The 57,671-nt window shown below is 51.1% G+C and carries 58 protein-coding genes and 1 pseudogene (1 of these 59 running past the window's edge); 26 read left to right on the top strand and 33 right to left on the bottom strand.

What is annotated here, in order from left to right; translation table 11 throughout:
• The 12 genes and pseudogenes from FDX04_RS11920 to cmoB all read left to right on the top strand — a co-directional run.
• Window positions 1-355 carry the 3' portion of a hypothetical protein gene (locus tag FDX04_RS11920; RefSeq protein WP_137370970.1) on the top strand. The gene continues 224 nt to the left of window position 1, outside the view, so 355 of the gene's 579 nt are visible here — the last part of the coding sequence; its start codon lies off the left edge, out of view; its stop codon occupies window positions 353-355.
• 11 nt (window positions 356-366) lie between these two features.
• A complete protein-coding gene (locus FDX04_RS11915; protein ID WP_137371002.1) occupies window positions 367-1,197 on the top strand; it encodes a BRO family protein in 831 nt (276 codons plus the stop codon).
• Window positions 1,194-1,760 (top strand): hypothetical protein, encoded by a 567-nt coding sequence (locus FDX04_RS11910; protein WP_137370969.1) that lies wholly within the window; start codon window positions 1,194-1,196, stop codon window positions 1,758-1,760. Before FDX04_RS11915 ends, FDX04_RS11910 begins: the two co-directional genes overlap by 4 nt.
• Window positions 1,757-1,981, top strand: coding sequence for a hypothetical protein (locus FDX04_RS11905; protein WP_047400042.1), 225 nt, complete (start codon window positions 1,757-1,759; stop codon window positions 1,979-1,981). Before FDX04_RS11910 ends, FDX04_RS11905 begins: the two co-directional genes overlap by 4 nt.
• Window positions 1,978-2,190: a hypothetical protein gene (locus FDX04_RS24320; RefSeq protein WP_137370968.1), complete on the top strand. Its 213-nt coding sequence runs from the start codon at window positions 1,978-1,980 to the stop codon at window positions 2,188-2,190. The genes FDX04_RS11905 and FDX04_RS24320 overlap by 4 nt, the downstream gene beginning before the upstream one ends.
• Window positions 2,191-2,657: 467 nt before the next feature.
• Window positions 2,658-2,816: pseudogene (locus FDX04_RS24470) on the top strand (ATPase); the annotation flags it as partial.
• A 228-nt stretch (window positions 2,817-3,044) separates the two neighbouring features.
• Window positions 3,045-3,281 (top strand): excisionase family protein, encoded by a 237-nt coding sequence (locus FDX04_RS11890; protein ID WP_137370966.1) that lies wholly within the window; start codon window positions 3,045-3,047, stop codon window positions 3,279-3,281.
• Between the two features lie 55 nt (window positions 3,282-3,336).
• Complete coding sequence (locus FDX04_RS11885; RefSeq protein ID WP_137370965.1) at window positions 3,337-4,650, top strand: site-specific integrase; 1,314 nt, start codon at window positions 3,337-3,339, stop codon at window positions 4,648-4,650.
• A complete protein-coding gene (locus FDX04_RS11880; protein WP_137370964.1) occupies window positions 4,629-5,402 on the top strand; it encodes a DUF72 domain-containing protein in 774 nt (257 codons plus the stop codon). The genes FDX04_RS11885 and FDX04_RS11880 overlap by 22 nt, the downstream gene beginning before the upstream one ends.
• 51 nt (window positions 5,403-5,453) lie before the next feature.
• Window positions 5,454-5,849 (top strand): MAPEG family protein, encoded by a 396-nt coding sequence (locus FDX04_RS11875; protein WP_003833847.1) that lies wholly within the window; start codon window positions 5,454-5,456, stop codon window positions 5,847-5,849.
• A gap of 40 nt (window positions 5,850-5,889) precedes the next feature.
• Complete coding sequence (cmoA, locus tag FDX04_RS11870; RefSeq protein WP_042307799.1) at window positions 5,890-6,633, top strand: carboxy-S-adenosyl-L-methionine synthase CmoA; 744 nt, start codon at window positions 5,890-5,892, stop codon at window positions 6,631-6,633.
• On the top strand, window positions 6,630-7,598 hold the full coding sequence (cmoB, locus tag FDX04_RS11865; RefSeq protein ID WP_137370963.1) for a tRNA 5-methoxyuridine(34)/uridine 5-oxyacetic acid(34) synthase CmoB: 969 nt from the start codon (window positions 6,630-6,632) through the stop codon (window positions 7,596-7,598). The genes cmoA and cmoB overlap by 4 nt, the downstream gene beginning before the upstream one ends.
• 235 nt (window positions 7,599-7,833) lie before the next feature.
• Here the strand turns inward: cmoB and cutC are convergent, their stop codons facing one another.
• On the bottom strand, window positions 7,834-8,580 hold the full coding sequence (gene cutC / locus FDX04_RS11860) for a copper homeostasis protein CutC (RefSeq protein ID WP_061381099.1): 747 nt from the start codon (window positions 8,578-8,580) through the stop codon (window positions 7,834-7,836).
• 2 nt (window positions 8,581-8,582) lie between these two features.
• Window positions 8,583-9,149, bottom strand: a complete 567-nt coding sequence (locus FDX04_RS11855) for a VOC family protein (RefSeq protein ID WP_137370962.1) — start codon at window positions 9,147-9,149, stop codon at window positions 8,583-8,585.
• Window positions 9,150-9,387: 238 nt separating this feature from the next.
• Between FDX04_RS11855 and argS the strand changes: the two genes are divergently transcribed.
• Window positions 9,388-11,121, top strand: a complete 1,734-nt coding sequence (gene argS / locus FDX04_RS11850; RefSeq protein ID WP_079223710.1) for an arginine--tRNA ligase — start codon at window positions 9,388-9,390, stop codon at window positions 11,119-11,121.
• Between the two features lie 182 nt (window positions 11,122-11,303).
• Entirely contained in the window at window positions 11,304-13,241 is a 1,938-nt protein-coding gene (gene mrdA / locus FDX04_RS11845; RefSeq protein WP_137370961.1) for a penicillin-binding protein 2, read from the top strand.
• On the opposite strand, the gene FDX04_RS11840 is transcribed toward mrdA, so the two are convergent.
• The 5 genes from FDX04_RS11840 to flhB all read right to left on the bottom strand — a co-directional run bounded on the left by FDX04_RS11840 (window position 13,213) and on the right by flhB (window position 19,815).
• A complete protein-coding gene (locus tag FDX04_RS11840) occupies window positions 13,213-14,352 on the bottom strand; it encodes a glycoside hydrolase family 105 protein (RefSeq protein WP_137370960.1) in 1,140 nt (379 codons plus the stop codon). The genes mrdA and FDX04_RS11840 overlap by 29 nt on opposite strands.
• Window positions 14,353-15,939 (bottom strand): MFS transporter, encoded by a 1,587-nt coding sequence (locus FDX04_RS11835; RefSeq protein ID WP_137370959.1) that lies wholly within the window; start codon window positions 15,937-15,939, stop codon window positions 14,353-14,355.
• Window positions 15,940-16,200: 261 nt separating this feature from the next.
• Window positions 16,201-16,593: a flagellar protein FlhE gene (gene flhe / locus FDX04_RS11830; protein ID WP_038641455.1), complete on the bottom strand. Its 393-nt coding sequence runs from the start codon at window positions 16,591-16,593 to the stop codon at window positions 16,201-16,203.
• Window positions 16,593-18,671, bottom strand: coding sequence for a flagellar biosynthesis protein FlhA (gene flhA / locus FDX04_RS11825; protein WP_137370958.1), 2,079 nt, complete (start codon window positions 18,669-18,671; stop codon window positions 16,593-16,595). The genes flhe and flhA overlap by 1 nt, the downstream gene beginning before the upstream one ends.
• Complete coding sequence (gene flhB / locus FDX04_RS11820) at window positions 18,664-19,815, bottom strand: flagellar biosynthesis protein FlhB (RefSeq protein ID WP_137370957.1); 1,152 nt, start codon at window positions 19,813-19,815, stop codon at window positions 18,664-18,666. Before flhB ends, flhA begins: the two co-directional genes overlap by 8 nt.
• 491 nt (window positions 19,816-20,306) lie before the next feature.
• Here flhB and FDX04_RS11815 point away from each other — a divergent pair, with 491 nt between their 5' ends.
• The 4 genes from FDX04_RS11815 to FDX04_RS11800 all read left to right on the top strand — a co-directional run bounded on the left by FDX04_RS11815 (window position 20,307) and on the right by FDX04_RS11800 (window position 25,331).
• The gene (locus tag FDX04_RS11815) at window positions 20,307-20,882 is read left to right on the top strand and encodes a fimbrial protein (RefSeq protein WP_137370956.1); all 576 of its coding nucleotides are present in this window, start codon (window positions 20,307-20,309) and stop codon (window positions 20,880-20,882) included.
• Window positions 20,883-20,961: 79 nt separating this feature from the next.
• A complete protein-coding gene (locus tag FDX04_RS11810) occupies window positions 20,962-21,657 on the top strand; it encodes a molecular chaperone (protein WP_137370955.1) in 696 nt (231 codons plus the stop codon).
• On the top strand, window positions 21,657-24,185 hold the full coding sequence (locus FDX04_RS11805) for a fimbria/pilus outer membrane usher protein (RefSeq protein WP_137370954.1): 2,529 nt from the start codon (window positions 21,657-21,659) through the stop codon (window positions 24,183-24,185). The genes FDX04_RS11810 and FDX04_RS11805 overlap by 1 nt, the downstream gene beginning before the upstream one ends.
• A 186-nt stretch (window positions 24,186-24,371) precedes the next feature.
• Window positions 24,372-25,331: a fimbrial protein gene (locus tag FDX04_RS11800; protein ID WP_249935529.1), complete on the top strand. Its 960-nt coding sequence runs from the start codon at window positions 24,372-24,374 to the stop codon at window positions 25,329-25,331.
• Window positions 25,332-25,382: 51 nt separating this feature from the next.
• Here the strand turns inward: FDX04_RS11800 and cheZ are convergent, their stop codons facing one another.
• From cheZ to tar, 6 genes are read right to left on the bottom strand one after another with little or no spacing between them, the layout of a single operon-like run.
• Entirely contained in the window at window positions 25,383-26,027 is a 645-nt protein-coding gene (gene cheZ, locus FDX04_RS11795; protein ID WP_029139578.1) for a protein phosphatase CheZ, read from the bottom strand.
• Window positions 26,028-26,040: 13 nt separating this feature from the next.
• Window positions 26,041-26,430, bottom strand: a complete 390-nt coding sequence (cheY, locus tag FDX04_RS11790) for a chemotaxis response regulator CheY (RefSeq protein ID WP_042307777.1) — start codon at window positions 26,428-26,430, stop codon at window positions 26,041-26,043.
• 18 nt (window positions 26,431-26,448) lie between these two features.
• Window positions 26,449-27,498: a chemotaxis response regulator protein-glutamate methylesterase gene (locus FDX04_RS11785; RefSeq protein WP_038641470.1), complete on the bottom strand. Its 1,050-nt coding sequence runs from the start codon at window positions 27,496-27,498 to the stop codon at window positions 26,449-26,451.
• Window positions 27,495-28,367, bottom strand: coding sequence for a protein-glutamate O-methyltransferase CheR (gene cheR, locus FDX04_RS11780; protein ID WP_038641472.1), 873 nt, complete (start codon window positions 28,365-28,367; stop codon window positions 27,495-27,497). Before cheR ends, FDX04_RS11785 begins: the two co-directional genes overlap by 4 nt.
• A gap of 19 nt (window positions 28,368-28,386) precedes the next feature.
• Window positions 28,387-29,988, bottom strand: a complete 1,602-nt coding sequence (gene tap, locus FDX04_RS11775) for a methyl-accepting chemotaxis protein IV (RefSeq protein ID WP_137370952.1) — start codon at window positions 29,986-29,988, stop codon at window positions 28,387-28,389.
• Window positions 29,989-30,031: 43 nt separating this feature from the next.
• Window positions 30,032-31,693, bottom strand: a complete 1,662-nt coding sequence (tar, locus tag FDX04_RS11770; RefSeq protein WP_061381095.1) for a methyl-accepting chemotaxis protein II — start codon at window positions 31,691-31,693, stop codon at window positions 30,032-30,034.
• A 406-nt stretch (window positions 31,694-32,099) separates the two neighbouring features.
• Between tar and FDX04_RS11765 the strand changes: the two genes are divergently transcribed.
• Window positions 32,100-33,359: a dicarboxylate/amino acid:cation symporter gene (locus FDX04_RS11765; protein WP_137370951.1), complete on the top strand. Its 1,260-nt coding sequence runs from the start codon at window positions 32,100-32,102 to the stop codon at window positions 33,357-33,359.
• A gap of 79 nt (window positions 33,360-33,438) precedes the next feature.
• Here FDX04_RS11765 and cheW read toward each other — a convergent pair whose 3' ends face one another.
• From cheW to flhD, 6 genes are all read right to left on the bottom strand, one after another.
• Window positions 33,439-33,942 carry a chemotaxis protein CheW gene (gene cheW, locus FDX04_RS11760; protein WP_042307767.1) on the bottom strand — a complete coding sequence of 168 codons (504 nt, stop codon included), beginning with the start codon at window positions 33,940-33,942 and terminating at the stop codon, window positions 33,439-33,441.
• Window positions 33,943-33,963: 21 nt separating this feature from the next.
• Window positions 33,964-36,012: a chemotaxis protein CheA gene (cheA, locus tag FDX04_RS11755; protein WP_137370950.1), complete on the bottom strand. Its 2,049-nt coding sequence runs from the start codon at window positions 36,010-36,012 to the stop codon at window positions 33,964-33,966.
• A 4-nt stretch (window positions 36,013-36,016) separates the two neighbouring features.
• Complete coding sequence (gene motB, locus FDX04_RS11750; protein WP_042307763.1) at window positions 36,017-36,946, bottom strand: flagellar motor protein MotB; 930 nt, start codon at window positions 36,944-36,946, stop codon at window positions 36,017-36,019.
• Entirely contained in the window at window positions 36,943-37,830 is an 888-nt protein-coding gene (motA, locus tag FDX04_RS11745) for a flagellar motor stator protein MotA (RefSeq protein WP_032939611.1), read from the bottom strand. Before motA ends, motB begins: the two co-directional genes overlap by 4 nt.
• Before the next feature lie 124 nt (window positions 37,831-37,954).
• The gene (flhC, locus tag FDX04_RS11740) at window positions 37,955-38,533 is read right to left on the bottom strand and encodes a flagellar transcriptional regulator FlhC (RefSeq protein WP_042307995.1); all 579 of its coding nucleotides are present in this window, start codon (window positions 38,531-38,533) and stop codon (window positions 37,955-37,957) included.
• A gap of 2 nt (window positions 38,534-38,535) precedes the next feature.
• Complete coding sequence (gene flhD, locus FDX04_RS11735; RefSeq protein ID WP_003034622.1) at window positions 38,536-38,877, bottom strand: flagellar transcriptional regulator FlhD; 342 nt, start codon at window positions 38,875-38,877, stop codon at window positions 38,536-38,538.
• A gap of 793 nt (window positions 38,878-39,670) precedes the next feature.
• On the opposite strand from flhD, the gene uspC reads away from it, so the two are divergent.
• Window positions 39,671-40,099 carry a universal stress protein UspC gene (gene uspC / locus FDX04_RS11725; protein WP_042307761.1) on the top strand — a complete coding sequence of 143 codons (429 nt, stop codon included), beginning with the start codon at window positions 39,671-39,673 and terminating at the stop codon, window positions 40,097-40,099.
• Window positions 40,100-40,115: 16 nt separating this feature from the next.
• Here uspC and otsA read toward each other — a convergent pair whose 3' ends face one another.
• The 6 genes from otsA to FDX04_RS11695 all read right to left on the bottom strand — a co-directional run bounded on the left by otsA (window position 40,116) and on the right by FDX04_RS11695 (window position 46,987).
• Window positions 40,116-41,537 (bottom strand): alpha,alpha-trehalose-phosphate synthase, encoded by a 1,422-nt coding sequence (gene otsA, locus FDX04_RS11720; RefSeq protein ID WP_042307759.1) that lies wholly within the window; start codon window positions 41,535-41,537, stop codon window positions 40,116-40,118.
• Window positions 41,512-42,315 carry a trehalose-phosphatase gene (gene otsB / locus FDX04_RS11715; RefSeq protein WP_137348885.1) on the bottom strand — a complete coding sequence of 268 codons (804 nt, stop codon included), beginning with the start codon at window positions 42,313-42,315 and terminating at the stop codon, window positions 41,512-41,514. Before otsB ends, otsA begins: the two co-directional genes overlap by 26 nt.
• Window positions 42,316-42,490: 175 nt before the next feature.
• Entirely contained in the window at window positions 42,491-43,477 is a 987-nt protein-coding gene (gene araH, locus FDX04_RS11710; protein WP_137370949.1) for an L-arabinose ABC transporter permease AraH, read from the bottom strand.
• Between the two features lie 14 nt (window positions 43,478-43,491).
• The gene (araG, locus tag FDX04_RS11705) at window positions 43,492-45,006 is read right to left on the bottom strand and encodes an arabinose ABC transporter ATP-binding protein AraG (protein ID WP_038641495.1); all 1,515 of its coding nucleotides are present in this window, start codon (window positions 45,004-45,006) and stop codon (window positions 43,492-43,494) included.
• A 115-nt stretch (window positions 45,007-45,121) separates the two neighbouring features.
• On the bottom strand, window positions 45,122-46,111 hold the full coding sequence (locus tag FDX04_RS11700) for an arabinose ABC transporter substrate-binding protein (RefSeq protein ID WP_042307751.1): 990 nt from the start codon (window positions 46,109-46,111) through the stop codon (window positions 45,122-45,124).
• A 318-nt stretch (window positions 46,112-46,429) separates the two neighbouring features.
• Complete coding sequence (locus FDX04_RS11695; protein WP_137370948.1) at window positions 46,430-46,987, bottom strand: DJ-1/PfpI family protein; 558 nt, start codon at window positions 46,985-46,987, stop codon at window positions 46,430-46,432.
• A 556-nt stretch (window positions 46,988-47,543) separates the two neighbouring features.
• Between FDX04_RS11695 and FDX04_RS11690 the strand changes: the two genes are divergently transcribed.
• Entirely contained in the window at window positions 47,544-48,047 is a 504-nt protein-coding gene (locus FDX04_RS11690; RefSeq protein ID WP_038641501.1) for a non-heme ferritin-like protein, read from the top strand.
• Between the two features lie 137 nt (window positions 48,048-48,184).
• Here FDX04_RS11690 and FDX04_RS11685 read toward each other — a convergent pair whose 3' ends face one another.
• On the bottom strand, window positions 48,185-48,436 hold the full coding sequence (locus FDX04_RS11685; RefSeq protein ID WP_005127709.1) for a DUF2766 family protein: 252 nt from the start codon (window positions 48,434-48,436) through the stop codon (window positions 48,185-48,187).
• A 127-nt stretch (window positions 48,437-48,563) separates the two neighbouring features.
• On the opposite strand from FDX04_RS11685, the gene FDX04_RS11680 reads away from it, so the two are divergent.
• Window positions 48,564-49,985 (top strand): MFS transporter, encoded by a 1,422-nt coding sequence (locus FDX04_RS11680; RefSeq protein WP_137370947.1) that lies wholly within the window; start codon window positions 48,564-48,566, stop codon window positions 49,983-49,985.
• A 33-nt stretch (window positions 49,986-50,018) separates the two neighbouring features.
• On the opposite strand, the gene FDX04_RS11675 is transcribed toward FDX04_RS11680, so the two are convergent.
• Window positions 50,019-50,657, bottom strand: coding sequence for an RpiB/LacA/LacB family sugar-phosphate isomerase (locus tag FDX04_RS11675; protein WP_061381085.1), 639 nt, complete (start codon window positions 50,655-50,657; stop codon window positions 50,019-50,021).
• A 267-nt stretch (window positions 50,658-50,924) separates the two neighbouring features.
• Here FDX04_RS11675 and yecR point away from each other — a divergent pair, with 267 nt between their 5' ends.
• Both yecR and ftnA read left to right on the top strand, forming a co-directional pair.
• Window positions 50,925-51,260: a YecR family lipoprotein gene (gene yecR, locus FDX04_RS11670; RefSeq protein WP_042307742.1), complete on the top strand. Its 336-nt coding sequence runs from the start codon at window positions 50,925-50,927 to the stop codon at window positions 51,258-51,260.
• Window positions 51,261-51,451: 191 nt separating this feature from the next.
• Window positions 51,452-51,949 carry a non-heme ferritin gene (gene ftnA / locus FDX04_RS11665; RefSeq protein ID WP_042307740.1) on the top strand — a complete coding sequence of 166 codons (498 nt, stop codon included), beginning with the start codon at window positions 51,452-51,454 and terminating at the stop codon, window positions 51,947-51,949.
• A gap of 45 nt (window positions 51,950-51,994) precedes the next feature.
• Here ftnA and FDX04_RS11660 read toward each other — a convergent pair whose 3' ends face one another.
• The gene (locus FDX04_RS11660; protein ID WP_042307738.1) at window positions 51,995-52,234 is read right to left on the bottom strand and encodes a YecH family metal-binding protein; all 240 of its coding nucleotides are present in this window, start codon (window positions 52,232-52,234) and stop codon (window positions 51,995-51,997) included.
• A gap of 226 nt (window positions 52,235-52,460) precedes the next feature.
• Between FDX04_RS11660 and tyrP the strand changes: the two genes are divergently transcribed.
• Window positions 52,461-53,672 carry a tyrosine transporter TyrP gene (gene tyrP, locus FDX04_RS11655; RefSeq protein ID WP_042307736.1) on the top strand — a complete coding sequence of 404 codons (1,212 nt, stop codon included), beginning with the start codon at window positions 52,461-52,463 and terminating at the stop codon, window positions 53,670-53,672.
• Window positions 53,673-53,699: 27 nt separating this feature from the next.
• On the opposite strand, the gene FDX04_RS11650 is transcribed toward tyrP, so the two are convergent.
• The 5 genes from FDX04_RS11650 to FDX04_RS11630 all read right to left on the bottom strand — a co-directional run bounded on the left by FDX04_RS11650 (window position 53,700) and on the right by FDX04_RS11630 (window position 57,005).
• Window positions 53,700-54,365 carry a YecA family protein gene (locus tag FDX04_RS11650; RefSeq protein WP_042307734.1) on the bottom strand — a complete coding sequence of 222 codons (666 nt, stop codon included), beginning with the start codon at window positions 54,363-54,365 and terminating at the stop codon, window positions 53,700-53,702.
• Window positions 54,366-54,573: 208 nt separating this feature from the next.
• Window positions 54,574-54,855, bottom strand: coding sequence for a heavy-metal-associated domain-containing protein (locus FDX04_RS11645; protein ID WP_042307732.1), 282 nt, complete (start codon window positions 54,853-54,855; stop codon window positions 54,574-54,576).
• The gene (locus FDX04_RS11640) at window positions 54,852-55,208 is read right to left on the bottom strand and encodes a mercuric transporter MerT family protein (RefSeq protein WP_137370946.1); all 357 of its coding nucleotides are present in this window, start codon (window positions 55,206-55,208) and stop codon (window positions 54,852-54,854) included. The genes FDX04_RS11645 and FDX04_RS11640 overlap by 4 nt, the downstream gene beginning before the upstream one ends.
• Window positions 55,186-56,328 (bottom strand): transglutaminase-like domain-containing protein, encoded by a 1,143-nt coding sequence (locus tag FDX04_RS11635; protein WP_137370945.1) that lies wholly within the window; start codon window positions 56,326-56,328, stop codon window positions 55,186-55,188. Before FDX04_RS11635 ends, FDX04_RS11640 begins: the two co-directional genes overlap by 23 nt.
• Before the next feature lie 206 nt (window positions 56,329-56,534).
• The gene (locus tag FDX04_RS11630; RefSeq protein ID WP_137370944.1) at window positions 56,535-57,005 is read right to left on the bottom strand and encodes an SRPBCC family protein; all 471 of its coding nucleotides are present in this window, start codon (window positions 57,003-57,005) and stop codon (window positions 56,535-56,537) included.
• 327 nt (window positions 57,006-57,332) lie between these two features.
• Here FDX04_RS11630 and FDX04_RS11620 point away from each other — a divergent pair, with 327 nt between their 5' ends.
• Window positions 57,333-57,647 (top strand): hypothetical protein, encoded by a 315-nt coding sequence (locus FDX04_RS11620; RefSeq protein ID WP_137370943.1) that lies wholly within the window; start codon window positions 57,333-57,335, stop codon window positions 57,645-57,647.
• Window positions 57,648-57,671: the final 24 nt, after the last annotated feature.

Here is a 57,671-nt window from a genome sequence, read left to right as displayed (position 1 = left end):
AACGGTATTCATCAACGAAGAGAAGGATAAGAACGGCACTATCGAAATCCCGAACGAAGACGGTGGTGTTGATATCGCAGTGATCTATTCGGGCAAGAAAGGAAATTTGAGTATCTATCCCGGTCCGCTGCGTTTTTCTCTCGCCAACCATGTGGAAGGCATTGCCATCGAGAAATATGGAGTTTGCGATGGTTCAGCCCTTGCCCTTCGCATGTATCAGGACATGGTGATTGCAGATCCAGAAGACGGATTCAGGATGTCACCCTTTGGACGAGAGGGGCTTGAGATGCTTCACGATGACTACATCGGAATGATTAAAACCAGCGGCATGCCAGAAATGCCTGTTATGCACTGAGGGAACTGATGATGAATAACCAGCTGATGACATTTAGTTCAGAAGAGCTCGATTTTTCGATGAGTGGGGTCCTCTACGAAGGAAAACCAGCATTTGACGCAGTTGAATTGGCTAAGTCGCTTGGGTATACGAACCCAGCAAAAGCACTGAAAGACCACTGCAAGGCATTGATTAAACTTGATTATAACGAATCGTTAGAATTGGGGTTTGGTGAAAAACCGCGCGGTACTCAGCTTGCTGGTCAGGCCGACTTGTTCCGCCTTATCCTGCGAAGCCAGCTTCCATCGGCTGAACGCGTACAGGACTGGGTTTGTGAAGATGTACTCCCTGCCATCATGACCACAGGCACATACAGCAAAGAAGTGCCAGTAGCTAAATCACACCAGCAGGAAATCAGCATGAACCATGACATTCTTTCGCTGGCCCGTGTTGTGGCCGAAGCAACCGCATCAGCGACGATGAAAGCAGTAATGGAAGTGAGTGGCACCAACCTGGTTGCTGCTTCGCCAGTATCTTCCTCTCTACCACAACGGCGCATTAGTTCGACTGAATTCGTGCATACCGATGCCGAATTCGTTCCGGTACACAAAGTGTCATGGGAAACCAGTCTGTCCGATCCTTCGTGCCGTCGTCTTGTTCAGTTCGCAAACCTGCCCTCCAGACAGTTGCCGGGAGTTCGTGGGCTGTGCGTACATCGTGAATCGTTCATTCGCGCATTTCAGGTGCTGCTGGAAGAATCCGTTCGCCCAAGCGGTAAACGCAAGCGCTGGCAACATCCTGAATTTGGTGGCTTCGTTCTGCGTAAGGATCCGAAAGAGATCTTCGTGGAGGTGGAAGCATGATCCTCCAGTCGAAACTCATTCGCGCAGCTCTGGTATGCGCAGCAAAAAATGATGTCCGTTACTACCTGAATGGTGTGCACATCACTCCGAAATATATCGAGTCGACTAACGGGCATGTAGCCCTGCGCATGGAGCACGGCATCCGGACGAAGAAAAACATCATCGTCCAGTTTGAAGGGCTGGTTCCGGCGAAAGCGGAAACCACTGAACTGGTATTTAACAAAGAAGCGTTTGCCATTCACCGCGACGCATTCGAACGCCGGATTTCGATCACCGGCATCAAACTTGTTGATGGTCGCTTTCCTGATATGGAACGCGTCATCCCGAAAAAAGTGGATTTCAGTATCAATCCGGTTATCCAGGCTGAATACCTCAGTTATCCGGAAAAGATGTTTGGTCGCGAGCGGAAGTTTATTCCCATCCAGTTACGCCCTTCCGGTGAGGCTGGAGCGGTACGCATTCAGTTCGATCCAGTGATCAACACTGCATACGGTAATCCTGAGTTCGTCGTGATGCCATGCCGTGATGATGCTTTCAAAATTATTGAGGAGCATCTGGCATGAAAATCGAATATCAGGACTATGGCGCCGTAGCGAACATCGTGATCACCAGCACTGTGTTTGAGTTCCGTAAACATAACCGCGTGGTAGACGCCACGCTGCTCTGCACACCAGGAATAGTTGCAAACCGCAGTGGAATGTTCTTCATGAAGACGGTTTTGTCCGGAAAATCTCGCGATATGTTGCGAGCCTACAAGACAATTCAACGAGAGGCGACACGATGAGCAAAGGCCAACATTCAGCTTACCCATGCCCGCGCATCGATACTCCCCGTGGCATGACCTATCGCCAGCACCTCGTTGTGCAGATAGCGCCGGTAATGCTCACGAATTTTTTTAGCAATAATGCATGGCAGGATTACGACGACCTAGCCAGAACTCTGGTGATGGCTGTAGATGCCATCATCGAAGCTGAGCGGGAGGCTACGGAATGAGCAAAATTAATAACCCTGTCGTGCTTATCCATAAGCGCGAAAACAGTGACTCCTACGCCGTTGCGATCACCAGCGGCAGCCAGGATTATCACGACGCCGTTCTGATGGCGACGATGGAACCGGATATGACCGGCGATGATGTGGATACCTGGAGCAAAACCGGTTACTACATGGCCACTGAGATTGAGCGACTAAAACAAGCCCTGTCTTCTGCGGAAAGCAACCTGATTGATTCTGAATGCCATGTAGCTGAATTGATAAGCAGCAGAGACCGTGCCAATGGGTTGATTGACACATATGACTGGCAGCGCCAGCGCCTCCATGAAGCCGCTGAGAAAGTCATCAAATGGTGCAGGCAAGAAGCGGAACATCGTACCGGTGATCCTGATAAAGCAGAAAACTACGCGTGCGTTAAAGAACTACGCGACGCATTAACTTTTTGCGAAAGCTCTGGAGGTATCGGGAAGAAAACTCTGACTATCTCCCTGCCAGATATCACGTCAAAGGCGTTCTGGAGCGGCACCGGAAATAGCGAAATATTCCACCCGGAAACCTATAAGCGCTGGGTGAAAGAAGCTATCGAGCGAGCTTGTGTCATTGCCGGGAGCGACGTGGAGGTGAAGTGATGAACTGGCCGACAGCTATTGGGATTTGCATTGTATGCATCTGTTTCACTGTGGTGTTGATGTGGAGTGGTCATGAATAAGGCATTTGAAATATGGGTGCGCCAACGGTACGGAAACCGCTACGACCTCTCGAGGGATCAGGAAGGATTCTACTGCCGGGAAGTGGTTAAACGTATGTTTGATGTGTGGTGCCACTGCCGTGGCCTGACTGTGGTGTGAGGTGGGTATATGAACAATGTTATTCAGTTATCCCCTAACGAGTGGGTTTGTGAAAGCGTTCTTATCGCGGTTACCGGGCTCAAGCCCGGCACCATCCTCCGGGCAAGAAAAGAGTGCTGGATGGTTGGCCGGGAATATATCCACGTTTCACCAGATGGTAACCCGAAGCCATCAAGTGAATGCATGTACAACCGTAAAGCGGTCGATGCCTGGGTGGCTTCGATGAAAAACAAACAGCCAGGGTGATTTGATGCCATGAAAAAGGTAAGCTCATATCGCTCTTGGGCGTCTGGAGGTATCAATGGATAAAGTCACATATCCAACAGGCGTCGAAAACCACGGTGGCAGTCTGCGCATCTGGTTTAATTTTAAAGGTAAGCGTGTCAGGGAAAGTCTCGGTGTCCCTGACACCGCTAAGAACAGGAAGATAGCCGGGGAATTGCGGATTTCAGTATGCTTTGCCATCCGCACAGGAACCTTTGACTATGCAGCACAGTTTCCTGACTCCCCTAACCTCAAGTCTTTCGGTATATGTAAAAAAGACATTACAGTGAAAGAGCTTGAGGAAAAATGGCTGGATCTGAAACGGATGGAAATCTGCGCGAATGCGTTTAATCGGTATGAGTCGGTAGTACGGAATGTAGTGCCGCGGATTGGCGGAGGGCGACTGGTGACATCGGTGGCCAAAGAGGAACTGCTGTACCTCAGGAAAGAATTGCTGACTGGTTATCAAAATCCGGGTAATGGCAAAAAACCAACAAAGGGGCGAAGCGTTGTTACTGTGAACTATTACATGACGACAATGGCCGGAATGTTTCAGTTTGCTGCGGATCACGGTTACTTAGAGGTGAACCCATTCGAAGGAATTAAGCCTCTGAAAAAAGCCAGGGCAGAGCCAGATCCGCTAACTCGAGACGAATTTATTCGCCTGATAGATGCATGCCGGCATCAGCAGACGAAAAACCTGTGGTCATTAGCAGTGTACACAGGAATGCGTCACGGGGAACTGGTCTCCCTGGCCTGGGAAGATATCGATCTGAACGCTGGAACAATTACCATCAGGCGTAATTATACGAAACTTGGTGAGTTCACTCTACCAAAAACCGAGGCAAGCACAGATCGGGTGGTGCATCTTATCCAGCCCGCAATCAGTATCCTGAAAAATCAGGCTGAAATGACAAGGCTGGGCAGGCAACATCACATTGAAGTTCAGTTACGTGAGTATGGCCGTTCGGTGAACCATGAGTGTACATTCGTCTTTAACCCGCATGTGGTCAGACGCAGTAAGCAGGTCGGATTTATCTACCGGGTCGATTCAGTAGGCGACTCATGGGAAGCGGCACTAAAGCGCGCGGGAATCAGACACAGAAAGGCGTACCAGTCACGACATACCTATGCGTGCTGGTCATTATCTGCTGGTGCAAACCCGAGTTTTATTGCCAGTCAGATGGGGCACGCGAGCGCCCAGATGGTGTTCAATGTTTACGGTGCATGGATGGCTGACAGCAGCGCAGAGCAGATCGCAATGCTGAATCAGAAGCTGGCCGATTTTGCCCCATTGATGCCCCATAGCAACGAGAACAGTACGGGAGGATTATTAAAATCAGTAAGTTAACCCCTAACGCCCGTCATGTTAACTGTGTGGAGGGCAATACCACGCTGTATGCGCTGCCAAAAGCCGAGATTGTCACCCGCTGGCATGCACAAACCACCGATGCGTTTCGATTTTGTTTTAAGTTTCCGGCCACCATTTCACATCAGGCCGCGTTGCGTAACTGTGATGATTTGGTACAGGAATTTTTAACGCGCATGTCGCCGCTGGAAGCGCGCATCGGGCAATACTGGTTGCAATTACCCGCCACCTTTGCCCCACGCGACCTGTCCGCTCTGTGGCCGTTTCTTGATGCGCTCCCCAAATCTTTTACCTACGGTGTCGAAGTTCGCCATCCGGATTTCTTTGCCAAAGGCGAAGCCGAGCAGCAACTGAATCGCGGCCTGCATGAGCGAGGTGTAAATAGGGTTATCCTGGACAGTCGCCCGGTGCATGCCGCCATCCCACATACTGAAGCGATACGCGAGGCCCAGCGTAAGAAACCGAAGGTTCCGGTTCATGCAGTGGTAACGGCCAATCATCCGATGGTGCGTTTTATCGGTAGCGATGATATGGCACAAAACCGGCAGTTATTTGCCGTTTGGTTAAATAAACTGTCGCTGTGGCATCAATCTACGACGCCATATTTATTTTTGCATACGCCGGATATCGCGCAGGCCCCGGAGCTGGTAGACACGCTATGGGCAGATTTACGTAGCGCCCTGCCAGAGATCGGATCAGCACCGTCTATTCCACAGCAATCTTCTCTTTTCTGAAATTGCCACCTATCATAGACAGTGCCATCTGCCATTTTAAAGGGAGTTTGTATGGTAAGCGCGCTTTATGCCGTATTGGGTGCGTTATTGTTAATAAAGTTCTCATTTGACGTCGTTCGCCTGCGTATGCAGTACCGCGTTGCTTATGGTGACGGTGGTTTTAGCGAACTGCAAAGCGCTATCCGTATTCATGGTAATGCGGTGGAGTATATTCCTGTCGCGTTAGTGCTGTTGTTATTTATGGAAATGAACGGCGCAGAAACGTGGATGGTGCATATTTGCGGACTGATGTTGATTGCCGGACGACTGATGCATTATTACGGATTCCACCACCGGCTTTTCCGCTGGCGGCGTTCAGGCATGAGCGCGACCTGGTGTTCGCTGTTGCTAATGGTGCTGGCGAATCTTTGGTATATGCCCTGGGAGTTGGTTTTCTCCCTGCATTAGCGCACAATACGCCACTTTATTTTTCCCGGATTTTTACGTTATGTCTCACCGCGACACGCTTTTTTCTGCGCCTATCGCCAGTCTGGGTGACTGGACCTTTGATGAACGGGTAGCTGAAGTCTTCCCGGATATGATCCAGCGTTCCGTTCCCGGCTACTCCAATATCATTTCGATGATTGGCATGCTGGCCGAACGTTTCGTCCAACCCAACACGCAGGTCTACGATCTCGGCTGCTCTCTGGGCGCGGCGACGCTCTCAGTGCGTCGCAATATTCATCACGAGAATTGCAAAATTATTGCCATTGATAATTCCCCGGCGATGGTGGAGCGCTGCCGTCGCCATATTGACGCTTATAAGGCCCCTACTCCGGTTGAAGTCATCGAAGGCGATATTCGCGACATTACTCTCGAAAACGCCTCGATGGTGGTGCTGAATTTTACCCTGCAGTTCCTTGAGCCAGCAGAGCGCCAGGCATTGTTGGATAAGATTTATCAGGGACTGAATCCCGGTGGCGCGCTGGTGCTGTCGGAAAAATTCAGTTTCGAAGACGCTCAAGTTGGCGAGCTGCTGTTCAACATGCACCACGACTTCAAACGCGCAAATGGTTATAGCGAACTGGAAATCAGCCAGAAGCGCAGCATGCTGGAGAACGTGATGTTGACCGACTCCGTAGAAACACACAAAGCGCGACTGCATCAGGCTGGTTTTGAGCACAGCGAATTGTGGTTCCAGTGCTTCAACTTTGGTTCCCTGGTGGCGCTGAAAGCTGAGGTCAGCGCATGATCGACTTTGGTAACTTTTATCAACTGATTGCCAAAAATCACCTTTCCCATTGGCTGGAAACGCTTCCGGCGCAAATCGCTGCCTGGCAGCGCGATCAGCATGGCTTATTTAAGCAGTGGTCGAATGCGGTGGAGTTTTTGCCAGAGTTAACGCCGTATCGTCTGGACTTACTGCATAGCGTCACCGCAGAAAGCGAGCAACCGCTCAGCGACGGTCAACTCAAACGCATCGACACTCTGATGCGGAACCTGATGCCATGGCGGAAAGGGCCATACTCGCTGTACGGCGTCAATATCGATACCGAATGGCGCTCAGACTGGAAATGGGATCGCGTCCTGCCGCATTTATCGGATCTTACCGGGCGTACCATTCTCGATGTCGGCTGCGGCAGCGGATATCACATGTGGCGTATGATTGGCGCGGGCGCGCACCTGGCGGTTGGCATCGATCCTACGCAATTGTTCCTGTGCCAGTTTGAAGCGGTGCGTAAACTGCTGGGCAACGATCAGCGTGCGCATCTGCTGCCGCTGGGTATTGAACAGCTTCCGGCGCTCAACGCCTTTGATACCGTGTTTTCCATGGGCGTGCTGTATCATCGACGTTCCCCGCTGGAACACCTGTGGCAGTTGAAAGATCAGTTGGTTAAAGAGGGTGAACTGGTACTGGAAACGCTGGTAGTCGAGGGTGATGAAAATACCGTACTGGTGCCGGGTGACCGCTACGCGCAGATGCGTAACGTCTATTTTATCCCGTCTGCGTTGGCGCTAAAAAACTGGCTGGAAAAATGCGGATTTGTTGATGTACGCATCGCCGATGTCTGCGTCACCACTACCGAAGAGCAGCGTCGCACCGAGTGGATGATAACCGAATCGCTGGCCGATTTCCTCGACCCGAACGACCACAATAAAACGGTAGAAGGCTACCCCGCCCCATTACGTGCGGTATTGATTGCGCGTAAACCGTAATGGATTGCCGAATGACCGTTACGTATAGCACCGTTTCTCCAAAATAGTTCAAGTTGCAGCATGGCGGCAACGCAGCAAATCCCCGGGAGTGTAGATAACTACGTGACCGGGGTGCGCGAGGCGGCCAACGCTGCTGCGGCCTGAAATATGAAGGAGAAAAAAAGGCCCCTGTTGAAATTGCAGGGGCCTGGTACGAGCAAGCATCATATTGGGCGACATGATGCAACGGTAAAAATCAGCTGGCCTGATGGCGTGCCATGATTGCTTTCATTTCAGCAACCGCCGCTCCGTCTACCGCATAGCGAGAATACTCATCCGCCTGCGTATCCGAAGACATCGACAACCCCGAATTGCGATAACGCATTGGGGAAGCCAGCCATACTCCGGCAGAACTATGGACTTCCTGCACTCCAGCATCCAGGAACAGGGACAAATTCGAGGCGCGAACCCCCGCTCCGGCCATAATGATTGGAGCACCCGCCAGCGCAATAAGTTCCATTATTTTTGTTAAACCTTGCACTGCATCTGATTTTTGCCCGGAAGTCAGTACCCTGGCGATGCCCAATTGAGAGAGTTTTTGTAGCGCATTGAGTGGGTTAGCGCACATATCAAACGCCCGATGAAAAGTGACATTCAGCGGACCGGCAGCAGCCATTATTTTTTCCATGCGCGGCATATCGACATTGCCATCCACATCTAAAATACCGGTCACCAGCCCTGGAAATCCCAGTTCTCTGACCATCGCAATATCATCCAGCATTGCCGCGAATTCACCGTCGGTATAACAAAAATCCCCTCCACGTGGGCGGATAATGGGGTTGACGGGAATAGCCACATGCTGGCGAACCGAACGCAATACGCCCAGTGACGGCGTTAAGCCCCCTTCTTTGGGCGCCGCGCAAAGCTCAATGCGATCCGCGCCGTTTTGCTGCGCCGTAAGCGCGCATTCCATGCTGTAACAGCAAACTTCCAGTAAGGCCATGTTCACTCCTGTCGCTCACTTGCCACAATGGTTTCAATCGACCACGGATGAAACTTTATCGTCACACTGCCATCGCTGACCGCCAGCGTAGGATTCGGTAAGCTCTCCCGCTCTCCTTTCGGTGAGCTGGTTTTCACAAAGATGCCCGGCTGACTCAGGCCTTGATCGGAAAGCAGCGCCAACGCTCGCGCATTCAGCGTCTCCGCATCTCCCGGCAGGACAATCTCAATATGTTCCCAACCTTCATGTGGATAACGCTTTTCTCCCGGCCACGGCAGCTCTACGATAGAAAATGTCCAGTGCAGGACGCAAACCGGCTCATGGAGTTTGAACAGGCAAATGGGTCTGCCATTGATGATGTTCTCTGACAATAATTCACCGCACTGCTCAAATCCACGACGCCAGCGCTCTGCGGTAGTATTTTGATGACAACGCAAAGAAATGTGATCGGCTTCAAGCGGTGTGACATCCAGACCAAGACGGGTGGAAAGTTCCGTTAACGCCTGCGCGAAATGCGGTAAATCTGCGGAAATATCATGCAGTTCTGCAACTGTTTGCCAGTTCGCCATAATAAAAGCTCATATCCATGTTCAAAGCCGCTAATTTACTCTGTTGCGCTGCGCCATCCAACCGCTGTTTTTTTCGAACGCAATATGCATAATTATACGTAATTGCGTTGCTTTCATTTCCGACAGCGCACAGTACTCGCGATGCTGACGACAACGGGCATTTGCAGTATACTCCCGCCCTAAATTCTTAAACTGGCGCGGTGAATTTTATCCCGCTTCATAAATGTAAGGTATTCCGGTGAATATTCAGGCTCTTCTCTCAGAAAAAGTCAGTCAGGCCATGATTGCTGCAGGCGCGCCTGCAGATTGCGAACCGCAGGTTCGTCAGTCAGCAAAAATACAGTTCGGTGACTATCAGGCCAACGGCATGATGGCTGTCGCTAAAAAACTGGGTATGGCGCCGCGACAACTGGCTGAGCAGGTGCTGACTCATCTGGATCTCAACGGGATTGCCAGCAAGGTTGAAATTGCTGGCCCGGGCTTTATCAATATTTTTCTCGATCCGGCATTTCTGGCGCAGCATGTTCAGCAGGCGCTGGCCTCCGATCGTCTGGGCGTAACTCAACCGGCTAAACAAACCGTTGTTGTTGACTACTCCGCGCCTAACGTAGCGAAAGAGATGCACGTGGGTCACCTGCGTTCCACCATCATCGGTGACGCAGCGGTGCGTACGCTGGAGTTCCTCGGCCACAATGTTATTCGTGCTAACCACGTTGGCGACTGGGGTACTCAGTTCGGTATGCTGATCGCATGGCTGGAAAAACAGCAGCAAGAAAACGCCGGAGAGATGGCGCTGGCTGACCTTGAAGGTTTCTACCGTGACGCGAAAAAGCATTACGACGAAGATGAAGCCTTCGCAGAACGCGCCCGTAGCTATGTTGTTAAACTGCAAGGCGGCGACGAATATTTCCGTGAGATGTGGCGCAAACTGGTCGACATTACCATGTCGCAGAACCAGTTAACTTACGATCGCCTGAACGTCACGCTGACCCGTGACGACGTCATGGGTGAAAGCCTGTACAACCCGATGCTGCCAGGTATCGTGGCCGATCTGAAAGCTAAGGGCCTGGCTGTTGAGAGCGAAGGCGCTACCGTCGTATTCCTTGATGAGTATAAGAACAAGGAAGGCGAACCGATGGGCGTTATCATTCAGAAGAAAGATGGCGGCTATCTCTACACCACCACCGACATCGCCTGCGCCAAATATCGTTACGAAACGCTGCATGCTGACCGCGTTCTCTATTACATCGATTCCCGTCAGCATCAGCACTTGATGCAGGCCTGGACCATCGTCCGTAAAGCCGGCTATGTGCCGGATTCCGTACCGCTGGAACACCACATGTTCGGTATGATGCTGGGTAAAGACGGTAAGCCGTTCAAAACCCGCGCGGGCGGTACGGTTAAACTGGCCGATCTGCTGGATGAAGCGCTGGAACGCGCGCGTCGTCTGGTGGCTGAGAAGAACCCGGATATGCCTGCCGATGAGCTGGAAAAGCTGGCGAATGCGGTCGGTATCGGCGCGGTGAAATATGCGGACTTGTCCAAAAACCGTACCACTGACTACATCTTCGACTGGGACAATATGCTGGCGTTCGAAGGCAACACCGCGCCGTACATGCAGTATGCCTACACCCGCGTACTGTCCGTGTTCCGTAAAGCGGATATCGACGAGAACGCGCTGGCAAATGCGCAGGTCATTATCCGTGAAGATCGCGAGGCCCAACTGGCCGCTCGTCTTCTGCAGTTTGAAGAAACGCTCACCGTCGTTGCCCGTGAAGGTACTCCGCACGTGATGTGTGCCTACCTGTACGACGTAGCGGGTCTGTTCTCCGGCTTCTACGAGCATTGCCCTATCCTCAGCGCTGAGAACGAAGAGATTCGTAACAGCCGTCTGAAGCTGGCGCAGTTGACGGCGAAAACCCTGAAGCTGGGTCTGGATACGCTGGGTATCGAAACCGTAGAGCGCATGTAAGTTCGCAAGGATTGAGGCCTGAGTCTGTAACGCGGACTCAGGCCTTTTTTATTTCCGTAACAGGCTATCTGTAACAACTCACAAGGAATGACACATTTCCGTAGAGATATGGAACATATTTGGCCTGTCATCCCGTTTGAGCCTCCGTATCATTAGGCGGCGAATTAATCGGGTACGGGTCAATGACATTCAGAGATTTTGAGGCGGAAGAAAAACTCTTCCAGCGGCGTGTAATAGTGGCCTTTGGCGTGGTGGTCATCTGTTTTGGCATCCTGATTTACAATCTCTACAACCTACAAATCCGTCAGCACCAGTATTACACCACCCGGTCCGATGCAAACGACATCAAAATGCTGCCAGTCGCCCCAACGCGAGGCATGATTTACGATCGCAACGGCATCCCGCTGGTGCGCAACGTAACCTGGTACGACATTTCCGTTACGCCTTATAAAATCAGCGATATGGATGCCCTAATCAGGCAGTTAACGCCGATCGTTGACCTCACCCCAGATGACATTGACCAGTTCCGCCATGAGCTAAAATCCAGCAGCCGTTATCGCCCGGTAGTGCTAAAAAATGCGCTGACCGATGTAGAAATCGCCCGTTTCTCGGTTAACCAGTTTCATTTCAGTGGCGTCAATATCAATAGCTATGAAGACCGCCAGTACCCCTATGGGGCCGCACTGGCGCATGTCCTTGGCTATGTTTCAAAAATCAACGACAACGATCTGAAAGCACTGGGTAAAAAAGGTCTGGCAGAAAACTACGCCGCCGATCACAACATCGGCAAGCAGGGTATTGAGCACTATTACGAAAACGAACTGCATGGAAAAACCGGTTATCAGGAGGTGGAAGTCGATAACCACGGACGCATCGTCCGCTTGATCAAGGATGTGCCGCCCGTTGCCGGAAAAGATATCCATCTGACGCTGGATTTACATTTACAGCAATACATTGAGAGTCTTCTGGCGGGCCAGCGTGCGGCAGTACTGGTGGAAGATCCGCACGACGGTTCCGTGCTGGCGATGGTCTCAAACCCCAGCTATGACCCCAATCCGTTTGTCAAAGGCATCAGCTATCAGGACTATAACAAGCTGCTGCAGGATAAAGACCTGCCTTTAATCAACCGCGTCACACAGGGGCTGTATCCTCCCGCCTCCACGGTCAAACCTTACATGGCGATGTCTGCTTTACTGGACGGAGTCATCACTCCGCAGACCAGTTTTTTCGGTGCCCCCACCTGGACGCTCCCCGGCACCGAGCGGCATTATCGTGACTGGAAAAAAACCGGTCACGGTATGCTGGACGTCACCAAAGCGATTGAAGAATCCGCCGATACCTTCTTCTATCAGGTGGCGTATATGATGGGGATCGACCGGATTAACCGCATGCTCAGCCAGTTTGGTTACGGTAAACCGACCGGTATCGATCTTGATGAGGAGTATAACGGCCTGCTCCCGAGCCGCGAATGGAAGCAGAAAGTACATAAAAAAGCATGGTATCAAGGGGATACCATTTCTGTTGGTATCGGCCAGGGCTACTGGATTGCCACGCCAATCCAGATGGTAAAGGCTATGGTAGCACTGATTAACAACGGCAAAGTCATCGTCCCTCACCTGCTACTTGATGAAGAAAGCGGCAAAACCCACACACCGTACCAGGCTACTGAAGCACCGTCGCAAATCGCCTCTGCATCGTCACCCTACTGGGGGCTGGTGCGTCAGGCGATGTTCGGCATGGCAAATGAACCAAACGGCACCGGGTATAAGTTCTTTCACACCGCACCTTACGGCATTGCGGCGAAAAGTGGCACATCACAGGTCTTCAGCCTGAAAGAAAATCAGACCTACAATGCGAAAATGATTCCGGTCCGTTTGCGCGACCATGTGTTTTATACCGCGTTTGCGCCCTATAAGAACCCGAAAGTCGCCGTGGCGTTAATCCTCGAAAATGGCGGCAGCGACGGCGTAACCGCCGCGCCGGTCATGCGGCAAATCATGGATCATCTGTTTGCGCCGCAGGATAATGCCGCGCAAACAGAGGTGCCCCAACAAGCAGGTCCGTTAGCGGCGGCACCATCTGCCAACGAATTCAAAAATACTTACGCAAGTATTCGGTAAGGCACAGTATCGCCATTGCCTGTCCATATGGCATGGAGGTCCGCGGGATATTGCGGTAAAAATCGAGATTGTGCCCCATTCCGGTACCAAACGAGGTGTGCAACAATTCTCCTTCTGGTGAGATATGTTGCACAATGCCTCTGATGGCTTTTTCGGCCACCACAGCATACTCGTGGCCGACATAGCGTTTACGTACCGCTTTGAGGATCCCATACGCAAATCCGGCTGTGGCTGACGCTTCCAGATATGACTGCGGATCGTCCAGCAGCGTGTGCCACAATCCACTTTCATCCTGGCACTTAGCCAGCGCCGCGATTTGCGCGTGCAGAACCTGCACCAGATAGCGGCGAACGGCACTGTTTTCTGGTAAATCGAGCAGTTCGAGGAAGTCCGGGATCACGATAGTTAACCAGCTGTTGCCACGCGCCCAGCGGGCGTTGGCAAAATTATGCTGCCCTTCATAGCTCCAGCCGTGGAACCACAGCCCCGTTTCTTTATCCATCAGGTTCTGCACATGCAGCAGGAACTGATAGGTTGCCTCTTCAATATATTCTGGACGGTTGAGCAACTTGCCGATTTTCGCCAGTGGCAAAACCGTCATCATCAGCGTGTCATCCCACATTTGCTGATGATTCTCTTCCGCCAGCGTAATGTGCTGCATACCGCCGAATTTGGTACGCGGCATATCATGCATTGCCCACTCAGCCCAGCTGTCGAGCCAGGGCAGATACGCGGGGTTACGCGTCTCTTCATAGCGATATGCCAGAGTTAAAAACGGCGCCATAGTGTTAACGTTTTTGGTGGTAGCGCCTTCAGCAAAGCGTTCGGCAAACCAGTTGTCGATGATATCGCGCATCGTCTCATCGCCAGTTTGCTGATAATACTGATACATCCCGTACAGGCCGACACCGTGCGTCCACTCCCATCCCGCCCAGCCTTTGGTATCAATAACGCGTCCGTCGTCCAGACGCAGCAGGAATTCGCCCGTCTCGTCATGAATATTGACCAGGTTATGCGTCACCTTTTTGATCAACGTTTTTAATTCATCCCTGGCAATAAAATGGTCTGGTTGACGCAATAACGGGCTGTGTTTAACGGGGTAAACAATCATTTACTTCACCTCTGTCAATGTCGAATTCAATGCGGCACCCTTTTCCAGTTTCGGTGCAGCTGGCTTATTACGATTCAGGTAACCAATATTGTTGTTACCCCAAAGTGATTCATATGGCATGCCTGACAGCACCTCTACGGTCGCACGGCCTTTGGCAGAGAGTCCCTCCGGCACGGGGCGTCCCGACGCCCGCATTTTTGCGGTCTCTTCACGCAGGATACTGTGGGTTTGCAGGTTCAGTTTGAAGCGTAGGGAAACCAGGAAACCCAGCGCCAGAACAATTAGCGTACCGCAGCTCAGAATTAACAGAATGGTATGGCTGACCGCCGCGGGTTGTACGTTGTGACCGGAGACAAAACCGGACATCTGCATGACAATCCCTACCAGCATCACCGCTCCCGCCTGCGACGCCTTACGCGTTAACGTCATGATGCCAGCGAAAATTCCTTCCCGGCGCTGGCCGGTAATCACTTCATCAACATCGGCAATATAGGTATAGGTATTCCAGGGAACATAATTGATCCCGCCGCGTCCCAGGCCCGCAATGGCAGAGACCAGCAGCAACAGAGAATAAACATCGCTTAACCCGGCATAATAAAGCAGCGCATAAGAGAGAGAACTCGCGCCAAACAGGACAACGACCATCCGGTATGATGGCGCGGGTCCAAAGCGGATACACAATGGGATCATGGCGATAACGGCAATAAACTGGAAGATAGCCATCGTTCCCAGCAGGTTTGACGCCATCGAGGCTTCCTGCATCAGCACAAACACCACATAGTAAGTAAAGACGGCGTTAAAAACGTCCTGCGCTATATAGCCGCCGAGATACATTCCTAAATGCTGACGGAAGATACGGATGCGCAGTGTTGAACTCAGTTCAACGAACAGGCGGTTCATGCTTTGGCTAAAGGTCAGCTTTTTCTTCTCTTCTTCGGCTCGCAGCGCGGCTTCAGTCCACTCAGCACGTGGGCGCTCCCAGGTAAAGAACCAGACGAAAGTCAGCATCAGCGCGCACAGCACAGAGAACACCAGGCTGGCATAGAAAAAAGACACCGGGTTATCTTTGCCAAACAGCGTTAGCAGAACGCCGGGTAAGAACGAGGCCAGAATAGCTGACATTTGCGCCATCGAAATACGTGCGCCAGAAAACTTGGTTTTCTGTTTAAAGTCATCGGTCATTTCGGGCACCAGCGTTTCATAAGGCACCAGAATCATGGTGTAGACCACGTCAAAAATCAGATAGGTCAGCAGGTAATACCAGAACCCCATGTCACCCACCCACATCAGCGAGTAGCTAAAGACGCAGGGGATCCCCAACAGAATAAAAAACTTACGTCGCCCGAAGCGTTTACCGAGCCAGGTGGAGCCAAAGTTATCGGTTAAAAAACCCATTAACGGGCTAACCACGGCATCCAGCACCCTGGCGGTGGCAAAAATGAAGGTCGCCTCGATAGGCGTCAGACCACAAAACGTAGTGTAAAAATAGAGCAGCCAGGCGGCGGTTAATGCCGTGGTGCCTGCGCCTAAAAAATCCCCCGAACCGTAGGCAAAATAGTTAACCAATCCGATTTTACGTGTCTTCATTGCCGTTACCCCTGCACATTATTGGGAGGCCCCGCAATCCTCGCATTGATATTGGGCGTCCTTTCAGGGTCACAGTAAAAGCTAACAGCAAGTGAAACCTTTCTGTTTCTGCCAGGGATGTTCGCGAAATGGCAACAGCACAAAGAGTCCGGCAACGTATGTCACCAATTTTATAAAACGGCGTTTCTTTTTAATCAAATCAGCGGGCTAAAATTGCGAAGCAGCCAGCAGTTTCTGCTGCTGGCCTAATGAAGAGAGGCGTTAACGATAGTTTACAATCACCTGATTGCTCTGTACTTGTAAGGCGGGGATTAGACGACCGCCGCCAGGAACTTCCCAGACAAAATGCATAGGTTCAATGGCGGGAACATTATTGAACCCGTTGGTGGTGCCACTTTGCCCGTCCAGCTCGACACAACGAGACTGAGAGCATAAACGCACACGTAACCCTGCAGGAGTTGGGCCATTAAGCGCATAGCGCCACGCCACTAAGGTCATCAAACCCGAGACTGGTTGGCTCGGAACCAGAGGTGCAGACGACGCTGACTGACCACGGTGGTTTAAGGTGATCCCCATCCCGCTTGCCTGCCATGCCCCTTCTCCGGCTGCCTGCGCCACCAAAGGAAAAACCAACAACCACAGTAAGTTACGCATTATTTACCTCCAATGGTCGCCGTCATACGAATATGGCGGTTATCAGAAAGCTCCATGTTCGATAACACCACCAACTGCGGTATGCTGCGGCGTAAAAAGCGTGCCAGTAACGGACGCAACGCGTGATTAACCAGCAATACCGGCGGCGCGCCCAACATTTCCTGGCGGGAGAGCGCTTCCTGGGTTTGGGCCAGCAGCCGGTCTGCCAGACCAGGCTCCAGACCGCCGCCGCCCTGTAATGCTTGCAGCAGGAGACGTTCAAGCGGGGTATCCAGGCCAATAACCTGAACCTCTTCATTACCCGGGAACCATTGCTGGGTGATGGCGCGCCCCAGTGCAACACGGACTACCGCAGTAAGCTCATGCGGATCGTTTTGCAGCGGCGCATGCTCAGCCAGCGTTTCGAGAATGGTGCGCATATCGCGAATCGGTACTTTTTCGTCCAGTAAGTTCTGCAGTACTTTGTGCAGTGTGGTCAGCGTCACAACCCCAGGGACCAGATCTTCAGTTAGCTTTGGCATCTCCTGTGAGACGCGGTCCAGTAGCTGTTGCGCTTCCTGGCGCCCGAACAGCTCTGCGGCAAACTGACCAATCAGGTGATTCAGATGCGTAGCGACAACGGTACTGGCTTCAACCACCGTAAAGCCCTGAATCTGCGCCTGTTCCTTCAATGCGCTCTCAATCCAGATAGCGTCCAGACCGAAAGCCGGATCGACCGTTTTCTCACCCGGCAACGAACCTGCCGCTGTCCCTGGATTAATGGCCAGCCAACGTCCGGGATAAGCGTCCCCGCTGCCGATTTCCACCCCTTTCATCAGAATGCGATAGCGGGCGGGTTGCAGATCCATATTGTCGCGGATGTGGACCACCGGCGGCAGGAAGCCCATATCCTGGGCAAATTTCTTACGAATACTGCGAATTCGCCCCAGAAGCTCGCCATCCTGCTGAAAATCCACCATTGGGATCAGGCGGTAACCCACCTCCATTCCCAGTGAATCCTCCAGTTGAACATCGTTCCAGGTGGCTTCCACCACAGAGTTATTTTCCGGCATTTTCACCGGCTGAGGCTCAGCAGGCGCTTTAAGCTCGCGACCACGCATCCACCAGGCCAGGCCGAGTAATGCAGCGGTAAACATCAAAAATACCAGGTTTGGCATACCAGGTACCAGGCCCAGCAAACCCAGCACCGCTGCACTAAGCAGCATAACGCTTGGATTACTGAACAGTTGGGTCACCATCTGTTCGCCTACATCCTGGTCGGTACTCACGCGGGTCACAATAACACCCGCCGCTGTTGAGATGACCAGCGCGGGGATCTGCGCGACCAGGCCGTCACCGATAGTCAGCAGGGTATAACTTTCCGCTGCGCTTCCCATACTCATGCCATGCTGTAACACCCCGACCAACAGGCCGCCGACGACGTTGATCACCATGATCAAAATACCGGCGATGGCATCTCCGCGTACGAATTTACTCGCACCGTCCATAGAACCGTAGAAATCCGCTTCCTGCGTCACTTCCGAACGTCGTTTTTTGGCTTCATCTTCGCCAATCAGTCCGGCATTCAAGTCGGCATCAATCGCCATCTGCTTGCCGGGCATACCATCCAGCACGAAGCGCGCGCCAACTTCAGCAATACGACCTGCGCCTTTGGTGATAACCATAAAGTTAATGATGACGAGAATAACGAAGACCACGATACCGATGGCAAAGTTACCGCCCACCAGGAAGTGACCAAAGGCTTCAACCACCTTCCCCGCCGCCGCCGCACCGGTATGTCCTTCCATCAAAATGATACGCGTCGACGCGACGTTCAGCGCCAGGCGCAATAATGTGGTGAACAGCAAAATCGTCGGGAATGCAGCAAACTCCAGCGTGCGCTGTGTAAACATCGCGACCAGCAGCACCATGATCGACAGCGCAATGTTAAACGTGAACAGCAAATCGAGGACGAAAGCCGGCAGCGGCAGTACCATCATCGACAGGATCAGCAGAATGAGGATCGGCCCGGCAAGGATTTGCCATTGCGTGGATTTCATGTTGCCGGGCAGGCGCAGCATCGCGACCAGATTAGCCATCAGTATTCTTCTCGTTCATAAAATCCAGTGCGTCAGGCACCGGAAGGTTTTCAGGTTGTGGTGGCGGCTTGCCGCCTGCCAGACGCCAGCGTTTTAACTGCCATACCCATGCCAGCACTTCGGCAACGGCGGCATATAATTGGCCCGGTATTTGCTGACCAATCTCCGCATGGCGATATAATGCACGCGCCAGCGGTGGTGCTTCTAACGTTGGAACACGATGCTCGGCGCCAATCTCACGAATACGCAGCGCCACCAGCCCCGCGCCTTTGGCAACTACTTTCGGCGCACTCATTTTGTTCTCGTCATACTGCAACGCCACCGAGTAGTGCGTGGGGTTGGTCACAATGACGTCCGCTTTCGGTACATCCGCCATCATGCGACGCTGTGCCGCCGCGCGCTGCATTTGGCGTATTTTGCCCTTAACGTGCGGGTCGCCTTCGCTTTGCTTAAATTCGTCACGGATATCCTGACGCGACATGCGCAGCTTTTTCAGGTGGCTATAAATCTGGAAAAAAACGTCGAACCCGACCATGGGAATGACGCCCAGCACCACCAACAGCGCGCACATACCGACTAAATCCAGGGCGTTGCCCATCGCCGTAATCGGAGATTCCGCCATCAGCCGCATCATCTCTGGCCAGTTATGCCAAAGATAAAATCCGGCCACGCTTCCCACCAACGTGGACTTCAGTATCGCTTTGAGTAGTTCGGCACCGGTTTGCGCGGAAAACATGCGTTTAATGCCCGGCAGCGGATTCAGCTTAGAGAACTTGGGTTGCAGAGATTTACCACTGAAGATCAAGCCACCAAGCATCACGGGTGAGATCAATGCCACCAGGACGACGCCAGTAATCAACGGCAACAGCGCAATCATCGCGTCTTTAATCAGCAGGATGATTTGGCTGAGGATCAGATTTGGGTCATTGACCATACTGTGGTCAAACCGTAGCCCAGCCGACAGCATGCCAGCCAGTCTGCGGGCCAGCGACTCCCCGCCAATCCAGATAATGCACACTCCCACCAGCAAAATAAGCAGTGAAGTCAGCTCTTTGGATCGGGGGATCTGCCCTTCCTCCCGTGCTTTTTCAAGTCGGTGGGGTGTGGGGGCTTCTGTTTTGTCGTCGTCGCTTTCTTCTGCCACAGTACGTGCTCGCTACCCATTACGTCTTACTTATCATGCCAGCATGGCCCATAAGCAATGGCGAGAAAAAACCGCGCAATCATGCTCTTTTCGAGGTTTACCCGGCTGATACAGCCTCCGCAATACCGTCTCATCGTCGGCTAAAATCGCCATCGCAGCATAATATTTATTAATTTTTGAATTAAGAAACATTAAAACAAAGACGAACATGACTCCGTAACAAAACAAAATCGAATAAAAAAAAGGCAATTTCGTCTAAGTTTTAGAAAACAGAAAATATAAGAAACACTTAACATAATCACATTGTTTATTACTCCTGCCAGACTCAATATTAAAATAAAACCTATAACCCTGAATTATAACAAACTTAACCCCACCCTACTCCACAACGATTAAACCTCATGTATACTGGCGACCTAATAATATTACCATTGGGCTACATCCATATTTTTATGGAATAAAATATTAACATTTACAGGGGCAATCAAATCATGAAAATGAGGAAAGGCGTTGTATTTTTTGCTCTGTTCTCAGCATATTCATTTAATCTATTAGCCGCAGAAATGAATGCCGGGACGATTCATTTTACTGGAGAGATTATCGAACCAAGTTGTGTCATTGATGGCGATAATGGCAACGAAAGTACTATACCGCTGGGTACCTGGCCGACATCATTATTTACCACTGTGGGTACAGAAACAGATCTGGTCGATGTCGATATAAAACTGACTGACTGTCCGGTAACGACAGAAGGCCTGACTTCCGTGCAGTTAACCTTTAACGGCCCTACCGCATTAACTAAGTCCAAAACGCTGCTTGACGTCAGCCAGATCACGACCGCAGGAGAGACGGCCGCTACCGGAATCGGCATTGCTCTTAGCCCAGCTAACTTACCAACAACGTTGCTGGCATTTGATGGCTCCGAAGGGCAAGTTTATGTCCCGCTATCAACAGAGTCCACCGATACCATTCAGGCTCATCTTCAGGCTCGCTATAAATCGTTCGCAAAAGAAGTTACTGCTGGCCCAGCCGATGCGGACATGACAATTAATATTTTATATCGCTAATACTTCCTGTTTTTACGCCTGGAATAATCCAGGCACTCAATGCTGTTGACAATATTTAATACTATTACGGATCCATTTTATGCGTATCCTTATTATGGTGGCATTATTTCCACCTCTCTTTTACTCGCATTTTTGTCCGGCGAGTGGAATTCAGGTTGGCCGCACACGGATTATTTTTGATGCTAAGAAAAAGGAGGTCGCACTGGCGTTGACCAATACTGACACGCAACTGCCATGGTTAATTCAGTCGTGGACTGATACAGGGGATGAGAAAACGCGGGGACCTTTTATCGTTACTCCACCACTTTTTCGCCTCAACGCGCAAAGAGAGCAGAGTCTGCGTATCACCTGGAACGGAACGCCGATGCCAGAGAATAAAGAATCGCTATTTTATATGAACGTGCGCACTATTCCGGCCACCGTCAAAGAGGATGAAAGTAAAAATATTCTTCGGCTAATCTATAAAACCCGACTCAAACTGTTCTGGCGCCCTAAAAATATTACGGGCTCACCGGAACAAAGCTGTGAGAAATTACAGTTTGTGCGCTCAGGTAACCAGTTACAGGTAACGAATAATAACGCCTTCTATACGGTTTTCGATAGTTTGCACTTGGGAACAGTTTCACTCCCGAAAGCAGATATGGTGGCACCTTTCAGCACCGCCACTTTCCCATTACCCAAGCAGGATAACGGTAAGCAGGTCACATGGCATTGCATTACCGACTACGGAAATGCCTCACAACAATACTCAGCCCCGTTGAGCAAGGGGGGTTAATGTTGCGACGTTCAACGTTTCCTTCTTCGAAGCTATCGTTATTAATCCGCGGTCTTCTTAGCGTTGCATTTGTCGTTTCAGGCAACGCTCTCGCGCGAGAATACTCCTTTTCCTCTTCATCACTGGAGGGCAACGAACTCTCGCAGCAGAATATCGATTTGTCGCTTTTTTCTCGCGAAAATGCACAAATGCCCGGTACCTGGCCTTCACGACTACGGCTCAATAAGACATTGTTGGGTGAAGAACTGGTTACCTATATAAGTGCCGCAGATGGTGCGCTTCAGGCGCAGATCACGCCGGAAATGCTGCGCCACTGGGGCGTTAAAATCGAGAACAATCAGTCACTTGCGGATTCCCCAGCGAATATTCCTCTGCCACATCCGTTGGGGTATTACATCCCACAAGCCTCATCATCGCTCGACTTTTCCACGATGACGCTCAATATCAGCATGCCGCAGGCCGCCATTGCGAATCCGGCCAGGGACGGTATTGACTCGTCACTGTGGGATGACGGCGTACCGGTTCTGTTCACGGATTACAGTTATTCAGGTTCACAGACCCGTGACGGTAACCATAATACCTCTGACAGCCAGTACCTCAATCTGCGTAGTGGTCTTAACCTGGGCGGGTGGCGGGTACGCAACTATTCCACCTGGAGCAAATCTGAAAGCATCAATGCCTGGGATGCCATTAATACCTATCTACAACATGATATTGATGTGCTACGCAGCCAGTTTACCGCGGGTGAAAACAGCACCCGTGGCGATGTCTTCGACAGTATTCAGTACACAGGTGTAAACCTGGCCTCTGATGATGAAATGTTACCTTATAGCCAGCGCGGCTACGCACCCATCATACGCGGGATCGCCAGTTCAAATGCAGAAGTCTCTATCCGGCAAAATGGCTATTTGATCTACCAGCAAAACGTTGCCCCAGGGGCTTTTGAGATTTCCGATCTCTACTCTACTACCAACAGCGGCGATCTGGAGGTCACCGTAAAAGAAGCCGACGGCACAGAACATCATTTTACCCAACCCTACTCCAGCACCGCCGTGATGTTACGACCCGGCGGGATAAAATACGAAGTTACCGCGGCCCGTTATCGGGCGGCCAGCGGCAGCAACGAGAAAGAGCCCGAATTCGCTCAGGCCAGTTTTATCTACGGTTTGAACAATGCCGCAACGCTGTTCGGCGGAGCCACTTCTTCTGGTGATTATCAGGCTGCGAACGCCGGTATCGGCATTGCACTGAGTAATTTGGGCGCACTCTCGGCTGATGTCACAGCCGCCAGAACTACGCTGGATAATGATCAAACAAGTTCCGGACAGTCTTATCGCCTGCTTTATTCAGGGAAGATAGAGCGTACCGACACCAATTTCACGCTCGCCAGCTATCGCTACTCAACGCAGGGCTATTACAGCTTTAGTGATGCCAATAAAAAATATAGTGGCAATGAAGATGACCTGATGTTCAGCTATAACAAACGTAATCGCATTCAGGCCAGCATCAGCCAAACATTGCTGGGTAGCAGCATCTACCTGAACGGTTATCAGCAGGACTACTGGGGAACTTCAGAGTCGGAACGCAGCCTGTCTGCCGGGGTAAATACGACGATCAATAAGATTAGCTATCATCTGACTTATACCTACAGTAAAACCAGTGATGGGCCAGACGATCAAATGGTAGCCTTCGGGCTCAGCGTGCCACTCAGCCGCTGGCTGCCCAATGCCTGGTCGAACTACAACGTCAGCAGCAGCAAGCATGGATATACCCGCCATAACATCGGCCTGAACGGCACTCTACTTGACGATCAGCGCCTGAGCTACTCCCTACAACAAAGCCACAGCAACCACGATGGCGAGGATACCAGCAGTATTTACAGCAGCTACCGCTCGCAGTATGCCAATCTGAACGCTGGCTACTACACCTCGTCAGATAACTCGCAGCAGCTGAGTCTGGGTGCCAGCGGCGCGATAGTCGCCCATCCTCATGGCGTCACTCTCTCTCAACCGCTGGGCGATCAATTTGCTATTGTCTCTGCACAAGGAGCTAAAGGTATCCGGTTTCAGAATCAGCGCGGTGTCCGAACTGACTGGCAGGGCAATGCGGTGATTCCCTCTCTGACGCCGTATCAAAAAAACAGCATTCGTATTGATACCACAAGCCTGCCGGATGATGTTGACACCGATGCAACCGCTGCCACCGTCATTCCAAGCCGTAGCGCTGCGGTGGCGGCTAACTTTGTCGCCCACATAGGTTATCGGATGCTACTCCATCTCACCGATGCCAGGGGACAAGTGATTCCTTTTGGTGCGATGGTCTCCGTCGATAATGCCTCAATTCTCGGTATCGTTGATGATACCGGCACCGTCTACCTCGCAGGGGTTCCGACGACCTTTCCGATAACCATTCAGTGGGGGAAGGGTCGTGAACAGCAATGCCATGCCAGCGTGGTTCTCTCTGAGACCGAACACGTTGAGAATCTTGCAGGCATTTTCTCAACCCAAGCCATTTGCAAACAGGAATAACATATGCGCCACACTTTTGCGGTCGTATTGACCTCTGCTCTATTTATATTACCTGGTTCAGTCCAGGCGGCGATCGCACTGTTAACGAATTGCTTTGGAGCACCTGTTGACTATTCAGTGTCATATGAACATGAACTCAGCAGCACGGAAAATATCACAAATTATTCATACTTAACGCGGAGCTACATGCCAGGCACCGGGCCGGAGCTCGAAGCCAGTTGCACATGTCCCGCCAACACCACGTCAGCATCAGCGATTAATGAATACAATTTCGCCGGTAGCCCGCTGACGGCAGGCGTCAGTGGATACGGAGTCTTAACAGAGAATCTGGATATCAAGGTTTCGGGATTTAATGACGCTATCGACAATCCCGATGGCGATGGCTTAAGTGAAATCAGAATCACCGAGTACCCCACCCCAATGGCCAATATGCCCGGAGAAAAAGCATTGCAAAAACAGACTGAAGGTAATGCTGACGTTTGTAACGATGAAACGCGACCGACCGGAGGCGCAACGATAAAACGAAAGTTCAAGCCGAGCGTAATACGTTTTTATTTGTACATAAAAAAACCGATCTTGGGTGAAGAGATCATCAACCCAACGTTGGTCGTGCAAAGCTATGCCTGTTTATATACAGGCAGCGGTTCTTGCCAGAACACCGATGCACAGCTGGTGTCCAATATCTGGCTTAGCGGCAAACTCACGGCCCCGCTCAGTTGTACGATTAACGCTGGTAGCACCATTGAGGTTGAGATGGGGAGTATTATCAGTAGCCAGTTTGTTAGCCAGGGTCAACCGCCAAGAGGCTATACGCTGAAAGATGTCGATATCGCCTACCATTGTGACGGCCCTGCCATCGGCAACAGCGACAAGATTAAGCTGACGTTGACCGCCGATCAGGGCGTGGTAGAGGGTAGCCAGTCCTACATCGCAAAACTGATTGGCAGAAACGATCTCGGTATCAGAATGTTTGATGCAAATAATCAGAACGTAATACTGGATGGTTCTGTGGACTTTCCGGTCACCCTGGATGAAAAGGGAAATGGCATAATTAACATGACGGCTGCGCCGGTCTCTACCACCGCCAGCCGCCCGGAACCAGGAAGCTTTGAAGGCAACATGACCGTTAAAATGGATTTACGCTGAAAACTTTTCCCCTCAGACCCACACAGCGACCTGAGGGGAGCCACGCAACAATCAGAAACCGAGGCTGTCCAGCAGGTCGTCAACCTGATCCTGACTTGCCACCACGCCAGCTTTTGAGGTGTCAACCTGCGGGCCGTTCAGCAAGCTTTCGTTTTCGCGTTTTGGACGAGCGCCCTGCTCCGGAATGTTTTCCAGCAGAACCATCAGCAACTGACGTTCAATCTCCTGAATAACATCCATCATGCGCTTGATGACCTGACCAGTGAGGTCCTGGAAATCCTGCGCCATCATGATGTCCAGCAGCTGGGCATTAGTAAAGCTGGTATGTCCAGGCACGTCACCAAGGAACTGACGGGTGTCGGTAACCAGTTCACGGGCATCAGACAGCTCGATCGGATTTTCGAACCATTCATCCCAGCGTTTGGTCAGGTCTTTGGCACCTTTTTCCATCGCGTCCTGGTGCGGCTGCGAAGCTTCCACGCTGTTCAGCGCGCGCTCTGCCGCCTGCGCGGTCATTTGCACAACGTAATCGAGACGATCGCGGGCATCGGGAATCGCTTCCGCCGCTTCGGCAATGGCCTGATCCAGCCCCAGTTCGCGCAGGCTGTCGCGCAGCATTCGGGTCAAACTGCCGATGCGCGCGATGATGTCCCCTGCTGAGTGTTCGTCAGCAGGTTTAATTTGTGGTTGCATCATCATTATCACACCCTCACATGCCCAGTTTCTCAAAGATCTTATTGAGTTTTTCTTCCAGCGTTGCCGCCGTAAACGGTTTCACGACATAACCACTGGCGCCTGCCTGCGCTGCCGCAATGATGTTTTCTTTTTTCGCTTCTGCCGTAACCATCAGCACCGGCAGGGAGGACATTCCGCCATCTGCGCGAATGGTTTTCAGCAGTTCCAGGCCGTCCATGTTCGGCATGTTCCAGTCGGAAATGACAAAACCAAATCCCCCAGCCTGCAGCTTATTCAGCGCATCCACGCCGTCTTCCGCCTCTTCAACATTGTTGAACCCCAGCTCTTTGAGCAGGTTACGCACGATGCGACGCATGGTGGAAAAGTCATCCACAACCAAAAACTTAAGCTCTTTATCCGCCATAAAAAATAGACTCCTGATTCAAATACGTATTGCCTGTCCGGCACTGATTTTCGCCAACATTTGCTGGCTTACCTGGCTAAGATCGACCACTTCGCTTACGCCACCCATATTGATGGCCTCGCGCGGCATGCCGAACACCACACAACTTGCTTCATTTTGCGCAATGGTCCAGGCGCCAGCCTGGTTCATCGCTAACATTCCGGCAGCGCCATCGTTGCCCATGCCGGTCAGGATCACTCCCACAGCATTACGCCCCGCATGTTTCGCCACCGAATGGAACAGCACATCCACTGAAGGCCGGTGCCGGTTAACCGGCGGGCCGTCATGAATTTTGATTTGGTAGTTCGCGCCGCTGCGCGCCAGTTCCATATGTTTGTCACCGGGCGCAATGTACGCATGCCCCGGAAGCACACGCTCCCCGTCTTCTGCTTCTTTCACCGTGATCTGACACAGTTTGTTCAGACGTTCGGCGAACGAGCGGGTAAATCCTGGCGGCATATGCTGGGTGATAAGAATACCCGGGCTTGAAAGCGGCAATGGCTGGAGTACATGGCGAATTGCCTCTGTTCCTCCGGTTGAGGCGCCAATCACCAGCAATTTTTCCGAACTGAGTAACGGCCCTGCCTTCAAGGTCGTCGGTGCAGCCATGGGCTTATGGGCCGCCAGTTTTGCCCGCGATGCGGTGCGGATCTTCTCCGCGATCATTTCGCTGTAGGCCAGCATCCCTTCACGGATCCCCAGTTGTGGTTTGGTGACAAAATCAATTGCCCCCAACTCCAGCGCCCGCAGCGTGACCTCTGAACCTTTACCGGTCAGCGAAGAAACCATGACTACCGGCATCGGACGCAGACGCATCAACTTCTCAAGAAAGTCGAGTCCGTCCATGCGCGGCATTTCCACATCCAGCGTCAGGACGTCGGGATTGTATTTTTTGATTAAATCCCGGGCGACCAATGGATCCGGTGCCGTCGCCACCATTTCCATATCGCTGTGGCTATTAATAATTTCGGTCATGATTTGACGCATCAATGCAGAATCATCAACCGACAACACCCTGATTTTACTCATGCTTTATCCTTACCTGGCGCATGCGCATACACGGTCTGTCCACGCAGGCTAAACTCGCGCACGAGGTTGCTAAAGTTTTCTGAATGACCTGCAAACAGCAGCCCATCGGGTTTAAGAAGTGGAACAAAACGATGCAAAATGTCCTGCTGTGTCGTTTTATCGAAGTAAATCATTACATTACGGCAAAATATGGCATCGAAGGGCCCTGGCACGTTGTACTGCTTATCCAGTAAATTCACGCTGGAAAATTCAACATGCCCCGCCAGCTCCTGCCGGACGCGTACCAGCCCTTCATGCGGTCCGGTGCCGCGCATGAAATAACGCTGCAACTGTTGTGGTGACAGCGTCTTCAGCTCATCAAGACGGTAAATGCCGCTTCTGGCCTTTTCCAGCACTTCGGTATCAATGTCGCTGGCAAAAACACGCCAGCGACCCGGCGCCATACCTAAGGTATCGGCGAGCGTAATGGCAATGCTGTACGGCTCTTCTCCGGTTGACGCTGCCGCACTCCAGACACGGTATTCACCGCTACGCCGACGAGCATGATCTGACAGCACCGGAAAATGGTGCCCTTCGCGAAAAAACGCGGTCAGGTTGGTGGTCAGAGAGTTAATAAAAGCCTGCCACTCAGCACTGTTCTGGTTAGCTTCCAGCATGCTGAGATAACGACCAAAGTCATCCAGTCCCAGGGTTCGCAGACGGCGGACCAGGCGGTTATACACCATGTCCCGTTTATGGTCGGCCAGTACGATCCCCGCACGCTGGTAGATTAATTGACATATCCGACGAAAATGCGCGTCAGACAGCGCGAGGCGCTGTGTCATCTGTAACAATAATGACGTTTGCCCGGAGGGCAGAGATGATGTCATAGCGCCTTCTCAATCACATTCAGGATACAACGGGCACAACCTGCGGCTGCGCCAACTCTTGTTTTGCTACGTTTTGCTCTTCAAGCTTAAAAAATGCGACACAGGCAGAAAGATGATCGGCCTGCGTGGCGAGTTGTCCGGTGGCGGATGCGGCTTCTTCCACCAGCCCGGCGTTTTGCTGCGTCACGGAGTCCATCTGGCTGACGGCCTGCGCCACCTGTTCAATGCCTCTGCGTTGTTCATCGGACGCCGAGGCAATCTCCCCCATGATGTCGTTCACCCGGGTAACGGAGCTGACAATTTCTGTCATCGTGCGCGCCGCCATATCCACCAGTTGCGATCCCTGCTGAACCCGGGTGACAGACTCCTCAATCAGTCCCTTAATTTCCTTTGCTGCCTGTGCGCTCCGGCTGGCCAGATTGCGCACTTCTCCAGCAACAACGGCAAAACCGCGCCCCTGTTCCCCCGCACGGGCAGCCTCTACTGCGGCATTCAGCGCCAGGATATTGGTCTGAAAGGCAATGCTGTCAATCACCCCGATAATGTCGCCAATTTTCTGCGAGCTGGCGGAAATCTCATGCATCGTACTGGCGACCCGCGAGGTCTGCTCCCCACCTTTATGCGCTGTATCTGCCGCACTTTTGGCAATTCCTGAAGCCTGGCGCGCGTTATCCGCATTCTGCCCAACGGTGGCAGTGAGTTGTTCCATACTGGCGGCCGTTTGCGCCAGTGCAGCCGCCTGCTGTTCAGTTCGTGAAGACAAATCGTTATTGCCCATCGCGATCTCTGAAATGCCGCTATGCATGGCTGAGCTACCCTGGCGAACTTCACTCACCGTTTCACGCAGCGCCTGCTGCATCTTCTTCAGGCTGGCAAAAATGGCCGAGATCTCATTGCGACCATAAACCGCTACCGGCCGTGCCAGGTTACCCGCGGCAATACTGTCGAAATGGCTGCCGATAATCGCCAGCGGCTGGACAATCATCTTGCGCGACCAGTACAACGCCGCACTGGTTAACAGCACCGCCAGTACCACCATGACAGCGAAAATCACCCCCGACATATGATAATTTCGCTGGCTGAGATCCCCTGCTGTTTGCAACACGCGGTCGATGTTGCTCTGCCACGCATTAACATTCGCATCAAAAGCAGCCTGCGAAGCCTGCACCGGCGCGGTCAGAAAATCCGACAATTGGTTGTTCTCAAGCCAGGTTGCCTGATGAACCAGATCGCTATGCCATTGGCTAAAGCTTTTCTCCATCGCGCCAATCAGCGCCTTCCCTTGTTCTGTGGTATCCGACGTCGCCATAAAGCGTTTAAACATTGACTCGGACTGCGCCAGGCTATCGCGCGCAAGCGTCATCAAGGCTTTGATATCCTCTGGCGGATAGCTCAGGGCTGTCAGCGTTCCTGCCTTATTCAGGGCCGTACTGGCCTGTAATAACACAGCACGGGTTTGGGCCAGCGCAGCGCGTTGCTGGTTACTCCGTTCGACCTGATTCAGGTTTTGAAAACCGTCCCGAAATGCCCAAAAGGACAAGCCATTACTGCCAATCTGCAAAACACCGCAGAGGATTAAAATCAAAAACAGCGTGGTCGAAATTCGAATACGATTAAACATCAACGCTCCCATCAGGCGGCGCAGGCCGCGGTTTAACTACCAGTCAAAATGTTTCCCAATTCGTATCTTGTTCAATATTCTGGCGCGGAGATGATGCAGTCACAGTCGCCGCCGCAGGTAACCGTGTATCACGGGGTTTAGCCGACGCTGGGCGTGACGCGAGACGGAAAATCGACACCGACTGGGTTAGGCGACTGGCCTGTTCTTCGAGCGCTGCCGCTGCGGCAGCCGATTCCTGAACCAGCGAGGCGTTCTGTTGCGTCACACGATCCATTTCAGATACTGCAAGCGCAACCTGATCTATCCCGCGGCTCTGCTCGTCTGAAGCGGAGGCGATTTCCCCCATAATGTCGGTCACCCGCGTCACCGCGTTGACAATGTCATTCATGGTTTCCCCGGCGCTCTCTACCAGTACAGAACCGGTATCCACTCGGGAAACAGAGTCTTCAATCAATGCTTTGATCTCTTTCGCCGCCTGCGCACTACGGCTCGCCAGATTACGCACTTCACCTGCGACTACGGCAAAACCACGCCCCTGCTCACCGGCACGCGCAGCTTCAACCGCCGCATTCAGTGCGAGAATGTTGGTCTGGAAAGCAATGCCATCGATGACGCTGATGATGTCGGCAATTTTCTTCGAACTATCGGCAATTTCATGCATGGTGTTCACCACGCTATCAACCACTTTGCCGCCATGCTGTGCGGTATCGGAGGCGCTTTTCGCCAATTGAGAAGCCTGACGCGCGTTATCCGCATTTTGCTTCACGGTTGCGGTCAGTTGTTCCATGCTGGCTGCGGTCTCTTCCAGCGCAGACGCCTGTTGCTCAGTACGGGAGGAAAGATCGGTGTTACCACTGGCAATTTCGCTGGTACCGGAATAAATCGCATCAGAGCCTTCACGTACCAGGGTGACAGTTTCCGTCAGCGAACGTTGCATATGGTCAACCGTACTGGCCAGCTCACCAATCTCGTTACGTCCATGGACCGTCAGCGTCGCGGTTAAATTACCGCTGGCGATCTCACGGATATGAGCAATAACGCGCGCCAGAGGGTTGAGCAAGGTATGACGGATGCCATACCACACCACCACCAGAATCAGCACCAGCACCACGGCCAGAATACCGAGCTGCCATTGAGCGAAGTGGTAATCACGCGCGCTTTGATCGAATGCCTGAACGTAAAGCTTCTCGCTAACGCTGGCATACTTACCCAACGCCTCGCCGAGCGCGTTTTGCATTCCCTGAGTGGGTTGCGCGAAATAGGCGTCCATATTGCCGTTTTCCAGAAACTGGACCAGTTCTGATAAGGCCGCATGGTACTGCTGATACTTCTCATCGACACTGCCGCTGGCTTCTGCCATCTCCGGCAACGGCGTGATGTTTTTAAATTTTGCGTAATGCGTTTCTGCCTGCGCCAGCGATGCTTTCGCATTCTTCAGCAGATCGTTTTTCGCACTGCTTTGCTGATTGGACGCATCCATCATCATACGCGCGGAAGAACGGCTTAAATTAATTCGTGTCTGCAGCATCAGATCCCATGTCGAGGTGAGTTCGCTTTGCTGCTGTCGAAGATCGTTAGAAATAACAAAACTTTGCTGATTCTGCTGCAATGAAGAAAACAACAGACCACCGGAAACAAGCTGTAGCAGTGCGAAAACCCCCAGCACCATCATCAGCATTGTGACAACGCGGATACGGTTAAACATAAGGCACCTTCCTGAAAACGAGTTATCAACGTTATCGGCACTCGCTGAGATAACTTTACGTTTGCGAAAGGGAAATACAGGAAGGAAATAAAGTCAGGCGGAACCACTGAACAGCAGTTGAACGACCACTACAAGCCATTCACATAAAAACATCATAATTATCATGTAAATAACATTTATATCTGCCTGTTCTTGTGGTCAGATGAGAACAATCATGCATTTTATCGTGACAGAGATCACATATTGACCTTGTAAATACCACAACAAAATGAATAAAAAATTAAAAAAAGTTGTATCCGCTTACGCTTTAATTCAATTTATATGATGAATATTTAGTTACCACTTAATAAGTATAAAAAATGAGTAACCGAACAATAAATGTTAAATCCTTACTGAGGGCTTTTTAGTGGCAAATGCAAACAAACTCACGTTGTTTATTGTGATCTTCATGCTGGCGGGGATCCTGTCGGGTGCAGTCATCCACTCTTATGCCTCCCCCGGCATTGTTACCGCCTGGGCTGATAATATTACGCTTCTCACTGACATCTTTTTACGCCTGATTAAGATGGTGATTGCGCCTTTAGTCTTCAGCACCCTGACCGTGGGTATTATGCGCTTGGGCGAAACCTCAACCATCGGGCGCGTGGGCGGCAAAGCGATGATCTGGTTTATCAGCTCTTCTATTCTGTCTATTCTGGTCGGTCTGTTTGTGGTCTCGCTCGAACAACCTGGCAGCGGCCTGAATCTGGCGATTCCGCTGGAAGCCACTGATACCGGCCTGGCTGTGGGCGGTATGAGCCTGAAAGGTTTTCTGACTCACACCATCCCCACCAGCATCGCCGAGGCGATGGCCAACAATGAGATCCTGCAAATCGTCGTGTTCTCGATGTTCTTCGGTATTGGTGGAGCATCGCTCGGCGAAAAATTTAACGCCCCGCTGGTTGCCGCGCTGGATGTCGTCTCCCACATTATGTTGAAGGTAACCGGTTACGTGATGTATGTTGCGCCGCTGGCTATTTTTGCCGCCATTTCCTCCGTTATCTCTACCCAGGGCCTGGGGATCCTGCTCAACTATGCGTCGTTCATTGGTGGTTATTATGTGGCCATTTTGCTGACCTGTCTGGTCCTGCTGGCCGTGGGTTATGTGATGCTGAAAAAAGAGGTGTTCCGCCTGGTCAGCATGCTGAAAGCCCCGGTTCTGGTCGCCTTTACCACCAGCAGTTCCGAAGCCGCTTATCCGAAAACGCTGGAGCAATTAACCAAATTTGGTTGCTCGCCCAATATCGTGTCATTTGTACTGCCTATCGGTTATTCGTTTAACCTGGTGGGTTCCATGGTCTACTGCTCATTTGCTTCTATGTTTATCGCACAGGCCTACAATATCCATCTCTCCTTTGCAGAAATCACCGTCCTGATGTTGACCCTGATGCTGGCGTCCAAAGGGATTGCCGGTGTGCCGCGTTCTGCGCTGGTAGTGCTGGCGGCAACCATTCCAAGCTTTAATATTCCGGTTGCAGGAATTTTGCTACTGATGGGTATCGACCATTTCCTCGATATGGGTCGTTCAGCGATCAACGTATTGGGTAACGGGATTGCAACGGCGATGCTGGCACAGGATGAAGGTTTACTGGAAGAAGAACCGGAGCTGGTTGAGCGGAAAGCGTAAGAAGGAAAGTTGCCGGATGCGCTACGCTTATCCGGCCTACAACAGCAATTATTGTAGGCCGGATAATATGTTTACTTGTTTATGCCATATGAGCGGCGGCAATATCTAACAACGCCATCTCTTCGCTGTTCAGCAGTTTCTCAATGTTGACCAGAATCAGCATCCGATCTCCCAGCGCGCCCAGTCCCGTCAGATATTCCGTTGACAGCGTAACCGCGAATTCCGGTGCCGGTCGGATTTGATCGGTTGTCAGCGACAGCACGTCAGATACGCCATCCACCACAATCCCAACCACTCGTTGTCCCAGATTCAGCACAATCACCACGGTGTTTTCGTTGTAATCGACATCGCTCTGGCTAAACTTCACGCGCAGATCAACAATCGGCACAATCACACCGCGCAGGTTCGTTACGCCTTTGATGAACGCTGGCGTGTTAGCAATGCGGGTTACCTGATCGTAACCACGGATTTCCTGCACTTTCAGGATATCGATACCGTACTCTTCATCCCCCAGCGTGAACACGAGGAATTCCTGACCTGACGGTTCGCCGGCCAGTTTAGTTACATTACTCATACCGGTCATATTATTCCCTTTCTTACTCAATCAGGCGGCTGTGATCGCCACACGTTGTTCGCGGTTTAACCCCTGCAATGCAGACACATCAACAATCAACGCGACACTACCGTCGCCGAGAATCGTTGCAGCAGAAATACCTGGCACTTTGCGGTAGTTGCTTTCCAGGTTTTTGACCACCACCTGGTGTTGGCCAATTAACTGATCGACAAGCAGCGCATAGCGACGACCTGCGCTTTGTAAAATCACCACGATGCCCTGCGTTGCTTCGGTTTTTGCGCCTTCAACTTCGAAGACTTTCCACAACTCAACCAGCGGCAAATATTCGCCACGCACTTCCAGAACGCGCTCTCCTCCGGCCAGCGGATGGAGATCTTCTTCGCGCGGTTGCAGTGACTCCATAACGGCATTCAGCGGCAGAATAAAGACTTCGTCCGCCACGCGTACGGACATCCCGTCAAGGATCGCCAGCGTCAGCGGCAGCAAAATTCGGATGGTCGTTCCCTGTCCTTGCTTCGATTGGATCTCAACATGGCCGCCCATCTCCTGAATATTTCGTTTCACCACATCCATACCCACACCGCGACCAGAGACATCCGTCACCTGCTCGGCCGTTGAGAAGCCCGGAGCGAAAATCAGCATACCGACTTCGTCATCGCTCATATTTTCGTGGATCGGCATCCCCTGGGAGATCGCTTTGGCGAGGATTCGTTCGCGGTTCAGACCAGCGCCATCATCGGTCACTTCAATACAAATATTCCCACCCTGGTGTTCGGCGGAAAGCGTCAGATTGCCAATGGGGCTTTTCCCGGCTTCGAGACGTTTTTCCGGCAGTTCAATACCGTGGTCCAGGCTGTTACGCACCAGATGCGTCAATGGATCGATGATGCGTTCAATCAGGCTTTTATCGAGTTCTGTTGAACTCCCCACCTGCGTCAGCTCAACCTGTTTACCCAATTTACCGGCCAGGTCGCGGACCAGGCGTGGGAAACGGCTGAACACGTACTCCATCGGCATCATACGAATCGACATCACCGACTCTTGCAAATCGCGGGCGTTACGTTGTAACTGACCCATACTGGTGATCAGATCGCCGTGATTAACAGGATCCAGTTCATTAGAACGCTGGGCCAGCATTGACTGGGTAATCACCAGCTCACCGACCAGGTTAATGAGCTGATCAACCTTCTCAACCGCTACGCGGATACTGGTCGATTCACTGGCGCGGGCTGGTTTGTCACGCTCTGCGCGGGCGTGTGGCGCTTCACTGGCGGCGGCTTTAGCCGCAGGCACAACGGCAACCGGCTGCGGCGTCGCAACCGCGGCTACCGCTTCACTTTCCGCTTTTGTATCAACAGCCACGGGCGCTGCGCTGACGGTTTCGAATTCAATCTGGTCAGCTTCAATTACGAAGCAGAGCACCGCAATGATGTCATCTTCCGCGAGGTTGCCATCCAGCGTTGCTGACAACGTGTCGCTCCCTTTCACTACATCGGTTAAGGTCGCCAGATTCCCCAGCTCCTCTTCCAGCAGATCGACTTCACTGGATTTCAGACGCGAGAGAATAATGCGTTTCTTGCTCTCTTCGCTGGCCGCAGCGGGATTGGCAACGGCTTCTTCCTGTATCGCCGCGCTGTCAACAACGCTCAGCTTTGCGGTATTGACGAGCGCGGGTGAGGTTTCACCTTTTGCTTCAAGCGCTAACTGTCGTAACGCATTACAAATGTACTCAAAGCTGGCGGCATCCGGCTCTTCTGAGTTTTTATAGGCGTCGAGCTGTTCCTGCATAATATCTTTCGTTTCCAAAAACAGGTTGATAATGTCGGCATTAAGCTGCATCTCGCCACGCCGCGCTTCATCCAGCAGGTTTTCCATCAGATGGGTCGTTTCCTGCAAAATGGTAAAACCGAAGGTGCCCGCGCCGCCTTTTATCGAGTGCGCGGCACGAAAAATGGCATTCAGCTGTTCGGAATCCGGGGCTTCAGGAACCAAATCGAGCAGGTGTTGCTCCATGTCGGCCAACAGTTCGTCGGCTTCATCAAAAAAAGTCTGATAAAAATCGCTAATATCCATGCTCACGCTATCACCTCGGATTGGCTGGTGGCGATGTGGGAACGCTTACCGGCGGAAGTTCCGCTGGCTGTTGTAAGACACTTACCGGCTCATTCTGGCTTTCAGCGTTTTCATGCAAAATGGCCTCTTCTGCCTGCTTATTGAGAACCAGCAGGCTAATACGGCGGTTGATGGCGTCCTCAGGACCGCGATCGCTCAGACGCATCGTGGCGGCCATGCCTACCACCCGTAATACTTTTCCATCATCCAGACCGCCGCTAACCAGCTCGCGACGCGACGCATTAGCGCGATCGGCAGACAGTTCCCAGTTGCTGTACCCTTTCTCACCGTTGGCGTAAGGGTAATCATCCGTATGCCCAGAAAGACTAATTCGGTTAGGGATGCCGTTGAGCACCGGCGCAATAGCCCGCAGGATATCGCGCATATACGGTTCAACTTCAGCGCTGCCGGTCTTAAACATTGGTCGGTTCTGACTGTCGATAATCTGGATCCGCAGCCCTTCCTGAACTAAATCAATTTTCAAATGCGGACGCAGCGCACGCAGTTTGGGGTCCGATTCAATCAGTTGATCGAGATCGCCGCGAAGTTTGCTTAAACGACTTTGCTCCATGCGTTTTCTCAAATCATCAATATTCGGCTGCTTGTGCACCTCTCCCTGCTGCTGGGTATAATCATCACCTCCACCTGGAATGGGACTTTCGCTATTCGAAATGCGATTACCACCAGTCACCGCGGTAGCCAGTGGGGTACGGAAATATTCGGCAATCTGGATCAATTCTTTAGGGCTGGAGATGGAAATGAGCCACATCACCAGAAAGAAGGCCATCATCGCGGTCATAAAATCGGCGTAGGCGATTTTCCACGAACCATGCGCCCCACCACCGTGACCTTTATGTTTGCGCCGCTTTACGACGATAATGGGATGGGCCTGATTTTTCATGCGTCCTCGGTCGTCTGCTGCGCCGCTGGATTTCTCACCGCACGAACATGCTCTTCCAGTTCGATAAACGAAGGACGTTCGCTGGAATACAATGTTTTACGACCAAATTCGACGGCAATCGGCGGGGCGTAACCATTCAGGTTGGAGAGCAGCGTGATCTTCACACACTGCATCATCTTGGTTGTTTCAGCACTTTTCTGACGCAGGACGCTGGCAAGTGGAGAAATAAAACCATAGGCCAGTAAAATACCGAGGAATGTCCCCACCATCGCATGCGCAATCAGCGAACCCAGCTCAGCCGCCGGACGATCGGCAGAAGCCAGCGCGTGGACAACGCCCATAACCGCCGCCACGATCCCGAAGGCCGGTAGCGAGTCGCCAACCATCGCCAGACTATTAGCCGGCACTTCGGCTTCGCTCTCATGAGTCTCAATTTCTTCGTCCATCAGCGCTTCAATTTCAAACGTATTCATGTTGCCGCTGATGATCAGACGCAGATAATCGACAATAAAATCAAGCATCACGGCATCCGCAAGAATGCGTGGATAGCTGGCGAAGATTTCACTCTCTTTAGGGTTTTCGATATCACGTTCGAGAGAGAACATGCCCTGCTGACGTGACTTAGCCATCAGGCGATAGAGCAGCGCCAGCAGATCCATATACATCGCTTTGGTGTATTTCGAACGGCGAAAAAGCATCGGGATCGCTTTCATCGTCCCTTTGATGGCTTTTCCGTTATTGCCGACGATGAACGCCCCAATACCCGCGCCACCGATAATCACCAGCTCAGCCGGTTGATAGAGTGCCCCAAGGTGTCCGCCGGTCATCATGTAGCCGCCGAAAACTGTACCAATAACAACCAGGTAACCTAATAAGATAAGCACGACATCATCCTTTCGCAATTGACTATGACAGGATGCGCAGTCGGGTAGTTAACTTGAGGTCAGGACAAAAAAAGGCAGCGGTAATCGCTTACCGCTGCTGGAGTGTTTATCCACACCGTATCAGTTAAACAGCCTGTTCGATCTGTTCATCCAGCAGTTGTGGAATAATATCGGCAGCATTCTGAGAAAGTTTACGTCTTTTTACGGCCCGTGATGGCGGCTGGCATAAACTGCAGGCAAAGCTGCCTGCGGGTTGATGTGCGTGAGTGATAAAGTTCCCGCCGCAGCAGTTGCATGTGGACAATTCCAGCAATCCGCTGTCGACAAAACGAACCAGCGTCCATGCGCGAGTTAACGCCAGCAGGGGGCCTTCTTCCGGCTGCGGACACTGCTCAAGATATAAACGATACGCTTTAATTACCGCATCCACACCGCTACACAACCCTGTTTTGAGCAAAAATTGCCAGGCATTGCAAAACATCGAAGCATGGATATTTTGTTCCCACGTCATAAACCAATCGGTGGAGAAAGGAAGCATCCCTTTTGGCGGAGGACTGCCGCGTAATTCTTTGTACAGCTTGATAAGTCGACCACGGCTTAATTGCGTTTCGCTTTCCAGCATTTGCAAACGGGCGCCCAATGTGATTAATTCCATTGCCAACTGGATATCACGCGCTTCCTGAACAATGCTTTTTTCGCTCATCATCAAGCCCTTTTCTTGCGCGCTGCATCATCGATGTCGCTTAACAGTCGCGTAGAAAGCATGATGCCGGTATGAATTTGCTGGAGATCGTCAACGCGGGAGTCTTGCGTCAGGCGAGTAACAGTCTGGTGATCGTCGAAACGGAAATGACACACCAGTTGGTTTGTTTCAGCCAGTTTGACCATTTGAGGAAGTGTTAATGTTGCCAACGTGTCCGCCATCTCTTCGCTGATACCAAGGCGAAACATCGCAGATGCTTTGTCCTGAACGATCAAACGCTGTGCAAGCAATAAATATGACAAATTGATGTCATAAATGTGTTTCAGCAACTCGGATGTATGCATTATTTGCATCCATAATAACCAACATTATTTTCATGCGGTAAAACCGCACCCCGTGATGTCGCCGGGAAGCCCCGGTAAAAAAAAGCAAAAGGTCAAATACATAGCAGCGTGATGACACATACACGTTGTGTAAACCAGCCCTTTTGAAGAATGCGCACTTCTTACAAGCTCACATCAATTCTTACAATTGTCTAAGATTTTTCCTAATTCGACGCAACTCTACCCGCCGCCAGTTACACATACAACGGAACCGTGCTGCGAATTTAAAGAATATGTGACACAGATCACATAAATCAACTAAACACTTAACATAAATCCATCAGCGTAGCTTTTATTTTGCTTATTTTTTAAACCAAGTTTCATCTTTTCAATTCCTGGCTAACGAATATTCTTGCAATAAAAGCGAATAGTATTTTGTTCACAAACGTTAATATCACACCATGAAATAGCGAGCTGGATCACATATTTCATGCAAAACACCTTTTCAATTAAATTGTTTATAAACAATAACTTAAATATTAAGGGCGATTAATTAATACCGCGTGGTGATAACTCGCCAAATGTTAATATTTGTTTGTTTTTTATTAACATATTGTTTTCATTAGCGACGAGTTTTACTTAAGTTCGCTGAACGTATTTGCAAACGATGTGAAGCAATTATTCTATTTATAAGAATAATTAATGAATAATTATGATGGCATTCACACTATATGAAGAGGAAACGTTGCAGTATGGAGTAAGCTGAGTAAAGCAGAAAAGTTCTCTCATAATTCTTGAAAAAAAGGAGCGAGTTATGAGCTATGCGCACATTCTGGTGGCGGTTGCCGCCACCCCTGAAAGCCAGCAGTTGTTAGCCAAGGCAGTTTCTATCGCTCGCCCTGTCAACGCTCGTATTAGCCTGATCACATTGGTCTCAGACCCTGAAATGTATAACCAGTTTGCCGCCCCCATGCTGGAAGATCTGCGTGAACTAATGCAAGAGGAGACCCAGGATTTTATCGATAAACTCAGCAAAGAAGCGCAGTACCCCATCGAACATACTTTTATTACCTATGGGGCACTGAATGAACATATTCTCGACGTTTGCCGTAAACACGCAGTCGATCTGGTCATTTACGGCAACCATAACCAGAGCTTCTTTTCGCGCGCTTCGTGCTCAGCAAAAAGCGTGGTCGGTGCCAGCCTGGTGGATGTTCTGCTGGTTCCTCTGGCTGGAGATTAATACCGCCTTCAGGTCTTCACGCCAGTTTCGAACAGGGAGTCACATTGTCTGACAACTGGCGTTTGCTCTGGCGCGACGTAACTTTTCTTAGATCGCATATAAATCTCGCCTGCCAGTTGTCGATATCGTTTTTAACAATAGTCTCGAGCATTTCAGCATGTCGAGAGACACGTTCAGCAAGCGACATTGTCAGCGCCTGGTTTAGAGCGCCAGCCACTTCATCCCGATCATAAGGATTCACGATAAGCGCAGAAGTTAGCTCATTTGCTGCCCCGGCAAATTGCGATAACACCAGAACGCCAGGGTTGGCAGGATCCTGTGCAGCCACATACTCTTTCGCCACCAGGTTCATACCATCGCGCAAAGGCGTTACCAACCCTACGTCCGAATAGCGGAATATTTTCATCAGCAATTTGCGGTCAAAATACTGGTTCAGATAGTAAAGCGGCGTCCAGCCCAACTGCCCATATTTACCGTTAATCCGCCCAGCCTCTGTCTCCAGTTGGTGGCGAATGTCCTGGTAGGCCTGCACTTCTCCGCGCGAGGTTGGCGCTATCTGCGTATAGCGAATTTTGCCATGGTGCTGCGGGTAATGCTCCAGCAGTGCCTCATAGGCCTGGAAGCGCTCTGGCAAGCCCTTGGAGTAATCCAAACGCTCAACAGAGAATATATTCTTCACATTTTTAAGCTCATCCTTTAACTGCGCCATTTTCGGCGGCAAAGGACCAGAAGCCTGGCGTGCGATTTCCTCCGGCTCAATGCCGATGGGATACACTTCTGTGCGAAACGCTTTATCCCATGCTTTGTGGTGCTTATCGCTCCGGGTAGTGACCTGAGTCTGGACTGCCAGACAATCCAGAAAAGCCTGGCGATCGTTTTCGGTCTGGAAACCCAGTAAATCAAAATCACACATCTGCTCAAGCAGGGCCTGATGTGGAGGTAGCGCGTTAAAAATTTCCGGCGTCGGGAAAGGGATATGCAGGAAAAAACCGATGCGATTATTCACTCCGCGTTTACGCAACTCATAGGCAAACGGTAACAGGTGGTAATCATGAACCCAAATAATGTCATCTTCGCTCAGTAGCGGCAGTAGCTTATCTACCAGCAAAGCATTAACCCGCTGATACCCTTCCCAGGCCGGGCGCTGAAACTGAACTAAATCCAACCGGTAGTGGAATGCAGGCCATAAAACGGCATTCGAAAACTGGCAGTAATACTCTTCGTAATCCTGCTCGCTCAAATTAAACGAGGCCCAGGTAATATTGCCACGAGTGACTTTTTTTAACGGTTTATCTTCATTACCGGTATCACCACTCCAGCCAAACCACAGTCCACCAGCAGTTTTTAATGCGCCCAACACACCGACCGCGAGCCCACCTGCGCTCCCTTTGTCATCTGGCGAGGCGATACGATTAGATACTACGACTAAACGACCCATAGTCACCTCTTCTGTTGTTTGTTGTATTCGATTGTTGCTGCGAAGAGTTAATTTGCTCCAGCCAACGCCAGACATCCCTGACGCCATCCAGACGCCATGTCGCCTGCGTCGCCCCGCTCCCCACCTTCACTGAAATACCGCCTGCGCGGTTAACTACCTCGAAACCTGTTTCATCCGTTAGATCATCACCGAAAAATACGGGGATCCGTCCGGCAAAAGGCGCTTCCTGCATAAATGCAGCAATCGCGTCGCCTTTATTCGTGCCTTTAGGTTTTATTTCAACGACACATTTTCCATGCTGCAATGCAAGCTGCGGCCATGTATGCGTGATGCATTCAGCCAGCGTTATCAGCGCCGCTTCATGCTCTGGCGCCTGACGATAGTGCAGCGCGAAAGCCATACCTTTTGCTTCCAGCGTCGTGCCAGGCAGCTTCGACAGCGCCGTCTGTAACAACGCGCCGGCTTCACGTTCAATACCTGCGGCCAGGCGTACTATATGGGTTTGACCATTGATGTCACGGCGTTCTGCCCCATGCACTCCGGCGAGCGGAAAACGAAAGGGAGTGGTGAGGCCGTCAAGCTCAGCCATCGAGCGCCCTGAAATCAATGCCAGCGCACCCGCGTTACGCGTCGCCAACTGATGTAATAATTGCAGGATTGTCTTAGGGACAACGACCTGGTCAGGATAGGGCTTGATCTCAGCCAGAGTCCCATCGAGATCAAAAAAATAAGCACAGTTTGCAGATTGTTCAGGGGGTAATGTCAGTGATGCTGTCACCCGGTTATCCTCCTCATCATGGTTTGTACGCCGCGCGGATCGCGCCGTATAGATGATGTATGACGGATATAAGTATAGACAGTGTGACCATGCTCGCCATTTGGAAAAACAATCGCCAGCCGGGTAGCGGCTGGCGATTAGCAGAAGCTAGACTGAAAAGTTGGGGCTTAAATCATCAAATGGTGCGCTTCGCTTTTTGCTTGTAACGGTCGAAGATTACCGCCGCCAGCAGGATGAGACCACGTACGACGTACTGCGCAAATGGAGAGATGTTCAGCAGGTTCATCGCGTTCTCAACCGTCCCCAGAATCAACACCCCAGCGACCACATATGAGATTTTTCCGATGCCACCTTTCAGCGATACGCCCCCTAAAACACATGCAGAAATCACGATCAGCTCATAACCAATTGAGGTCATTGGCTGGCCGCTGGTCATACGCGATGCGAGGATAATTCCCGCAATTGCAGATACCAGACCGGAAAGAATAAAGATAATAATCTTGGTGCGAACAACCGGAACCCCGGCCAGGCGCGCAGCCTCCTCATTCCCACCAATAGCCAGCGTGTTACGACCAAACGTGGTTTTATTCAACAGTAAGCCAAATATGATGAAACACACGATCGTTATCCAGATAGGTGCCGGCAGCCCAAACCAGTTAGCATAGCCAAGGGTAAAGAAACGCTCGTCTTCAATCCCGACCGCCTTACCGTCAGAGATAATGTAGGCCAGACCGCGGACAATCTGCATCGTCGCCAGAGTGGTGATCAGGGCGTTGATTTTTAACCGTGCAATCACAAACCCATTCACCAGACCGCATAAAATCCCCAGCAACAGCCCGGCAGCGACGCCAATCCACAAGCTTTCGGTCATGTTGATGACTACGGCAGTGGTGACCCCTGCACAGGCAATGACGGACGCAACGGACAGGTCGAAGTCGCCGGATGCCAGGCAAAAGAGCATCCCACATGCGACCATACCCGACATCGATACCGCCAGCCCCAGCCCCTTCATGTTGATAAAGGTGGCAAAGTTTGGCACGAAGATGGCACACACCAGGAACAGCGCGGCGAACACCACCAGCATCCCGTATTGATCCCAAATGCGGCCAAGATTTAGTGCCGACTTCGCAGCACCTGAACCCGATGTAGTAACGGAAGACATCATACTCTCCTTATTCAGGCCACAGCCTGGCTGACTTTAGGCATGGCAAGGCTCAACGCCTGGCGTTCATCCGCCTGTTCATGAAGTAACTCACCGGCAATCTCGCCTTCCCTCATCACCACGATACGATCGGCGACACCGAGAACTTCTGGCAGGTCACTGGAAGCAAACAGCACGGCCACACCGCGCGCCGCGAGGGCATAAATCACGTTATAAATTTCATGCTTGGCGCCCACATCAATGCCGCGGGTAGGTTCATCCAGCAAAATCACTTTCATCTCTTCCGATAACCACCGGCCAAGAATAGCCTTCTGTTGATTACCGCCAGAGAGGTTCATGATCAGTTGCTCCGCCCCCGGTGTTTTGATGTTGAGCGAACGAATATGGTGATCGGCATTGGTTTCTTCCCAGCCGTTATTGATCACGCATCCGCCCAAGACATGTTTACGACGCGCGCTAATATTGATGTTGTTACGCACCGAATGAACCGGAATAATCCCTTCGGCTTTGCGATCCTCCGGACACAGCATCATCCCTGCTTCAATGGCGTGGCTCGGTTTGCGGATATCAATTGGCTGTTCATCAATAAACACCTGGCCTGCGGTGATACGCGTGCCGCCAAACAATCCTTTCATTAATTCGCTACGTCCGGCGCCCACCAACCCAAACAGTCCGACGATTTCACCGCTACGCACTGATAAACTGATCGGCGTCCGCACGCCGGGGGCTTTGACCTCATGCAAACGCAGACGCTCTGCGCCATAAGGCCTGGATTTCCAGCCATAAATATCACCCAGGTCACGCCCCACCATCGCCTGCACCAGCGCGTCGTGATCAACCTGCTGCATGTCCGTAAACGTTTTAACGTAATGCCCATCTTTAAATACGGTAATGGCATCGCTAAGGGCAAAAATCTCTTCCATACGGTGCGAGACATACAGAATGATGCGCCCTTCGTTGCGCAGCTCACGGATAACGCGAAACAGATTCTCAATCTCGCGTGCCGACAGGGAACTGGTCGGTTCATCAAAAGCGATAATTTTGGCGTTACGCGCCAACGCTTTTGCAATCTCCACCATCTGCCATTGACCAATGGAGAGGTATTTCAATGGCGTATCGGGATCAATATCCATGCCCAGATGCTTAAGCTGTAGCCCCGCTTCATAGTTCAACAGCGAGCGGTTCACAATGCCGCCTTTATGCGGCAGTTGCCCTAAATAGATATTTTCGGCAACGGTCATTTCCGGGACAAGATGCAGTTCCTGGTAAATAATGGCGACACCGGCGTTCAACGCGGCTGTGGTATCCGCAAACGAAACTTCTTGACCGCGGATCGCCAGAGATCCCGTCGTTGGCGCATAGTTACCGCTGAGAATTTTTAAGAGTGTTGATTTTCCGGCGCCATTTTCGCCCATCAGCGCATGCACCTGACCGGCATAGCAATCGAAACTGATATCCGTAAGCGCTTTAACGCCGGGGAACGTTTTGCCAATGCCGCGAAATGAGAGATACGGGGTAGACTGTTGCATAACGTCTCCGTGATTCAGATCTTTATACCGGATGGCGGCTTTGCCTTATCCGGCCTACTGAGTACGTAATTCGTAGGCCGGATCAGACGCTTTGGCGACGCATCCGGCATTTATGTTACTTACCGCCTAAACCTTTCTTCGCCAGTTCTTCTTTGAAGTTATCGCGGGTAATCAGCACCACATCCGTCACTTCAGTAAACGCCGGTGGCTCTGCACCTTTCGTCACCCAGTTGTAGAGCATTTGGCTTGATTTATAGCCGTGAACGTCCGGGCTTGGCAGCAGTGAACCGTAGAACCCGGTCGCTTCCCCTTTGGACAGTTCACTCACCGCATCAACGCCGTTAATACCGATACCAATCACGTTTGGCGCTTTAAAGCCTTGCCCTTCGGTCGCACGCACGCCGCCCAGTACGGTGTTATCGTTCATGCCAACAATCAGCCAGTGTTTAACTTCAGGATGCTGAACAAGCATGGAGTTGGCGGCGTCGAATGCGCCGGGGATATCATTCGATTTGGTTGGGACCTGGTAGATCTGTTTTTCCGGGAAGCCTGCAGCTTTAAGCGCTTCCATTGAACCCGAAGTACGGCGACGCGCGGTATCCAGTTCGTTCGCAGTAATGGCCATTACCGCGGTAGATTTCACATCCCAACCGCGCTTTTGCATCTCCTTGTACAGTTCCTGGCCCTGGCGTTCACCAATTTTTGTTGCCGCCATCATGACCAGCGGCACGGTGTCCATCGGTTTTCCTTTCGCGTTGGCAAACTGGTCATCGACGGCAATGACTTTCATATCGTAGCCGCGCGCCTTCGCCATAATGGCAGGCCCGAGTTTGGGATCCGGCGTACAAATCACAAACCCTTTCGCGCCACTGGCAGCCAGGCTGTCAATCGCGTTAAGGGTTTTCTCACCATCCGGGACGGCGATTTTAATCACCTCAAAACCAAGGTCTTTACCGGCCTTATCGGCAAATTTCCATTCTGTCTGGAACCACGGTTCTTCCGGTTGTTTGACAAGGAAACCGAGCTTCATGGACTCAGCGATAGCGGATTGTGACATAATGGCAGCCAGGCCGATGGCAGCCAGCGCTTTAGTGAATTTGTGCATGGTCAACTCCAGCTTTAACGTTCTTTTATGTAGGGTAAAATCAGACGATTTTTTGTAATTCGGACGTAAAACAAGGCATTACCTTTTATTGATAAGATCAATGCCAGTGCTGGGAGTATTTTTAGCGGGAAATTGATTCTCCATAAGAGAGCGGCATCACACCACAGAATTACAGTAATTGCGTACATAAATTCAGCGAGAAATGACATAAAAAAACGCGATTTTGACGAAGAAGAAAAAGAGAAATAGCAGATTAGTCCATAACATCAGTCAGCAAATCCTTGTCCCCGAATGCTCAAGCATTCGGGAGAACAATGTTTACCATGGGTAATAAATGTGGTCGGCGTGATCGCGAACCGGAATATCATCTCCCAACAGACGCGCCGAAAGCGTAAACGCAAAATCAAAAATATGCCCTAATCCTTTGCCGCTAATAAGATTGCCATCCTCGACAACGGGCGCATCGATATATTCCCCATCCGTGACGTTTTGCCACAAATCTCCCGAGCACACGTAGCGACGTCCCTTTAGCAGACCGTTGCCACCCAGCACGCGCGCGGCCGCAGAGCACACCGGACAAATAAATTTTCCCGCCTCATCATGGCGGATGACAAACTGGATGACTGCCTCACTGGCGGCAAGATTAACGCTGCCCTGCGGCCCGCCAGGCAACACGACGGCATCGTAGAGATGCGCCTGACGCGCGGCCAACGTGCTATCGGTCACCATCGGCACGTCATGATAGCTCACCACCGCACGTGACTCAGCGCAGGCCAGTGTTTCGACTTCGATATTCAGGCGACGCAGAATATCAATAGTAACTATCGCTTCCGCCTCTTCAAAACCGGGCGCCAGCAGCACCGCAACCTTTTTCATTTTTAATACCTCGCTTTATCCACATAGAGCCAAACAATCAATGCTGAATCGTACAGGCCATTAAAGTTATTAATTTCGGCAAAAATGATCTGGCGCAAAAAATTAGCCATCTGGTAACTTTCAATTACCTCGCCAGCCGTGAAGTTTCTACAACCAGAGTGGTTCGAAAATCACCAAAGACAAGACGATAACCGAACGCTAAATTTTATTTTGTGATATGAAACATCATTTCATAAATGAGATTAATATTTAACCCCATAGATATCAAAGAATTACATTCACCAATCCTATATTAAGAAATACCTGCATTAAGAATATTGCTATAACAATATGTAAAAAAACATAAATACGCAGATTTAAGGATTTTCTTATTCCTGGTCACGCGCTATGCTGATTCTCGATCGGAAGCGAATATAATTCGTGATCACTAAAGGACCGGCGGAACGGATTTATTCTGCTAACTGTTTTAATTGTACGTAGATGTGAAGTGCGGCGGCAGCCCGTTGCACTGACGTTAGTAACGTACACTCTCCTTTCTGGAAATAAGGATATTGATATGGCTGCTGTTGGAATTGTTCATAAACTCAACACACAAATGAATCTTGAGTTCTACGCATCGAATCTTTACCTGCACCTTAGCGAATGGTGCTACGAACATAGCCTGACAGGCACCGCAACGTTTCTACGCACGCAGGCGCAGGGTAACGTAACTCAAATGATGCGTATGTTTAATTTTATGAAAAGCGCCGGGGCTAACCCCATCGTCAAGGCCATCGATGTTCCGGGTGATGAACTGACTTCCCTGGAAGAACTGTTTCAGAAAACACTGGATGAGTACCAACAGCGTTCGAGTAAGCTATCACGCTTAACCAATGAAGCAGAAGCATTGAACGATGAGCCAACCGTTGATTTTCTCCACGATCTGGAAAAAGAGCAACAGCAGGATGGCGTGCTGTTACAAACCATTCTTGATGAAGTTCGCAGCGCGAAACGCGCGGGACTGTGCATGGCGCAAACCGATAAACATCTGCTGAACGTCGTAAACTACCAACATCACTAATCTTCAATTTTCATAACGCTCGCCGGATAGTCATGCCACGCATCTTATCCGGCTAGCGCTCAATGATCTCTACGCTCGCGCCTCTCATTCTCAAAGGCGCAAAAAAGCCTTTCTAAAACCTGAAACAACGGTTTATTTTAGTGAGACTCATTCTGCGGCGTGAATTTCAACTCGATCAAGGCAACTGCTTTTTGTATTGCGCGCATAGTAACCGGATCGGCACCTGCAGGGTGACTTGAAAAGTCGATGCTTTTCAGCTGGCTGGACATTTTCTCCCGAACTTCTACCGGGGCGATAACATCAATAACATCCAGAATTTGTTTGATAACTAACTGACAGGCAACAACGTCCGAGAGCAGTTCCTGATCGGCATTCAGTGTTTGGGACATAATGAGCTCCTTATAGAAAGGTCGTCATAGTACCCATTCAGCGATCGAAACGATAGCGGTGTACGCATAGCGGATACGCTGAAATAAAAATAGTTCCAGTCAGTTTCTTTTGAGATGGCAAGCACAAATGAGTGAACATTTAGCGGTTGAGAATAAACGCGGTCTCTCCCCAGCGGCATTACTTGTTGCCGGCGCTTTCTTTATGGAGTTTATTGACGGCACGGTGATCGCCACCGCCCTACCCGACATGGCCAAAAGCTTTGGCGTACAGGCGGTTGACCTCAACATTGGTATCAGCGCCTACCTGATCACCCTCGCCGTACTTATCCCCGCCAGCGGCTGGATTGCGGACCGCTTCGGTGCCAGAAAAGTATTTACCCTCGCACTGGCGATATTTACCCTCGCCTCGGTCTTATGTGGTTTGTCCACCAGTCTTGAAAGCTTTGTCGCCATGCGAATCTTACAGGGCGTGGGCGGCGCGCTAATGGTTCCAGTTGGCCGCCTCGCGGTACTACGCACCACGCCTAAACATCAGTTAATCACCGCTATTGCGACCCTGACCTGGCCCGCGTTAGTCGCGCCCATCATCGGTCCGCCGTTTGGGGGATTCATCACCAGCTATGCCAACTGGCGCTGGATCTTTTTCATTAACGTCCCACTGGGAATACTGGCGATAGCGCTGGCGCTACGTTTTATTCCGGATATTCATGACGACGAGCGCCGTCCGTTTGATATAGCGGGTTTTGTCGCAACCTCTGTTGCCATGGTGAGCCTGGTGTATGCCATGGAATTACTGGGAACCCAGCAGCCGCAGGGTTGGCTAACTGCCGGACTTCTCATGCTGGGAATAGCAACCTTCCTGTTTGCTCTACGCCATTTTCGTCGCGCCGCCTGGCCAATGATTCGTCTCGATGCGATGAGTGTCCCGACTTTTCGCGTCACGATGTACGGCGGGTCGCTGTTTCGCGCTTCTATCAGCGCCGTACCATTTCTGCTGCCGTTAATGTTTCAGGTAGGCTTTGGCATGAACGCTTTTCACGCAGGTTCGCTGGTCCTGGCGGTGTTTGTGGGCAATCTGACGATAAAACCTGCCACCACACCGTTAATACGCTGGCTGGGCTTTAAAAAATTGCTGCTGATCAACGGGGCACTCAACGTCCTGGCGCTGCTGGCCTGCGCATTGATAACGCCGCAAACTCCCGTGTGGGTTATTTTGCTGGTACTGTATCTGGGCGGCGTATTCCGTTCAATCCAGTTTACCGGCGTCAGTACGCTTGCCTTTGCGGACGTCCCCGCGCCGCAAATGAGCTACGCCAATACGCTGTTCAGTACGGCAACACAGTTAGCTGTGGGATTGGGGATTTCATTAGCCGCTATTGGGATCCGTATCGGCGATGAAGTCAGTGAATGGCTGGCACTGGGCAATATTCCGGGGATCAGCTTCCGTCTGGCCTTTGTGGTTATCGCCATAATTTGTCTGATAGGTATGGTCGATACGCTGCGGCTTACCCGTGATGCGGGAAGCGCAGTCTCTGATAAGAACAGATAGCCCGGCAGGTGAACACCGCCGGGCCAGCAGGATTTAGCCAATAATCTCGCGCACGAACGCTTCGATAGACTTGTCCTGGCAGTTATCGAAGAAGCATTGCTGGAAGCGTGGACCCGACACGGCGGTTTTCACCAGTTCAGGATCGATAGCGCGCAATGTATCCAGATAATTCTCTTTTACCACTGCCGCTTTCACCTGATTCAGAATACCGGCGTTACGCACCTGCGGTTCTTTACGTTCCGGAGGGTAACCTTCCCCGGTACGTCCAGTAAACGCTTTTTCAAACATATAGCGCACATTCAGCTCGGCGCCCCAGCCAAAACCCTTGGCGAAGGCCAGTGAAAGTGCGTTACCGTTGTTTATCTGAGAAAACAAGAATGCGTCCGCCGGATCAAGGCAGTACCCACATACCACTCCCGGATGGATATTCAGTGACATCATTGCGCCCTGACCCGTACCGCAGCCCGTGACCACAAAATCCACGGCTTTGGAATTAAGCAGAATGCTGGCCATAATCCCTAAATGAATGTAGGTCAGATGATGGTCATTTTCATCGCTCATACCGACGTTAAAAACGGGAAAACCTTTCTCATCCGCAACGGCTTTAAGCTCGTTATGAATGATGGCGTTTTTGCTTGCCTGACTGTTTTCCATCATCAATGCAATTTTCATTCTGTCATCTCCTGAATGCGTAGCGGGGACTGCTGAAAGTCATAACATTCAGGCCACATTACTATTTTGCAAACTCACTTTCAAATTTAATGAACTTTTGTTTTATAAATTAATGTAGTGCTCACATTTTTCCCTCAGCAGCCCAGAATAGCCTCAAGAACCAGACGTCGTTGCGATTAATCGCAGGTGATTTTCAGGCTATTCAAGCCATTGATACGTCAACACGTATGCCATGATAGCCTATCTCCGAACTTTCAGAGCGATCACATGAAGACCTTTATCCTTGCCCTTTTGCCGCTCGTGCTGACAGGATGCACTATTACCAAACAGGCGCAGGTCAGCGAAGCCAGCGCTATCACCGGTGTGGTTCGACTGACCTACAACCAGGCCATGTTGCAAACGGCACGAACCGATGACTACGTAACCCAGGGAACAGCCACCAAAGAGTGCCAGCGTATGGGCTACGCCAGCGCCGCAGCATTTGGTCAACCGGTGTCAACCTGTAGCGTATATGCCGGTTCTTTGTGTTTGAATACCAAAATTACGCTCGCCTGGCAGTGTCACGGCGTCGCGGTATCTCAAGCGCCCTCATTCAATTATTAATATTTCGACCAGCATTTTTTGCTGGTCATTAGTTACTTCGTTATTTATATCCTCCGCTTAATAGCGTTAATGCGTTTTATTCCCATTCGTATTTTTAATAAATAAATTTATTATTTTACCTTTTGCAAATAATTAAATAACAAATTATAGTGGCGCCACGTAATATTTAATGACGTTTGTGGAGCAGAACCATGCTGAAAACAGAAATGATTGACCAACTGAATGAGCAAATGAATCTTGAATTATACTCATCTCTGCTCTACCAACAGATGAGCGCGTGGTGCAGCTATCACAGCTTTGAAGGTGCTGCCGCGTTTCTGCGCCGTCACGCCCAGGAAGAGATGACGCATATGCAGCGTCTGTTCGACTACCTGACTGACACCGGTAGCTTACCGCGTATTAATGCCGTCTCTTCCCCTTTCGCTGAATATGCTTCTCTGGACGAACTGTTCCGTGTGACTTACGAACATGAACAGCTGATCACGCAGAAAATTAATGAGCTGGCACATGCGGCAATGACCCACCAGGATTATCCGACGTTTAATTTCCTGCAGTGGTATGTTGCTGAGCAGCATGAAGAAGAGAAATTATTTAAATCTGTTATTGATAAGCTATCACTGGCAGGAAAAAGCGGTGAAGGTCTTTATTTCATCGACAAAGAGCTGGCTACGCTCGATACACAGAATTAATTCTGTTAGATAACGGTGGTGAGTTGCCACCGTTATTCGATAATCTTAATGGCGGCAGATCTTGCTTTCGTGCGTAGAGAAGCCGTCTTCTTTTGCAATAAACTTCCCCTTCGCCGCTAAAAATGCCACCAGCTCGGCCGCCGTCATACCTTGCGCAGAACAGGTGTGAAAACGTGCGTGCTCGCCAAAACGTGCCGTAATTGCCGCTTCAAGACTGCCATTTGAATACTGCTCGCCAGATTCAATCATCATATTGAGCACTTCATGACCGTGAATAGATTCCATACTACCTCCTCAATAAAGGGCATAGCCTAATGTGAACCGCAGGGCGCTGCTTTGCGCTAACACAGGTTTACCAGCAGATAAATGTTATTTCGTATGCATCTTAAAATATCAAATAATCGTAAAGTTTAATGTACACGTGTTGTAACGGTGATTTGACGAAAATAACGTTTTGCCTTAACCTGCGCCGCAGATATAACCGTTGATTATCTCCGGGACAGAGGAAAGCGTGAAAAACAGAACCCTGGGTAGTATTTTTATCGTGGCGGGAACCACGATTGGTGCCGGAATGTTGGCAATGCCGCTGGCTGCGGCAGGCGTGGGGTTTAGCGTCACGCTGGTATTATTAGTCAGTCTTTGGGCGTTGATGTGCTACACCGCGCTGTTGCTGCTTGAAGTGTATCAACACGTACCGGCTGACACCGGGCTGGGTACCCTGGCGAAACGTTATCTTGGTCGTTATGGACAATGGGTAACGGGCTTTAGCATGATGTTTTTGATGTACGCGCTGACAGCGGCGTATATCAGTGGCGCAGGAGAACTGCTGGCCTCCAGCATAAGCGACTGGACCGGGACAGCTATCTCTCCAACCACAGGTGTGCTGCTGTTCACCTTTGTTGCCGGTGGTGTGGTTTGCGTTGGGACGTCGCTGGTCGATCTGTTCAACCGTCTGTTGTTTAGTGCCAAGATAATTTTCCTGGTGGCGATGCTGGCCCTGTTAATGCCGCATATCCATAAAGTGAATCTGCTTACGCTGCCGCTTCAGCAAGGGCTGGCGCTGTCCGCGATCCCGGTTATCTTCACGTCGTTCGGTTTTCACGGCAGCGTTCCGAGTATCGTCAGCTATATGAACGGTAACATCCGTAAACTGCGCTGGGTATTTATCACCGGTAGCGCCATTCCTCTAATCGCCTATATTTTCTGGCAACTGGCTACACTTGGCAGCATTAACTCGTCTACGTTCATGGGACTGTTAGCCAACCATGCTGGTTTAAACGGATTGTTACAGGCATTACGTGAAGTCGTGGCGTCACCGCACGTTGAACTGGCGGTGCATTTGTTTGCCGATCTTGCGCTGGCAACCTCTTTCCTCGGCGTCGCGCTGGGATTGTTTGACTATCTGGCAGACCTTTTCCAGCGCCGAAATACCGTAGCAGGAAGGATGCAAACCGGCGTGGTGACTTTCCTGCCGCCGCTGGCATTTGCGCTGTTCTATCCACGTGGCTTCGTGATGGCGCTGGGATATGCAGGCGTTGCCCTCGCGGTACTGGCGTTGCTGATCCCCGCTATGCTGGCGTGGCAAAGCCGAAAACATAACCCGCAGGCTAACTACCGCGTGGCGGGGGGCGCACCGGCGCTGGCGCTGGTGTTTATGTGCGGAATTGTGGTGATAGCGGTACAGTTTTCCATTGCAGCAGGGTTACTCCCCGAAGTGGGTTAAACAAAAGGGGCTTTACGCCCCTTTCTGTTAATGCAGACAGCACTGCTTGTATTTTTTCCCACTGCCGCACGGGCACGGATCGTTACGTCCGACCTTGGCATCCACTTTTACCGGCACCTTGACCGGCGTTTCCTGCGGATGCGCCATCCACCAGGCATGCAGATCCAATGCTGCCAGACGGATAGCGTCCACGCTTTCCTCAAACTCTTCTGGCGTCAGTTTCTCAACCACAGCAAAGTTTTCTTCCGTACCGTGCAGCGCAATAGCCTCGAGCGCCGGTTTTAAGGTATCCGGTAATGCGGACCAGTCCGACAACGCGACGCCGCGCATATAACCAAAGCACCACTCTTCAACGATGGTCAGTTCATGCTCGTCAATTTCACGCAGACCAAACAGCGGCTCAAACTGCTCAGGATATTCATCCAGACGATCGGCCGTATCCGCCATGTGCTGAAACGCCAGATTCATGAAGCGCGTCATTTCTTTTTCGGAGGACCAGCGCGGCACATATTGCGCGCCGCCCCAAATTGCAACCAGCCACTGCTCCGGTTCAATTTCATACGGTGAACTGAGCACCGCCGTCAGCAAACCATCCAGTTCTGACACATCCAGAATAGCTTTGTCCGTATTGTACTTAGTCAGTACATCATCCAGCCATTCCAGTTCGCTCTCGTTTAATGGTCCCGTTTTCATAACGCTTTTCCTTAGTCAAAAATTCTTGCCTGTGATCATCCTACATGGCTGGAGGGATAACAGATACAAATGGGCGTGGGCGGTTTACAGCTACCGCCAGTTCAGGTTAACAGGATACGAGGGGAATTCCGGTAGTTAACGCACAAAAGAGAACACCAGGCCGCCGGGCATCATACCGGGAAAACAGAACAAAACCACCCGTAGGCGGTTATTGTTGCTCAATACGGTTAAGCGTCGCGCTATACCCGGTTTTTGCTACCGCTTTAAGTAACGTATCGGTAGGAAAACCTTCAGGTACGATCGCTTCTGCCTGCCTCGTCTTGAGGGAGGATTTCGCTTTAATGACGCCATCAGTTTCGCGTAACGCCTGATTGACAGAAATTACGCATAATGAGCAGGTCATATTTTGGATATCCAGCACCACTTTTTGATTGGCCGCCTGAACCCATAACGGCAACAATAAGCCTGCCACTAACATGAAAACCTTCATTCAAACACCTCATAAAACCAGGCAACCAGCGTTGGGTAAAATAACACCGGTAAAATAAACGCCAGCGCACACCAGTAGAGAACGCGCGCCTGTTTCAGGGTTAGCCAGCCAGAACACCACAACCGCCTGGAGAAATAGAGTCGCCAGAAAACACGCAGTAGTAATCCCAATGACAGCAGCATCAAAGGCATTCGTAAAAACTCAAACCGGGTTAAAACAGCAAAGCTCGCCGCAGAGATACCAAACAGCAGATATAACAGCGGCCCAACGCAGCATAAGCCGGCAGTGACGGCAGCCGCAGCGGCCGTCAGCAGGGTCAGTCCCGCGCCTTTAGCGTTGTTCTGTGGCGACATAGCGGTAGGAGAACGCTTTAGGATCGTAGAAATTGATCGGGTCGCCATCGACTTCGGCGTAAGGATAACCAAAGTTGTTCATAGCTCCCTGCTCTGTCGCCGGATACAGCTCGAAATCACGTCCGTAGTTGAATCCTACCCAGTTCATTTCCCAGTTACCAAACAGGTAGGCGTTGACGGCCTGGACATCGGCATCCTGGTGCGATTTTTTCTCAGCCAGACGCATTTTGGTCACGTCAGCGGGATCGCACGGTAACCAACCGTAACCTGCGAGATAGAATTCGGCGCGACAGTGTTGTCCACCGCTGACATCGGCAACGCCTGCGCTGTCGGCTTTGCCAAAGGCGCTTTTCGAGTAACGTTCGAGCTTATTGGCTTTGCCCAGACGGATGCCAAACAATTCGCGTGCGGGAATACCGCTGGCGCGTGCCAAAGCAACAAAAACGGAGCTCATATCGGTACATTTTCCCTTGAGCTTGCCACTTTTTAAGATCTCTGCCACATCACCGGTACCACAGCCAATAACGTCATTATCCCGTTCCATATGGCTGCTCACCCACTCGTAAATGAGACGCGCTTTTTTCAGCGGATCTTGCTCATTACCGGTAATTTTGCGCGCAGTTTCCAGAACCAGCCCATCTACTGGAGTATGTGCCGTCGGCAACAAGTAGGGTTTTACATCCAGCGGATAAATAATCTGCTCCGGTGCTTGCCAGGTTTTTAGCGCATCCTGCTGCAACGGCTCCCAGTCGGCGGTTTCAATATCGATATCAACGTTAATCAACAATTCACCCTGCGAATCTGACCAGGTGGCAAACAGCGTCTTCGCGCCATAGGCATTGTTGGTGGTGACATACGCCTGCTGATAGTTCCCGCTAAAGGCAAGGGCTGTCATTTGTTGAAACACAGTACCTACAGGTAGCGGGATCCAGAGTTTCACCACCCCGCGCGATCCCTTAGGAGGATTGAGTTTATACGTTTGTGATAAGACAAAGCGTCGACGCGCGACAGACGCGACTGTTGGCTCTGCGGCATGTACCGTCTGGTTAACAATCGTAGGGCCGACTAAACCGGCGGCGGAAAGGAGAACGCTATTTTTGAGAAATTGGCGACGTTGCATTGCTGTCTGTCCATGTTGTAAGAGTTGAGCTACGGCCCATTGGGAAACCGTATGCGATCATCACAGCAGACAGACGCTGGCTTAAAAAGGCGAGCAGATGGAGGTTATTCATCAATAACAGACCTGTTAACTGTGAATGAAATGAGAAACTACAAGACCGCTATTAAGCCATTTACAGGCAAAAAAGTACAGCAGTGAGAGCGCCTTCAAAATATATGCACATTGGTTGCCAGCTTACGGGCTAGCCCTCTGGCCCCCTCGCGCATGACCATATCGTGATTCCAACGAAATACAGGTGCTGCCAGCGGGGCAAGATAATTCATCCAACGGATCGTGGTACGGACATTCCAGTCATATTTGACAATAGTCTCTTTGCCACTCGCAATAAAAGACCACACGCCTCGCCCTTCTACCGCCCCGCTGGCTTGTCCTTCAAGCAAAGTGCAAGGCAATATATTCAATACATTGATATCAAAGGTTAAGCGATAAGGTAGAACGCCTTTCCAGGTATAACGATGCAGCGCGCCAATGCCCTGTAGATCCCCCTTCTTGATCTCAACGATGCGTTCCAGACTTACCCACCATTCCGGCCACTGATCGGGATGAGAAAAAATATCCCATACCTCCTGGATTGAAGCCTCAACCCGCCAGACCGTGGAAAAATGATACTCAGCCATAGTACAGGCTCCCTCAAGGCGTGAAGAAATTAGCGGGAAAACGGATATTGATAACCATCGCTTCCAGAAGATCGATTTCTAATCGCTGCCCATCTGGAGCATAGCCGATCACTTTGGCAGGGAGTCCGTGATAATTATCCAGTCAGACGTCATAGCAGGGAACACCATCAACCGCCATTATTCCCGGCCCAACCACAGACACGCGCGTCGTCTCCCAACCCCTCAGACTTAGTATGGACAGCTGGCTTAAATTGTTGGTTTTCTTTTCAGTTGGGATGGCAACAAAAAGCTATACTTTAATAGCCGTACTCTTAACAGGTATTAATCATGAAACTGCCATCGGTATTTTCATGCTCCGTTCTCATATTACTGCTACTGGCGTCATCATCTGCCACTGCCAACGCGTTACAAAACCAGGCCGCAAGAGAGCAAGAGTTGAGCGCAGCACTCCGTGCCGGTAATGGCATCATCATCATTGGCGGGACGGATGATTCCGCATTCACGTTGCGGGCACGAAACCGAATCCACAGACATTTAGCGATTCAGGATGACTTTGGCGATCCCATCATGATCAATGGTTTCCAGGACCACAACGATAATCCTGCCCGTAATGGTTTTATCAACAACCCTGCACGAGGGTAACACCGTTCACTTAAGATGTTTTGA

Origin of the sequence: Citrobacter sp. wls615, assembly GCF_005281355.1 — a bacterium.
Taxonomy (GTDB): Bacteria; Pseudomonadota; Gammaproteobacteria; order Enterobacterales; family Enterobacteriaceae; genus Citrobacter; species Citrobacter werkmanii.
Note: the sequence above shows the minus strand (reverse complement) of the source record. Positions and strands in the feature narration are given on the sequence as shown.

Coding starts and splice junctions, on each gene's coding strand:
- FDX04_RS11635 (WP_137370945.1), bottom strand. CDS start 56,328: ATGCAACGTCGCCAATTTCTCAAAAATAGCGTTCTCCTTTCCGCCGCC.
- FDX04_RS11840 (WP_137370960.1), bottom strand. CDS start 14,352: ATGATTGTTTACCCCGTTAAACACAGCCCGTTATTGCGTCAACCAGAC.
- FDX04_RS11890 (WP_137370966.1), top strand. CDS start 3,045: ATGAACAATGTTATTCAGTTATCCCCTAACGAGTGGGTTTGTGAAAGC.
- FDX04_RS11910 (WP_137370969.1), top strand. CDS start 1,194: ATGATCCTCCAGTCGAAACTCATTCGCGCAGCTCTGGTATGCGCAGCA.
- flhA (WP_137370958.1), bottom strand. CDS start 18,671: ATGGCTAATCTGGTCGCGATGCTGCGCCTGCCCGGCAACATGAAATCC.
- cheW (WP_042307767.1), bottom strand. CDS start 33,942: ATGACCGGTATGAGTAATGTAACTAAACTGGCCGGCGAACCGTCAGGT.
- FDX04_RS11695 (WP_137370948.1), bottom strand. CDS start 46,987: ATGAAAAAGGTTGCGGTGCTGCTGGCGCCCGGTTTTGAAGAGGCGGAA.
- FDX04_RS11800 (WP_249935529.1), top strand. CDS start 24,372: ATGCCAGGCACCGGGCCGGAGCTCGAAGCCAGTTGCACATGTCCCGCC.
- flhe (WP_038641455.1), bottom strand. CDS start 16,593: ATGCGTAACTTACTGTGGTTGTTGGTTTTTCCTTTGGTGGCGCAGGCA.
- mrdA (WP_137370961.1), top strand. CDS start 11,304: ATGACATTCAGAGATTTTGAGGCGGAAGAAAAACTCTTCCAGCGGCGT.
- FDX04_RS11875 (WP_003833847.1), top strand. CDS start 5,454: ATGGTAAGCGCGCTTTATGCCGTATTGGGTGCGTTATTGTTAATAAAG.
- cheY (WP_042307777.1), bottom strand. CDS start 26,430: ATGGCGGATAAAGAGCTTAAGTTTTTGGTTGTGGATGACTTTTCCACC.
- flhD (WP_003034622.1), bottom strand. CDS start 38,877: ATGCATACATCCGAGTTGCTGAAACACATTTATGACATCAATTTGTCA.
- FDX04_RS11640 (WP_137370946.1), bottom strand. CDS start 55,208: ATGTCGCCACAGAACAACGCTAAAGGCGCGGGACTGACCCTGCTGACG.
- tar (WP_061381095.1), bottom strand. CDS start 31,693: ATGTTTAACCGTATCCGCGTTGTCACAATGCTGATGATGGTGCTGGGG.
- FDX04_RS11685 (WP_005127709.1), bottom strand. CDS start 48,436: ATGTCCCAAACACTGAATGCCGATCAGGAACTGCTCTCGGACGTTGTT.
- FDX04_RS11650 (WP_042307734.1), bottom strand. CDS start 54,365: ATGAAAACGGGACCATTAAACGAGAGCGAACTGGAATGGCTGGATGAT.
- FDX04_RS11630 (WP_137370944.1), bottom strand. CDS start 57,005: ATGGCTGAGTATCATTTTTCCACGGTCTGGCGGGTTGAGGCTTCAATC.
- araG (WP_038641495.1), bottom strand. CDS start 45,006: ATGCAACAGTCTACCCCGTATCTCTCATTTCGCGGCATTGGCAAAACG.
- FDX04_RS11700 (WP_042307751.1), bottom strand. CDS start 46,111: ATGCACAAATTCACTAAAGCGCTGGCTGCCATCGGCCTGGCTGCCATT.
- FDX04_RS11915 (WP_137371002.1), top strand. CDS start 367: ATGAATAACCAGCTGATGACATTTAGTTCAGAAGAGCTCGATTTTTCG.
- otsA (WP_042307759.1), bottom strand. CDS start 41,537: ATGGGTCGTTTAGTCGTAGTATCTAATCGTATCGCCTCGCCAGATGAC.
- tap (WP_137370952.1), bottom strand. CDS start 29,988: ATGTTTAATCGTATTCGAATTTCGACCACGCTGTTTTTGATTTTAATC.
- yecR (WP_042307742.1), top strand. CDS start 50,925: ATGAAGACCTTTATCCTTGCCCTTTTGCCGCTCGTGCTGACAGGATGC.
- FDX04_RS11690 (WP_038641501.1), top strand. CDS start 47,544: ATGGCTGCTGTTGGAATTGTTCATAAACTCAACACACAAATGAATCTT.
- FDX04_RS11645 (WP_042307732.1), bottom strand. CDS start 54,855: ATGAAGGTTTTCATGTTAGTGGCAGGCTTATTGTTGCCGTTATGGGTT.
- cutC (WP_061381099.1), bottom strand. CDS start 8,580: ATGGCCTTACTGGAAGTTTGCTGTTACAGCATGGAATGCGCGCTTACG.
- flhC (WP_042307995.1), bottom strand. CDS start 38,533: ATGAGCGAAAAAAGCATTGTTCAGGAAGCGCGTGATATCCAGTTGGCA.
- FDX04_RS11675 (WP_061381085.1), bottom strand. CDS start 50,657: ATGAAAATTGCATTGATGATGGAAAACAGTCAGGCAAGCAAAAACGCC.
- cmoA (WP_042307799.1), top strand. CDS start 5,890: ATGTCTCACCGCGACACGCTTTTTTCTGCGCCTATCGCCAGTCTGGGT.
- FDX04_RS11805 (WP_137370954.1), top strand. CDS start 21,657: ATGTTGCGACGTTCAACGTTTCCTTCTTCGAAGCTATCGTTATTAATC.
- FDX04_RS11835 (WP_137370959.1), bottom strand. CDS start 15,939: ATGAAGACACGTAAAATCGGATTGGTTAACTATTTTGCCTACGGTTCG.
- FDX04_RS11620 (WP_137370943.1), top strand. CDS start 57,333: ATGAAACTGCCATCGGTATTTTCATGCTCCGTTCTCATATTACTGCTA.
- FDX04_RS11660 (WP_042307738.1), bottom strand. CDS start 52,234: ATGGAATCTATTCACGGTCATGAAGTGCTCAATATGATGATTGAATCT.
- FDX04_RS11905 (WP_047400042.1), top strand. CDS start 1,757: ATGAAAATCGAATATCAGGACTATGGCGCCGTAGCGAACATCGTGATC.
- FDX04_RS11855 (WP_137370962.1), bottom strand. CDS start 9,149: ATGGCGAACTGGCAAACAGTTGCAGAACTGCATGATATTTCCGCAGAT.
- cheR (WP_038641472.1), bottom strand. CDS start 28,367: ATGACATCATCTCTGCCCTCCGGGCAAACGTCATTATTGTTACAGATG.
- araH (WP_137370949.1), bottom strand. CDS start 43,477: ATGTCTTCCGTTACTACATCGGGTTCAGGTGCTGCGAAGTCGGCACTA.
- FDX04_RS24320 (WP_137370968.1), top strand. CDS start 1,978: ATGAGCAAAGGCCAACATTCAGCTTACCCATGCCCGCGCATCGATACT.
- FDX04_RS11885 (WP_137370965.1), top strand. CDS start 3,337: ATGGATAAAGTCACATATCCAACAGGCGTCGAAAACCACGGTGGCAGT.
- FDX04_RS11785 (WP_038641470.1), bottom strand. CDS start 27,498: ATGAGTAAAATCAGGGTGTTGTCGGTTGATGATTCTGCATTGATGCGT.
- FDX04_RS11815 (WP_137370956.1), top strand. CDS start 20,307: ATGAAAATGAGGAAAGGCGTTGTATTTTTTGCTCTGTTCTCAGCATAT.
- ftnA (WP_042307740.1), top strand. CDS start 51,452: ATGCTGAAAACAGAAATGATTGACCAACTGAATGAGCAAATGAATCTT.
- motB (WP_042307763.1), bottom strand. CDS start 36,946: ATGAAAAATCAGGCCCATCCCATTATCGTCGTAAAGCGGCGCAAACAT.
- cmoB (WP_137370963.1), top strand. CDS start 6,630: ATGATCGACTTTGGTAACTTTTATCAACTGATTGCCAAAAATCACCTT.
- cheZ (WP_029139578.1), bottom strand. CDS start 26,027: ATGATGCAACCACAAATTAAACCTGCTGACGAACACTCAGCAGGGGAC.
- uspC (WP_042307761.1), top strand. CDS start 39,671: ATGAGCTATGCGCACATTCTGGTGGCGGTTGCCGCCACCCCTGAAAGC.
- FDX04_RS11810 (WP_137370955.1), top strand. CDS start 20,962: ATGCGTATCCTTATTATGGTGGCATTATTTCCACCTCTCTTTTACTCG.
- FDX04_RS11680 (WP_137370947.1), top strand. CDS start 48,564: ATGAGTGAACATTTAGCGGTTGAGAATAAACGCGGTCTCTCCCCAGCG.